Below are 57,671 nucleotides of genomic sequence, written 5' to 3'. Positions count from 1 at the left end.
CCGCCGGCCGCCCCGCCCGCGCACCTCGGCGTCTACCGCGCGGTCTTCACCGGCCCGCTGTTCCGCCTGACGCGGGCGGTGGAGGAGGCGGACGTGGTGGCCGTCGCCCCGGCCGGATGCCTCGTTCCCGGGCTCGCGGCCCGGCTGCGGGCGGCGGTCGGGCGGGGCTGCCGGGTGGTGGCCTCCGGGCCGGCCGTCGGCAGCCTCGCCGCCACCGGGGTGCTCGACGGCCGGCGGGTCGCGGTGCGCGACGGCCAGCAGCCGTTCTTCGCCCGGCGCTTCCCCCGCGTACGGGTGGCGGCCGGGGTCCGGTTCGTCGACGACGACCCGGTGCTGACCGCCGCGGACAGCCGCGGCGGCCTGGAGCTGTGCCTGCACCTGGTGCGCAAGGACCACGGCGCGGCGGCCGCGGCGGATTTGTCGGCCGGGCTCCACCCACTCTTCGTCCAGCGGTCATGTACACGGCGTCATTGATCTCATAGATTGCCCGCGATCTATCTCTTCGATCGCGGGAGAACACATGTCCGTCAAGGGCAGGATCGCGGCCGTGCTGGCCGCGGCGCTCGTCTCCGCCGGCCTGATGACGCCGGCACCGGCGCACGCGGCGGTCAGCCGGGCCCAGCTGGCACTGCGCTGGGCCCCCATCCACTACCAGGACGTCGACGCCACCGGCAGCCACGCGCTCGGCGGCAGGTCGGACTACCTCACCAGGGTCGACTTCGACGGTGACCTCAACGGGCGCAACAACTGGGACAACGCCGGCCAGCCGGGGGCGTCCTTCGCCGCGCACGTCTACTACTCGGTCGTGGAGACCGGCAGCCACTGGTACCTCACGTACTTCTTCTTCCACCCGCGGGACTGGATCGACCACCCGTTCTTCGAGACCGAGCACGAGAACGACGGCGAGGGGGTCACCCTGGCGGTCGAGAAGAACGGCACCGACTACGGCGTGCTGCGCGGGGCCGTCACGGTCGCGCACACCAACTTCTACTCGTACGTGCCGGCCGGCAGCAGCTGGACGAACGGGCGCGAGACGATCGACGGGACGCTGCAGACGCAGTCCTCGCCGTACGACTCGTTCGCGCACCCGGTGACCGCGCAGGAGCGGGGCGGGCACGGGCTGAAGGCGTACCCGCAGTACACCATCGACGGCGACGGCGTCGTCTACTACCCGTCCACCACCGCGGAGACGCCGTCCGGCACCAACGACCGCGACGTGCAGTACGCCCTCGTCGACATCTTCGCCGCGGGCGGGCTGTGGGCCGAGCGGGACAACGCGAACCTGTTCGCCGGCCTCGGCACCTTCGCCGGGGACACCTCGGGCGGCTGCGGCGTCGGCACGTTCTCGTGCGGCACCAACTCCGCGAACGCGCCGTGGGGCTGGGACGACGGCGACGACCTGCCCGGCCGGGGCGAGATCGCCACCGATCCCGCGAAGCTCGCCGCCGAGTACTTCACCGTGCCGGGGACGCTGTCCCGGTCGTACACCTACAACCCGTACTCCGGTGCGGCGGCGGCGCTGAAGGAGGCCGCGAGGACCGCGCCGCGCATCGTCGACTGATTCCCGCCCGGGTGCCCCGGCTCAGGAGACCTGGGCCGGGGTGCGCGGGGGTGCGGTGCTGTCCCGCACGACGAGCTCGGTGGCCAGCTCCACCCGGGGGGTCTCGATGTCGTCGCCCTGGGCCATCCGCAACGCGGTCCGGGCGGCCAGCCCGCCCATCTCGGCGAGCGGCTGGCGCACGGTGGTGAGCGGCGGCGAGGCCCAGCGCGCCTCCGGCAGGTCGTCGAAGCCGATCACGCTGAGATCGTCGGGGACCCGCAGCCCGCGGTGCCGGGCCGCCTCGTAGACGCCCAGGGCCATGGTGTCGCTGGAGGCGAAGATGGCGGTCGGCGGGTCGGGCAGGTCCAGCAGCGAGCGGCCGCCGGCGAAGCCCGACTCGTACAGGAAGTCGCCCTGCCGGATCAGCGACTCGTCGACCGTCTCGAGGCCGGTGCGGTAGCCGTCGAGCCGGGCGCGGCTGCAGATCAGGTTCTTGGGCCCGGCGATGAACCCGATCCGGCGGTGGCCGAGGGCGGTCAGGTGCTGCGTCGCCGAGAGGCCGCCGGCCCAGTTGGTGGCGCCGATCGTGGGGATGTCCATCGGGGCGCCGCCGGCCGGGTCGATCACCACCACCGGGATGTTCAGGCGCTGGAGCTCGGCGTAGACGGGGGTGTTGAGGTCCGAGGTCACGAAGATGACGCCGTCGGACTGGCGGGCGTACAGGTTCTGCAGCCATTGGCGGGTGGCCGTCGAGCGGCGGTGCACGGCCGAGACCACGGTGCCCACCCCGGCGGCGTGCATGACGTCCTCGACGCCGCGGATCAGCTCGACCGCCCACGGGCTGTCGAGGTCGTTGAAGACCAGGTCCACCAGGGCCGCCTTGCCGGTCTGCTGGCGGGAGGCGCGGCGGCGGTAGCCGTGCTCCTTGAGCAGGTTCTCCACCAGCTCCCGGGTCTGCGGGGCCACGTCGGCGCGGCCGTTCAGGACCCGGGACACGGTCGGCACGGAGACCCCGGCCTCCCGGGCGATCGCGGCGATGGTCACGCGTGCCACGGGCGCCTCCTCGTAAGTTTCGGTTTCAAGTCTCGGAAGTATTCCACAGTCCGTGCGGGAAAACATGAACCGGATTAGCATCTGGCCCTAACGATCGGCCTCGGTCTATATCCGGAGGTGCCTTTGTCCGCCAAACGCCTGCTCAGCGTTCTCACGGTCGGCCTGTTATCCCTTTCTCCCGCGCCCGCATCGGCCACCGCGGACAATTCCGCGGCCGACGGCTATCGCGTCGGCGTGGGCATCGGGGACATCACCGGGGAAGCCGCCGAGGTCGGCATGCTCGGCTACGCCGACCCGGGCCAGACCACCTCCGGCATCGCGTCGCGCCAGTGGGCCCGCGCCTTCGTGGTCGCCGACGGCGCCGGGCGCCACGTCGCCTTCGTCAGCGCCGAGATCGACTTCGTCACCCAGGCCGTCCAGATGGAGGTGCTCAAGCGGCTCCAGGCACGGTACGGCACCACGTACACCGACCAGAACGTCGTGCTCACCGCGACCCACACGCACTCCGGGCCCGGCGGGTTCTCGGAGTACCTGATGTGGAACCTGACCACGCTGGGCTTCGAGGCGCCGGTCTTCGAGGCGATCGTCTCCGGCATCGTCCGGGCCGTCGGCGCGGCACACGACGGCCTCGCGCCGGGCACCGTCAAGATCGCCGAGGGCACCCTCTCCGGCGCGAACGTCAACCGGTCCCTGCCGGCGTTCCAGAACAATCCGGCGGCCGACCGGGCGAGGTTCCCCGGCGCGGTCGACACCCGGATGACCGTGCTCCGCTTCGAGCAGGGCGGCCGCCCGGTCGGCCTGCTCGACTTCTTCGCCACCCACGGCACCTCCATGACCCCGGCGAACCACCTGATCAGCGCCGACAACAAGGGCTACGCGGCGCACCTGATCGAGGACGGCGTGCACGGCGTCGACTGGGCCCACCGCGGCGCGTTCGTGGCCGCGTTCGCGCAGACCAACGCCGGGGACATGTCGCCGAACCTGCGCAACGGCGGCGCCCAGGGCCCGACCGACGACGAGTTCGAGAACACCCGGATCATCGGCAAGCTCCAGGCGGACCGGGCGCAGCAGCTGTTCGAGAGCGCGACCGAGGAACTCACCGGTCCGGTCGACGCCCGCGGGCGGTACGTCGACTTCTCGGCCGTCCAGGTCGCCGGGCAGTACACGCCGGACGGGCAGGCGCACCGGACCTGCCCCGGCGCGCTCGGGCAGAACTTCACCGCGGGCGCCGAGGACGGCCCCGGCCCGCCGATCGTCGAGGAGGGCGACCTCAGCACCAACCCGCTGCTGCTGCTCGCCGGCATCGTGGTGAACCCGACGCCGGCCGAGGTCCGCGCCTGCCAGGCGCCCAAGGACGTCTTCCTGGGCAGCGGCAGCCAGAGCCCGCCGTGGACGCCGCAGATCATGCCGTTGCAGATCCTGCGCATCGGCCAGCTCGCCATCACCACCGCGCCCGGCGAGTTCACCGTCGTGGCCGGTCAGCGGGTGCGCGACGCGGTCGCCGCGGAACTCGGCGGGGTGGCCACCCACCAGATCCTCGCCGGGTACGCGAACGCCTACGCCGGCTACGTGACGACCCCGGAGGAGTACGACCTGCAGCACTACGAGGGCGCCGCGACGCACTTCGGCCGCTACACCGGGCCGGCGTACGCGCAGGAGCTGGCGAAGCTGGCCGTCGCCCTGCGCACCGGGCAGCCCACGCCGAGCGCCGTCCAGCCGCCCGCCCTGCCGCAGAACCGGATCAGCGTCCGGCCCGGGGTGGTGCTCGACACGCCGCCGCTCGGGAAGTCCTTCGGCAGCGTCGTCACCCAGCCCGACGCCTCGTACGCCCGCGGCGCCACCGTGCGCGCCGACTTCGTCACCGGCCATCCGAACAACAACCTGCGCAACGAGGGCACGTTCCTCGAGGTGCAGCGCCAGGACGGCGGGGCGTGGACGACGGTGTCCACCGACGCGGGGTGGCAGACGACCTACCGCTGGAAGCGCGAGTACCTCGGCGTCTCCACGGCGCAGATCGCCTGGACCGTTCCCGCCGGTGCGGCGCCGGGCAGCTATCGGATCGTGCACCACGGCGACGCGAAGGGTCTGACCGGGAGCATCAAGCCGTTCTCCGGTGCGACCCGGACCTTCACCGTCACCCCGTAGGGGAAGAGATCGCCGGCGCTCGCGTCCTCCGGGGCGCGAGCGCCGTTGACTGCTGGTGTGCTTAACAACCGAAATGGCCTGAAATCCGCCACCCGAAAGCTGGTCACCGTCGGCGTGGCGACCGTCCTGGTCGCGGCGGGCGGTGCCGCCCTGGCCGAGGTCGTCTCCGGTACGCCCGCAGGCGCACCCTCCTTCAACGGCCCGGTGTTCGCCGTCGCCCACCGCGGTGACACCGTCTACGTCGGCGGCTCGTTCACCGGCGCCGTGATCAGCGGCAAGACCGTCGCGCGGGCGCGCCTCGCCGCCTTCGACGCGCGCACCGGCACCCTGCTGGACTGGAACCCCGGGGCCGACTCGACCGTGCGCGCCCTGGCCGTGGACGGCGCGACCGTCTTCGCCGCCGGCGACTTCGGCAAGGTCGGGGGCGCGTCGCGGGACGCGCTCGCCGCCGTCGACGCCACCACCGGCGTGCCCGGCGCGCTGAAGCACACCGTGCTGGGCAAGCCGAACGCGCTCGCCGTGGCCGGCGGCCGGCTGTACGTGGGCGGCCGGATCACCGCCGTCGACGGCGTCGCGCGGTCCAACCTGGCGGCGTTCAGCACCGCCACCGGCGCCCTGGACCCGTGGGCGCCGACCACCGACGACACGGTGAACGCGCTGGCCGTCGCCGGCGGCAAGGTCTACCTGGGCGGCAGCTTCCACAAGACCAACGCGGTCAAGTCCACCCTGCGCCTCACCGCGGTCGACGCGGTGAGCGGCGTGCTGGACAAGAGCTTCCTGCCCAAGCCGGTGTCGCAGGTGTTCGCCCTCGCCACCGACGGCGCCGGGGTCTACGCCGCGCTCGGCGGGCAGGGCGGCCGGGCCATCGCGTACACCTTCGCCGGCCAGGCCCGCTGGACCCGGGTCTTCGACGGCGACGCCCAGGCCATCGCGACCCTGGACGGCACCACGTACGTGGGCGGCCACTTCGACAAGGCCTGCACGACCACGAACAACGGCGTCAAGGGCGTGTGCACGGACGGCTCGGTGCCGCGCGTCAAGCTGGCCGCGGTCGACGGCGCCGGCAACCTCACCGAGTGGGCGCCGCAGGCCAACGGCGTGGTCGGCGTCCGCACGCTGACCGCGAGCGCGGGCAACGGCCTGCTCAGCGTCGGCGGCGACTTCACCACGATCGGCGGCGTCACGCAGAAGCGGTACGCCTCGTTCGGCGGCCCCACCGCGCGGAACCCGGTGCCGCCCGCGCCGCCGTCGCCCTACGTGGCCTCGTACAACTTCGACTCCACGGTGGCCGACGGCACGTACGACGACGGCTCCGGCAACGGTCACCTGCTCAGGACGGTGTCGGTCAACGGCGGCACGCTCACCCGGGTGCCGCACGGCGCCGGCCAGGCCGTCGTGTTCCCGCCCAAGTGCACCGGCACGACCTGCCCGCGGGTGGTGCTCCAGGCGGCCGACGCCGCCGACCTCAACCCCGGCGCCAAGGATCTGCGGTACGGCGCCCTCGTGCTGCTGTCCCCGGCCGAGACGTCCTCGGGCGAGAACATCCTGCAGAAGGGCTACTCGACCGCGGGCGGCCAGTACAAGCTCCAGGTCGACGGCGTCTCCGGCAAGCCCAGCTGCGTGATGAGCGACAAGACCGCCACCACGATCTACCTCGCCAAGAGCGGCAAGTCGATGGCCGACGGCGCCTGGCACAAGCTCGAGTGCCGCCGGGCGGGCACCACCCTGACGATCCTGGTGGACGACCGGGTCGAGGGCTCGAAGACGCTGCCCGCGGCGCTGTCCGTGGTCACCACGCAGCCGCTCAGCCTGGGCGGCAAGGGTACGGGCACCAACAACGACCAGTTCCACGGCAGCCTCGACGACGCCTGGGTGAGCATCGGCTGACGCCCCGCGCGGCGGCCGGGGCGCGGGCCCCGGCCGCCTAGCGCGCGTACGCCTCGAAGGCCGACAGCTGTCCCGCCGGCCAGCCGCTGTTCGCGGTGACGGTGACCCGCAGGTGGCGGGCGGTGGCCGCGGCGAACGCGATCGTCACCTGGTTGCCGGTCGCCGGGTCGAAGACGCGGCCCGCGGCGGCGGACACGGTCGAGAAGGCCGTGCCGTCCGTGCTCGCCTGCACCTCGATCGTCTGCGTCCGGCGCTCCCACCCCGGGGGCGGCCGGAGCACGACGCGGGACACGGACAGCGCCGCGCCGAGATCGACGCGCCACCATTGCGGGAAGGCGTGGTTGGCGCTCTCCCAGTACGACCCGGCGTCCCCGTCGACCGCGTTGCCGGCCGCGTACGCCTGGGTCTGGCTGCCTGCCGTGGCCGGGCGCCGCAGCGCCAGGTCCGGCGCCGGGCCGTCGACGACCGGCGGGGTCGGGCGTACGGCGGTCAGCGGGAGCTGTCCCTTCAGCATCCGGCCGCCGTCGGCGGTGATCCGCAGGTAGTAGTCGGCGGAGCAGACAGTGCCGTCCTCGTCGAGCGCGCGGATGCCCGAGCCGGCCGGCACCCACTGTGCCGACACCGCGGTCTTGGCGATCTGGTTGCCCTCGTTGAACTCGTCGAACATGGACACGTAGAGGCCCTGCGAGCCGAGCCGGATCATGTTGTAGAGGCTGCGCCAGTAGTAGTCGCCGTGCCGCCGGTGCCCGGAGGACAGGTCGCCGGGCAGCACGCAGGGCTGGTAGTCGATGCCGTGCGCGGCGCAGTCGGCGATGTCGCCGGTGTTGACGTTCGCGTAGTACGAGTCCAGGTCCTCGGGGGTCGCCGCGCGCCCGACCATCCACGGCGAGATCATGTGGAACGCGTGGTAGACGTCGAGGAAGCCGGGGCGCGAGTCGTTGATGCCCAGCCGCCACCAGGTCGGCACGCCGCCGATGACGTAGCAGCCCTGGGCCTTGAACCAGGCGATGACCTCGAGGCACGGCGCCGGGGAGAACGAGCGGCCGGGGTCGTCGAACCCGAAGCCCCAGAGGCAGGCGACGGGCCGGCCGTTCTGGCGCGCGTACGCCGGCGACGCGGTGTGTGCGGCCATCTTCGCCGACCAGTCCGCCTTGAGCCCGGACTGCATGGCGGTCCAGCCCGTCACGTCGTACATGATGTAGAACTTGCGGCCGGTGGCCTCGGCCGCCGCGCGGACCTTGACCGTCATGGCGTCGCGGGTCGGCCCTTCGTCGCCGGTCGGGTCGAAGCGTTGCAGCGCCGCGGTGTCGACGCCGTGGTCGCGCATCCAGCGGAAGTGCGTGTCGACGGTCTGCTGGTCGTAGGAGGAGAACAGCCGTGCCGGCTGCCCGTTGCCGAGGTTCGGGTACGCGGTCGGGTAGCCGTGGTCGAGGTCGGACAGGTCCGGCCAGCTGACGATGGTGGTGTTGGCGGGCGAGGGCGGCTGGAAGCGGTCGCGGCTCCAGTGCCACCAGCCGCCGATCGGGGCGCCGTCGCCGGGGCAGGAGAACCACCCCTGGTAACCGGCGCTGATCTTGCCGACCACGTCGCCGGGCGGGGAGGCGGCCGGCGCCGCCGTGCCCCCGGGGAGCAGGGGCGCGGCGGCGCCGGCGGCGATCGAGGACAGGACGGTGCGGCGAGAGGGGGGCATGGGGACTCCTCGGATCCGCCGGCAGGGAAGGGGGATGACGGATCGACGGTCATCGTGACAGCGGCGGACACATTCCCGCAATACTTGGACTTACTTATGAAATATTGGGGCGGCGGGGGAGCCAGATCGCCACCACGGCCCCGGCGGCGATGACGGCGGCGCCCACCAGCACCGCGGGCCTGATCCCGTCGACGAACGCCTCGTGGCTGGTGTAACCGCCGTACGAGCTGAAGACTGACGCCAGCGTCGCGACGCCGACCGCCACGCCCAGCTCGCGCAGGGTGTTGTTGGCCCCGGAGGCGACCCCGCGCTCCGCCTCGGTGACGCTGCCCAGGGCCATCGTGCTGATCGGCGCGAACGTCAGCCCCATGCCGACGCCGGCCAGCACGAACGCGATCACGAGGTCGCCGTACGACACGGTCGTGGTGGTGGCCAGCGCGATCCAGAGCACGCCCGCGGCCAGCAGCACCTGGCCGGCGACGATCAGGTTCCGGACCCCGGCGCGGTCCGCGAAGATGCCGGCGAGCGGCGCCACCACCATCGGCGCCATGGTCCACGGCAGCGTACGGATCCCCGCCTCCAGCGGGCCGAGCCCCTGCACCACCTGGAAGAACTGGGCCAGCAGGAAGACCGAGCCGAAGGCGCCCGCGGAGAAGGTCAGCGTCACGATGCTGACCAGGCCGAACCCGCGCGACCGGAAGAGCGACAGCGGCAGCATCGGGGTGCGGTTGCGGGCCTGCCACGCGAGGAAGAGGGCGAGCAGCGCGCTGCCGCTCACGAGCATGCCGAGCACCCGCGCGGAGGTCCAGCCGCGGTCCGGGCCGTCCACCACGCCCCAGACGAGCAGCAGCATCCCGGCGGCGGACAGGAGCAGTCCGAGCGGGTCCAGCCGTGGCGCCCCGCCCCGCGACTCGCGCAGCGTGGTGCCGGCCAGCACCACCGCGACGACCCCGACGGGCACGTTCAGCCAGAAGATCCACGACCAGTGCAGGCCCTCGACGACGGCGCCGCCGACCACCGGCCCGACCGCGACGCCGAGCCCGCTGATCCCGCCCCAGATGCCGACCGCGGCGTTGCGCAGCCGATCGGGTACGGCCTGCGCCAGCAGGGTGAGCGACAGGGGAGCGACCGCCGCCCCGCCGAGCCCCTGCACCGCCCGCGCGGCGGTGAGCATCCACGGCTCGGTGGCCAGCGCGGCGGCCGCGGAGGCGAGGGTGAACACGACGATTCCCGCGATGTACATCCGCCGCCGCCCGAGCCGGTCGCCGAGCGCCGCGGCGGTGAGCAGGAAAGCGGCGAACGGCAGCGTGTAGGCGTTGACGAACCACTGGAGGTCGGCGAGGGAGGCGCCCAGCTCGGTGCGGATCACCGGCAGCGCGGTGGTCACCACGAGGTTGTCCAGCGTGACCATGAAGGTGGGGATGCCGACGGCGGCCAGCACGGCGGCGAGCGGGCGCGCCGGTCGTTGCCGGACCCGTTCCGGGGCATCGGTGGCGAGGGACATGGTGGCACTCCTTGTGGTTATCGAATGATAACTAGCTTGCCACGAGGTTAGTTATCATCCGATGCCTTGCGCAAGAGCCGGCGGCCTCGAAGTTATCGGCTGATAACATCGGCGGATGGCACGGACCCGTCTCAGCGCCGAGGAACGTCACGAACAGCTGCTCGCGGCGGCCCTCACGGCGTTCACCGCCGGTGGCTACGCCGGCACCACGACCGACCAGGTCGCCCGGCTGGCGGGGGTCTCGCAGCCGTACGTGATCCGCCTCTTCGGCACCAAGCAGCAACTGTTCCTGGCGACCCTCGACCACGCCGGGCGGCGCATCGAGGAGCGCTTCCGGCGGGCGGCCGCCGCTGCCCCGACCCTGGACAGCCTCGGCGCGGCGTACGACGACATGCTGGCCGAACGGGAGCTCATCACCGTGCTGCTGCACGGGTTCGCGGCCGGCGCCGATCCGGCCGTCGGCCCCGTCGTGCGCGACTGCTTCGGCCGGATCTACCGGACCGTCCGCGAGCTGACCGGCGCGGACGAGGACGAGGCGCGGCAGTTCCTCGCCATGGGGATGCTGCTCACCTGCCTCGGCGCGATGCGGGTGGCCGGCCCCGACGCGGTGCCCCGGGAACCGTGGATGACCGAGCTGCTGGGCGACGGCGGCCACCCGGGGGCGCCGCACACGCACGCACGGGGCTGATCGACGGAACTGGCGGCTACAGGGGCTTGTCAGCTGCGGATTCGGTGGAAAGATGGGCCTGCGAAGCCTGATACCGCACCTGTCCGCCATGGAACCGGGAGGCCGGATGACCAAGACCGTGCTGCACAACTTCGTCGGCGGGGCCGCCGCCGCGCCGGCCGGCGGCCGCTACGCCGACCTGGTCGACCCGTCCACCGGCGAGGTGTTCGCCAGCGCGCCGGTGTCCGGCGAGGAGGACGTCGACCGGGCCGTCACGGCCGCCGCCACCGCGTTCGAGAGCTGGCGGGACACCACCCCCGCCGAGCGGCAGCGCGCGCTGCTCAGGTTCGCCGACGCGGTCGAGGCCCGCGCCGAAGAGCTGGTCGCGGCGGAGTCGCGCAACACCGGCAAGCCGCTCGGGCTCACCGCGAGCGAGGAGCTGCCGCCCGCCGTCGACCAGCTCCGCTTCTTCGCCGGGGCCGCCCGACTGCTCGAGGGGCGCTCCGCGGGGCAGTATCTCGCCGGTTACGAGAGCTACGTGCGGCGCGAGCCGGTCGGCGTCTGCGCGCAGGTCACGCCGTGGAACTACCCGCTCATGATGGCGGTCTGGAAGATCGCGCCGGCGCTGGCCGCGGGCAACACCGTGGTGCTCAAGCCGTCCGACACCACCCCGGTCACCACGGTGCTGCTCGCCGAGATCGCCGCCGAGTTCCTGCCGCCGGGCGTGTTCAACGTCGTCACCGGCGACCGGGACACCGGCCGTGCCCTGGTCGGCCACCCGGTGCCGCGGATGGTCTCCATCACCGGGTCCGTACGCGCGGGCATGGAGGTCGCCGGGTCCGCCGCCGCCGACCTCAAGCGCACCCACCTTGAGCTGGGCGGCAAGGCCCCCGTGGTGGTCTTCGACGACGCCGACGTCGAGGCCGCCTCCGCCGCGATCGCCGAGGCGGGCTACTTCAACGCGGGGCAGGACTGCACCGCCGCCACCCGGGTGCTCGCCGGGCCGGGCGTCCACGACGACTTCGTGGCCGCCCTCGCCGAGCAGGCCCGGGGCACCCGCACCGGCGCCCCGGACGACGAGGACGTGCTCTACGGCCCGCTCAACAACGCCCGCCAGCTCGAGCGGGTCAGCGGCTTCGTCGACCGGCTCCCGGACCACGCCACGGTCGAGGCGGGCGGGGCCCGGCAGGGCGAGCGCGGCTACTTCTACACCCCGACCGTCGTCTCCGGCCTGCGCCAGGCCGACGAGATCATCCAGGACGAGGTCTTCGGCCCGGTCATCACCGTGCAGCGCTTCACCGACGAGGACGAGGCGGTCCGCTGGGCCAACGGCGTCGAGTACGGCCTGGCGTCCTCGGTCTGGACCCGCGACCACGGCCGGGCGATGCGGATGACCCGGCGGCTGGACTTCGGCTGCGTCTGGGTCAACTGCCACATCCCGCTGGTCGCGGAGATGCCGCACGGCGGGTTCAAGCACTCCGGTCACGGCAAGGACCTCTCCGTGTACGGCCTGGAGGACTACACCCGCATCAAGCACGTCATGCACTACACGGGGGAGTGAGGCGTGCCGTCCTCCGAGGAGCTCCACAAGCGGCGTACGGCGGCGGTCGCGCGCGGCGTCGGCTCGGTCGTGCCGTCCTACGTGGACAGCGCGAGCGGCGGCACCCTGCGCGACGTCGACGGGCGGGAGTGGATCGACTTCGCCTCCGGCATCGCCGTGACCAGCGTCGGCAACAGCGCGCCGCGGGTCGTCGAGGCGGTCCGGGAGCAGGCCGGACGCTTCACCCACACCTGCTTCATGGTCGCGCCGTACGAGTCGTACGTGGCGGTCTGCGAGCAGCTGATCGCGCTGACCCCGGGCCGGTTCGACAAGCGGGCGGCGCTGTTCAACTCGGGCGCCGAGGCGGTCGAGAACGCGGTGAAGATCGCGCGGCACGCCACCGGGCGGCAGGCGGTCGTCGTGTTCGACCACGCGTACCACGGGCGGACGAACCTGACGATGGCGCTGACCGCGAAGGTGATGCCGTACAAGCACCGGTTCGGGCCGTTCGCGCCGGAGATCTACCGGGTGCCGATGTCGTATCCGCTGCGCGACGGCGGCCTGTCCGGGCCGGACGCGGCGATCCGCGCGATCGACGTCATCGAGAAGCAGGTCGGCGGCGCCAACGTGGCGGCGGTGGTGATCGAGCCGATCCAGGGCGAGGGCGGCTTCGTCGTCCCGGCGCCGGGCTTCCTGCCCGCCATCGCGGCCTGGGCGAAGGGCGCGGGCGCCGTCCTCGTCGCCGACGAGATCCAGACCGGCTTCTGCCGTACGGGAGCCTGGTTCGCCAGCGAGCACGAGGGCGTCGAACCGGACCTGGTCACCACGGCCAAGGGGATGGGCGGCGGCCTGCCGATCGCCGGCGTCGCGGGCCGCGCCGAGCTGATGGACGCCGTGCACGCGGGCGGCCTCGGCGGCACGTACGGCGGCAACCCGCTCGCGTGCGTGGCCGCCCTCGCCGCCGTCGAGACGATGCGGGAGCTCGATCTGGCCGCCGCCGCGCGCGGCATCGAGGCCCGCATGCTCCCGGTCCTGCGCGGGTTCGCCGAGCGGGATCCGGGCGTCGCCGAGGCGCGCGGGCGCGGGGCCATGCTGGCGATCGAGCTGGTCAAGCCCGGCGGCATCGAGCCCGACGCGGCCCGCACGGCCACGGTGGCGAAGGCGTGCCACGACGCCGGGCTGCTGGTGCTCACCTGTGGGACGTACGGGAACGTTCTGCGCTTTCTCCCACCCCTGGTCATCGGCGAGCGGGAGGTGGACCGCGGCCTGGAGATCCTGCGGGAGTCCCTACTGGGCGCGTAGCGCCCACGGCGAGCCGTACGCGGTCAGCAGCTCGAGGAAGGGCACGGCGTCGAAGGCCTCCGGGCCCAGGACGCCGGCGCCCGACCACGTCCCGGCGGCGAGCAGTTCGAGGGCGACCACCGGGTTCACCGCCGTCTGCCAGACCACCGCCTGCGAGCCGTACTCGCTCATCGACCACCGGTTGTCGACGACGTGGTAGAGGTACACGGTGCTCGGCCGGCCCTGCTTGTCGAGCCCGCTCACCAGCGTGCCCGCGCAGGTGGCACCGCTCATCCGGTCACCCAGCGTGGACGGGTCGGGCAGCACCGCCGCGACCACGTCGCGCGGCGAGACGGAGACGCCACCGACCCGGACCGGATGCGTACGGTCGAGCCCCAGCTTGTGCAGGGTCCGCAGCACGTCGATGAACTCCTTGCCCAGCCCGTACTTGAAGGTGACCCGGCCGGCGTCGACCCAGCGGGGGATGAGCAGCACCTCCTCGTGCTCGACGTGCACGCACTCGACCGGCCCGATGCCGCCGGGAAAGTCGAAGGTCTCCGGCTCCGACAGCGGCTCGGTGGTGAACCAGCCCCGGCCGCGCTCGTAGATGACCGGCGGGTTGAGGCATTCCTCGATCGTCGTCCACACCGAGAACGACGGCGCGAAGCCGTAGCCCTCGACGACGAGGTTGCCGCCGTCACGGACGCCGATCTCGTCGATGCGCGAGAAGAGATGATCGGCGGCGTACCGGGCGAACACGTCCGAAAGCCCCGGTTCGACGCCCATGCCGACGAGCGCCAGCCGGCCCGAGCCGGCCCACCGGTCCGCGGCCGCGAACTGCTCGTCGCCCAGCTTCACGCCGGTCCGCTCGTACGGCAGCTCGGGGTGCGGGCGCGACAGCGACATGGCCATGTCGAGGTAGTCGGCGCCGGCCGCGAAGGCGCCCTCGAAGACCGGCATGACGAAGCGCGGGTCGACCGCGTTCAGCACGTGGGTGATGCCGTGCTCGCGGCACAGCGCGGCCACGCCGCCGGCGGCGGAGGCGTCCACCCGCGCCGCGGTGAAGCGGGCGTCCGAGAGGGACGCGACCGCCCGCTCGGCGCGCGCGAGGTCGTGATCGGCGACGACGAAACGGTCGTAGAAGTCACGCCGGGCGGCGATGCCGGTGGCCGCGGTGCCCACGCCGCCGGCCCCGACGAGAAGGATGCGCATGAGGGGCGCCTTTCGCCAACTGAAACCTTGTCCGCAGAGCGTTGTGGCCACGGAAACACTTGTCAAGAGCGCCGGGAGCTGCGATAAACGTATGTACATGGAATGCCGGAGGGGATAATCGCGGCGTGACGGACCAGGCCCTGGACAGCATCAACAAGCAGATCATCGAGCACCTCCAGCGCGACGGGCGGATGTCGTACGCGACGCTCGCGAAGACCATCGGGCTCTCCGAGGCCGCCGTGCGCCAGCGCGTGCAGCGGCTCCTCGACCACGGGCTCATGCAGATCGTCGCGGTCACCGACCCGCTGACGCTCGGCTTCGCCCGCCAGGCGATGGTCGGCATCAAGGTGATCGGGGACATGCGCCGCGTCGCCGACGAGATCGCCGCGATCCCGGAGGTCGACTACGTGGTGATCTGCGCCGGCGGCTACGACATGCTCGCCGAGCTGGTCTGCACCGACGACGAGCACCTGCTGGAGCTGTTGAACGACAAGATCCGGGCGATCGAGGGCGTCTCGGCGACGGAGACGTTCATGTATCTGAAGCTCGCGAAACAGACCTACGCGTGGGGAACGAGATGAGCCAGGACCTGTCAGCAGCGGCCCGCGACCACCTCTGGATGCACTTCACCCGGCTGTCGGCGTACACCGGGCCGGGCGCCGGCGAGGTGCCGGTCATCGTGCGGGGCTCCGGCCCGTACATCTACGACCAGCACGGCAAGCGCTACCTGGACGGGCTGTCCGGGCTCTTCGTGGTGCAGGCCGGGCACGGCCGCACCGAGCTGGCCGAGGCCGCCGCCAAGCAGGCCGCCGAGCTCGCCTACTTCCCGGTCTGGTCCTACGCCCACCCGACCGCGGTCGAGCTGGCCGAGCGCCTCGCCGCGCTCGCCCCCGGCGACCTCAACCGGGTCTTCTTCACCACCGGCGGCTCCGAGGCGGTCGAGAGCGCCTGGAAGCTGGCCCGCAACTACTTCAAGCTGACCGGCAAGCCGATGAAGACCAAGGCGATCTCCCGCAACGTCGCCTACCACGGCACCACCATGGGCGCCCTGTCGATCACCGGCCTGCCGCTGCTCAAGCAGCAGTACGAGCCGCTGGTGCCGAGCACGGTCCGGGTGCCGAACACCAACTACTACCGGCGCCCCGACGAGTCCATGACCGAGGAACAGTTCGGCATCTGGGCCGCCGACCGCATCGCCGAGGCCATCGAGTTCGAGGGCCCCGACACCGTCGCCTGCGTCTACCTCGAACCGGTGCAGAACGCCGGCGGCTGCTTCCCGCCGCCGCCCGGCTACTTCCCGCGGGTCCGCGAGATCTGCGACCGCTACGACGTGCTGCTGGTCTCCGACGAGGTGATCTGCGCGTTCGGCCGGCTGGGGGAGTACTTCGGCTCCCAGCGGTACGGGTACACCCCGGACATCATCACCTGCGCCAAGGGCCTCACCTCCGGCTACGTCCCGCTCGGCGCGATGATCGCCTCGGAGCGCCTGGTCGAGCCGTTCCTGACCGGCACCGCGTCCTTCGCGCACGGCATCACCTTCGGCGGCCACCCGGTCGCCTCCGCGGTCGCCCTGACCAACCTCGACATCTTCGAACGCGAGGACCTCAACGGGCACGTCCGCGAGCAGAGCGGGCTGTTCCGCTCGTACCTCGACCGGCTCACCGACCTGCCGATCGTCGGCGACGTCCGCGGCGACGGCTACTTCTTCGGCATCGAGCTGGTCAAGGACAAGGCCACCAAGGCCACCTTCGACGACGACGAGTCCGACCGGCTGCTGCGCGGCTTCCTCTCCCAGGCACTCTTCGACGCCGGCCTCTACTGCCGCGCCGACGACCGCGGCGACCCGGTCGTCCAGCTCGCCCCGCCGCTGGTCTGCGAGGAGCAGCACTTCGCCGAGATCGAACAGATTCTGCGTACGGTGCTGAGCGAGGCATGGACCCGGCTCTGACCCCGTCCTTCTGGCTGGACTCCCTCGGTCCGTTCACCCGGCGCGCCCCGCTGCCCGGCGACACCACGGCCGACGTGGCGATCGCCGGCGGCGGCTACACCGGGCTCTGGACCGCGTACTACCTCGCGCTCGCGGCACCGCACCTGCGCATCGTGGTGCTGGAGGCCGAATACTGCGGCTTCGGCGCGTCCGGGCGCAACGGCGGATGGTGCTCGGGGCTCTTCCCGGTCCCGTACCGGAAACTGGCCGGACGCTACGGCGAGGACCGCGCCGAGGTCATGTACCGCCACCTCGCGGACACCGTCGACGAGGTCGGCCGGGTCGCCGCCGCCGAGCACATCGACTGCCACTACGCGAAGGGCGGCACGGTCTCGCTCGCCCGCACCCCCGCCCAGCTCCGCCGCGCCGAGGCGTCCCCGGACTTCATCGACGCGGAGACCGCCGCCAGGATCTGCGGGGCGACCGGCGTGCTCGGCGGCACGTACAGCCCGGACTGCGCGGCCCTGCACCCGGCCCGCCTCGTCCGCGGCCTGGCGTCGGCAGTCGAACGACGCGGCGTCACGATCCACGAGGGCACCCGCGTGCTGTCCCTGACCCGGGGTTCCGTCCGCACCGACCACGGCACCGTCCGGGCGCCGACCATCGTGCGGGCGCTGGAGGGCTACACCGCCGGCCTGCCGGGCCACCGCCGCACCCTCGCCCCGGTCTACTCCCTGATGATCGCGACGGCCCCGCTCGACCCCGCGACCTGGTCCCGCATCGGCCTCGCGAGGCGCGAGACCTTCAGCGACGACCGGCACCTCATCGTGTACGGCCAGCGCACCGCCGACGATCGCCTCGCCTTCGGCGGCCGCGGGGCGCCCTACCACTTCGGCTCCCGCGTACGCCCCCGCTACGACCACGAACCGTCGGTCTTCTCCGCCCTGCGCCGCACCCTCACCGAACTGTTCGGCATCGACCCGCCGATCGCGGCCCGCTGGGGCGGCCCCCTCGCCATCCCCCGCGACTGGATGCCCTCGGTCGGCCTGCACGAGGGCCTGGGCTGGGCGGGCGGCTACGTCGGCGACGGCGTGGCCGCGGCCAACCTGGCGGGCCGCACCCTCGCCGACCTGATCGCGGGCGACCTCACCGAACGCACGACGCTGCCCTGGGTGGGCCACCGCTCCCGCCCCTGGGAACCGGAACCGCTGCGCTGGCTGGGCATCAACGCGGCCCTGAGAGCAACAGCCCTCCGCGACACCTGGGAACGCCGCTGACCGAGCCCCGGGACCCCGGACCATGGCGTCTGCATCCCGGAACGGGTTGCTCCGCATCTGCCCGGCCAGCTCTGGTCTCGGCCCGGCCGTTCTGGTCTCCGCCCGGCCGCGCTCCGGTCTCCGCCCGGCCGCACTGGTCTCCGCCCGGCCGCGCTCCGGTCTTTGCCCCGGCCGTTCTGGTCTTTGCCCGGCCGGCCCGCATCGGCGGCGGTGACACTCGGGCGTCTGAGCGTCACGGCCATCTGACCGCGGTTCCCGGCCGGGCACGTCCCATTCTGCCGGGCCGTCCTCAAGGCCGCCTCAGCCCAGCCTCCAGCCCACCGCAACCTTTCCCCCGGCCGTGCCCCATCTCCAGCCACCATTCAACCCAGCCTCCTAGGATGCCCAAGGCCGTTGTGTCGTACCCCTCGGGCACGATGCGGGGATGGGGAACTTCCGCCCGCTACGGGACCGCGACGAGTTGGTGGCCGTGCTGGCCACGGTGCTGGATCGGGCCCGCCCGCGCTCGGACTACCGGCTGGTCGGCACGGGTGCGGCGCTGCTGCAGGGCGTCACCCTGCCGACCGGCGACATCGACGTCCTCGTCGCCGACCGCGCCGATGTGGACCGGTTCGCCGCCGCGCTGGACGGGTTCCCGTGCCTGGATCCGCCGGCCTGGCTCGCGGGCGCCGAGCAGTATTTCGCGCACTACGTCGTCGACGGGGTGAAGGTCGGCTTCAGCACGGTCGAGTATCCCGTCGAGAGCGACGCCTTCGAGTGCGCGGGCGAGGGCCCGTGGCGGCACTCGGTCCTCGTGCCCTGCGCCCCCGGCCACCCCGCGTCGGACGGCTCCGGCCACCCAGTGCCGGGCAGCCCCGACTACCCCGCGTCGGGCAGCCCCGACTATCCAGCGTCGGGCAGCCCCGGCCACCCGGTGCCGGGCAGCCCCGATCACCCTCCGGGTCTCGCACCGGGCGCCGGCGCGGGCGCTGCTCGCCGGTGGGCGGTACCGGCCGTGCGCCTCGAGTTGCGCCTGCTGTCCGAACTGGTCCGCGGGCGTCCCGACCGCTCCGCGCCGCTGATCGACCACCTGCGCGGGCACGGCGCCGACCTGGACCTGATCCGCCGGGGCCTGATCGACCGGGGCGTCCCGCCGGGCCTGGGCCGCCAGGTTCTCGACCGCCTGCGGCCCGAGGACCTCCCATGACGACGTGGATCGGCGCCCGGGACCAGGCGGCGATGCAGCAGCGGATGACCCACCTCGCGCTGATCTCAGGAGTCGAAGCCCAGGCCGACCCGGTCCAGGGTGCGCAGCCACAGGTTGCGGCGGCCGTCGTGGCGGTCCGCCTGGGCTATCGACCAGCGGGTCAGTTGGATGACGCCCGTGCGGACCGGTTCCGGGGGGAACGGTATCGGCTTGGAGCGGACCAGCTTCAGGGTGGTCAGGGGCGTGCGGGCCCCGTCGAGCAGGTCGAGCATCACGTTGGCGCCGAAGCGGGTGGCGCCGACGCCGAGGCCCGTGTAGCCCGCCGCGTAGGCGAGGCGCCCGCTGTGGGCCGTACCGTAGAAGCCGCTGAACCGGCTGCAGGCGTCGATGACGCCGCCCCATTTGTGGGTGAAGCGGAGGCCGTCGAGTTGGGGGAAGGTCTCCGCGAAGTGGCGGGCCAGCAGGTGGAACGTCGCCGTGCGCTGGTCGTGGTCCGTGCTGATGCGACCGCCGCGGTAGTAGACGGCGTCGTAGCCGCCCCACAGGATGCGGTTGTCGGCGGTGAGCCGGTAGTAGTGGAACTGGTTGCCCGAGTCGCCGATGCCCTGGCGGTTGGCCCAGCCGACCGCGGCGAGCCGGCCGGCGGTGAGAGGCTCGGTCATCAGGGCGTAGTCGTAGACGGGGATGACGTAGTGGCGCAGGCGGCGGAGCAGGTTGCCGTACGCGCCGGTGGCGAGGGCGACCCGGCGGGCGTCGACCCGGCCGCGCAGGGTGTGCAGGCGCAGGCCGCCGGGGATCGTGTCGATGCGGTCGACGCGGGTGTTGTCGTAGAAGCGGACGCCGAGGTCGGCGCAGGCCCGGCGCAGGCCCCAGACCAGGCGGGCCGGGTCGACCATCGCGCAGCCGTCGCGGTCCCAGACCCCGCCGAGGTACGTCGGGGAGTCCACCTCCGCCCGCACGGCGTCCCGGTCGAGCAGCCGCACGTCGAGGCCCCGCCCGGCCGCCGCGGCGTGGTACGCCCCCAGCTCCCGCACCTGCCACCCGGCGGTGGCGACGTGCAGTTCACCCGTACGCGAGAAGTCGCAGTCGATGTCGTAACGCCGGACCGTGTCCTCGATCTCGGCGAGGTTCCGGCGCCCGAGCCGCTCGAGGGTGTCCATCTCGCCGGGGAAGCGGCTGAGCCCGTTGTCGAAGCCGTGGGTGAGGCTCGCCGCGCAGAAGCCGCCGTTGCGCCCGGACGCCGCCCACCCGGCGGTGCCTGCCTCGACCACGACGACGTCGCGGCCGGGGTCGCGTTCCTTGGCGAGCAGCGCGGTCCACAGTCCGCTGTAGCCGGCGCCGATGACGGCCAGGTCGGCGTTCTCGGCCGTGGTGAGCGGGTCCGCCGGTTCGGGCGCGCCCGGCTGCCGCAGCCAGTACGGCTCCGGGATGGCATCGGCGAGCGCGCGCACGGTCACCGCCCCCGGCCGGCCAGAAATCGGACGCCGCCGGCAAGGCCGGCCCGGGACCGGACGGCGGTGACAAGGCCGGCCCAGGGCCGGACACTGGCGGCAAGGCTGGCCCGGGACCGGACGCCGGCGGCAGGGCCGGCCACCGGCATGAGCGCGCTCATCAGCGCCGCCGTGCCGGCCGGGAGCGGATGCTGGTGGTGACGGCGATGGCCACGCCGACCAGGAAGATGAGCGTGCCCATCACGTTGACCTGCGGTGGCAGGCCTACCCGGGTGGAGCCCCAGATCCAGAGCGGGAACGTGGTGGTGGTGCCGGCGGTGAAGTTGGTGACCACGAAGTCGTCGATGCTGAGCGCGAACGCCAGCAGCATGCCGGACGACACCGCGGGCAGGATGATCGGGAACGTGACCCGCCAGAACGTGGTCCACGGGTTGGCGCCCAGGTCGGCGGCGGCCTCCTCGAGGGAGCGGTCGAGGGTGAGCACGCGGGCGCGGACGACCACGGCCACGAACGAGATGCAGAACATCACGTGCGCGATGGTGATGGTGACGACGCCCGGGCCGACGCCGAGCGACACGAACAGGGTGAGCAGGGAGGCGCCCATGACGAGTTCGGGGGAGGAGATCGCGGCGAACATGACCAGGTTGACCGTGCCGGAGCCGCGGAAGCGGTAGCGGCCCAGCGCGTAGCCGATGCCGGTGCCGAGCGCGCCGGCGACCAGCATCGTCACGGTCGCCACCGCGAGGGAGGTGACCAGGGCGCGGGTGAGCTCGTCCAGCTCGAAGACGCGGCCGTACCACTTGAGGGTGAAGCCGTCCCAGCTCTGGTTGTAGCGGCCGGGTGTGTCGTTGAAGCCGAACGCGATCATGATCAGCACCGGCAGGGTGAGCCAGGCGATGACCAGCCAGGTGTACGCGTACAGCATCCGCCGGCCGGTCATCGCGCCGCCACCTTCATCACGTCCTCGGTGCCCAGCGCGCGTGCGTACGCGAACACCCCGATCAGCAGCACGGCCATGAGCGTGAACGACAGCGCGGAGGCCGTCGGGTAGTTGGAGCTGGTCAGGTACTGCGACTGGATGACCTGGCCGATCATCGTGGTCGACGAACTGCCCAGCACCGCCGAGTTGACGTAGTCGGAGCTGGCCGGCACGAACGTCATCAGCACGCCCGCGAAGACGCCGGGCAGCGCCAGCGGGAAGATCACCTTGCGGAACGTGGTGGCGGGGTCGGCGTACAGGTCGCGGGCGGCCTCGACGACGCGCGGGTCGATGCGTTCGAGCGCCACGTAGACGGGCAGCACCATGAACGGCAGGAAGTTGTAGACCAGCCCGCCGATCACCGCCACCGGCGTGCCGAGGACGTGGAACTCCTGGTGCAGCAGCCCGGCGTCCTTGAGCGGCCCGAGCAGGATGCCCTCGTCGGTGAGGATCTGCCGCCACGAGATGGTGCGCAGCACGAACGACACGAAGAACGGCAACAGCAGCAGGAACAGGTACGTGGCCTTGCGCCGCCCGCCGTAGAAGGCGATCCAGTACGCGACCGGGAACGCCAGCACGATCAGGACGACGGTGGTGATCCCGCCGTAGATCAGCGAGCGGACCAGTTGGGTGCGGTAGTTGACGACGGCGTCCACGTACGTCTGCCAGTGGCCGGTGAAGACGTAGCCGGTGACCACGTCGCCCTGCTGCAGCGACAGCGACAGCATCGTCACCATCGGCACGACGAAGAAGAGCAGCAGCCACAGCCCGCCGGGCAGGACCAGCAGGTACGGGGCGAGCCGTCGGCGCAGCATGTCAGCCCAGCACGATCGGTTCGAAGATGCCCTGGTACTCCTGCTGCTCGGCGGCGGTGGCGAAGGAGCGGTAGTAGTGCAGCCGGGCGTAGTCGGCCGGGGCCGGGAACACCAGCGGGCTGTCCGCCACGGCCTCCAGGGCCGCCTTGTCCTTGCCCGTCTTCGCCGCCGCGTCCTTCCTGATCTGGTCGCGGGCGGCCGGCACCGGGCACACGTAGTTGATGTACTCGGCCAGCGACGCGGCGATCTCGACCTGGTAGAAGAAGTCGATCAGCTTGAGGGCGTCGAGCGGGTTCTTCGCGGTGACCGGGATGGCGAAGTTGTCGGTCCAGATCGTGCCGCCCTCCTCGGGGATCACGAACTTGAAGTCCGTGCCGTCGGAGACGTTCTTCTGGAAGACGTCGCCGGACCAGGCCTGGGTGATCCAGACCTCGCCCTTGCCGAGCGCGTCGATGTAGCTCTGGTCGTAGTAGTTGCGGATGATGCCGCCGCTCTTCTGCTCCTTGAGCTTGGCGGCGGCCTTCTTCCAGTCGTCCGGTGTGGACTTCTCCGGGTTGACGCCGAGCGCCATCATGCCGAAGTTGCCGAGTTCCTGGGTGTCGGAGAACATGCCGACCTTGCCCTTGAAGGCGGGGTCCCACAGGTCGGCGAGCCGGGTGATCGGCCGGGTGATCTTCTTCGGGTCGTACGCGATCCCGGTCATGCCGGAGGTCCACGGCACGCTGTAGACGTTGCCCGGGTCGAACGCCTCCTTCTTGTACGCGGCGTCGGCGTTCGCCGCGTAGTTCGGCAGCTTGCCGTGGTCGAGCGGGGCGAGGAAGCCGGAGTCGACGAACTGCTTGAACTGGATGCTGTTGGTGATCACCATCAGGTCGAAGCCGATGTCCTGCCCGGCGGCGAGCTGCGGCTGCACCTTGGCGAACCAGGGGCCCATCTCCTGGATGACCTCCTGGTAGTCCACCTCGATGCCGGTGGCGGCGGTGAACTTCTTGAGCTCGGGGTGGGCCGGGTCCATGTAGAGCGGCCAGTTGGCGAAGTTCAGCTTGCCGGTGCTGGTCTTGCCGGCCCAGAACTTGGCGACCGCGTCGGCGGCGGGCGCGCTGGCGCCGGGGGAACCCTTGCCCTTGACGCCGCAGGCGGCCAGGGCGCCGCCGAGCGCCGCGAGCCCGGAGATCCGCAGGGCGTCGCGCCGGCCGAGCCGCCGCTGGGTGAGGCCGCGGAGCAGGGCCGGGTCGGGGATGCGGGGCTGGCTCATCGGACTCCGATCGGGTACGAGTGCTGCGCGCTCCAGGTGAGGAACACGCGGTCGCCGGGCTCGGCCAGGTCCTCGGCCGAGTAGGCGTTCTGGTCGAACACCACGAGGTCGGCGCCGGCCGCCGTCTTCACCGTGTAGTTCGTGGAGGTGCCGTGGTAGACCACGTCCGTCACCACGCCGGTCAGGACGCTCCCGCCGGCGGTGGCGGGCTCGTCGCGGCCGAGGTCGATCTTCTCCGGGCGTACCGAGACCTCGAGGGGGTCGCCGGGGCGGACGCCGTCGGGCACCGGCACGAGCACGCGCTCGCCCGGCCCGTACGTCAGCACCGCGATCCCGTCGTCCACGCTCCCGGCCGGGCCGTCGAGCAGGTTGGACGTACCGATGAAGCCGGCCACGAAGCGGGTGGCCGGCTTCTCGTAGATCTCCCGCGGCGAGCCCAGCTGCTCGATCCGGCCGGCCTGCATCACGGCGATGCGGTCGGACATGGTCAGCGCCTCGCCCTGGTCGTGGGTGACGTAGACGAAGGTGATGCCGACCTCGCGCTGGATGCGCTTGAGCTCGGTCTGCATCTGCTGGCGCAGCTTGAGGTCCAGCGCGCCGAGCGGCTCGTCGAGCAGCAGCGCGCGGGGCCCGTTGACCAGCGCGCGGGCCAGGGCGACGCGCTGCTGCTGGCCGCCGGACATCTCCCGCGGCGAGCGTTTCTCCATGCCGGTCAGCGAGACGATCTCCAGCATCTCGCCCACCCGGCGGCGGATCTCGGCCTTGGCGACCTTCTTGCGCTCCAGCCCGAAAGCCACATTCTGGTACGTGCTCAGGTGCGGGAACAGCGCGTACGACTGGAACACCATGTTGACGTCGCGCTTGTTCGGCGACACATTCGTGACGTCCCGGCCGTCGAGGTACACTGTGCCGCCGGTCGGCTCCTCGAACCCGGCGATCATCCGCATCGTGGTGGTCTTGCCGCAGCCCGAGGGCCCGAGCAGGGAGAAGAACTCGCCCTTGCCGATGGCCAGGTCGAGGGGGCGTACGGCCTGGACGGTCTCCCCGTGGACCACGAATTCCTTGTGCACGCCGTCGAGCTCGATCGCGGCCCTGTCGTCCATCTGGTACCTCTTCAGCCGAGATGACTCATCACGTGTTTGATGCGGGTGTATTCCTCGAGGCCGTACACGGACATGTCCTTGCCGTAGCCGGAGTGGCCGAACCCGCCGTGCGGCATCTCCGACAGGAACGGCAGGTGGGTGTTGATCCAGACCGTGCCGGCGTCGAGGCGGCGGGTGAGCCGCAGCGCCCGGGCGTGGTCGCGGGTCCAGACGCTGGCGCTGAGGCCGAAGCGGGTGTCGTTGGCGTGGTGCACGGCGGTGTCCTCGTCGTCGAAGGACTGCACGGTGATGACCGGCCCGAACACCTCGTCGCGGATCATCTCGTCGTCCTGGCGCAGCCCGGTCACGACCGTGGGCTCGACGAAGTAGCCGCGCTCGCCGATGCGCCGCCCGCCGGTGACGATCGTGGCGTGCGGCGGTGTCCGGCCGAGGAAGCCGAGCACCCGGTCGAGCTGGTCGGCGTTGTTCAGCGGCCCGTAGAAGGCGGCCGGGTCGCCGGGCCCGCCGACCACGGTGTTCTTCGCGGCGGCGGCGAGCGCGGCGGTGAACTCGTCGGCGATGCGGGCGTGCACCAGGACCCGGCACGCGGCGGTGCAGTCCTGGCCGGCGTTGAAGAACCCGGCGGCGGCGACGGCCTCGGCGGTGGCGGCCACGTCGACGTCGTCGAAGACCACGACCGGCGCCTTGCCGCCGAGCTCGAGGTGCACCTTCTTCAGGTCGGGCGCCGCGGCGGCGGCGACCTCCATGCCGGCCCGGGTGGAGCCGGTGACCGACACGAGCCGCGGGGTCGGGTGGGCGACCAGCGCCCGGCCGGTGTCCCGGTCGCCGCACACGACGTTGAACACGCCGGGCGGCAGGAACTCCGACGCGATCTCGGCGAGCAGCAGCGTGGTCACCGGAGTGGTCTCCGACGGCTTGAGGACCACCGAGTTGCCAGCGGCGATGGCCGGGGCGAACTTCCACACCGCCATCACCATGGGGTAGTTCCACGGCGTGACCTGCGCGCAGACCCCGATCGGCTCGCGCCGGACGTAGGAGGTGTGCCCGCGCAGGTACTCGCCGGCCGAGCGGCCCTCGAGCACGCGCGCGGCGCCGGCGAAGAAGCGCAGCTCGTCCAGGAGCGGGCCCATCTCCTCCTGCCGGGTCGCCTCGACGGGCTTGCCGGTGTCCCGGCATTCCGCGGCGACGAGTTCGTCGGCGCGGGCCTCGACGGCGTCGGCGTAGCGCAGCAGGGCCCGCTGCCGCTCGGCCGGGGTGGTGTCCCGCCAGGTCTCGAACCCGGCTTCGGCGGCCTCCATCGCCGCGGCGACGTCCGCCGCGGAGGAGACGGGTGCGGACGCGTACGCCTCACCGGTGCACGGGTCGAGGACGGGTGACGTTCGTCCGCCGGACGGGTCGACGGACGACCCGCCGACGAAGTTCCGCAGGACGGGCAGCGCAGCACTCACGTATCCGGACCTCCCGGGTCGACGTGGCGAGACCTTGACACATGCAAAGCCGTCAAGACAAGGGAATCCGAAGTATTTTTCAAGCACGAAACGGATTCAGACGTACGCCCCATGCCGGGCGACGTAATCCGAGGTCGGCGGCGGTGCCGGAGAGGGATTCCCGGCAGTGGCCGGCGACCGGGGCCGCCGCCGGGACACCGCGCCGTGCCGTTCCGGTCACGAACGCTCCGATTTGCGGCCCGGCTGCCGATCGTCAGCCTCGTGAGCAAGCTGTCGCCGGACGTCGTCGCGAGGCCTTCGGGCCTCGCGGTGACGCTGGCGTCCGAGCTCGACGACCTCGAGAACCACCAGGGCCACGACGTCGACGCCATCCTGGTGCGCGCCGCCGAGGCCGCCTGGGCGGCCGAGGCGCTCGGCGACCTCGTCCTGCTGCGCCGCGCCCAGCTGGTCCAGGCCGACATGCGCCAGCGCAACGGCAGCGTCGGGGCGGCCGCCCGGATCTTCCTGACCATCCACGCCTGGGCCGACCGGTACGACTGCCGCCCGCTGAGCGCCCGCAGCCACTTCCACCTCGCCCTGACGTACCACTACCTCGGCGACCACGCGGCCAGCCTCGAGCACTCGCTGTCCTCGGTCGAGCTGCTGGAGGACACCGCCCCGGCCGGGCTGCGGATCATCTACCTGGTGCGACTGGCCAACTCGCTCGCCGAGTGCGGGTCCATCCACGCCGCGCGGGAACGCTACGAGCAGGCCGAGCAGCTGGCCGTGGCGTCCGGGGACCTGACCCGGCGGATGCTGGTGCTCAACAATCTGGCGTACACCGAGATCGAGGCCGGCCACACCGGCGTCGCCCAGCAGATCGCCGAGCGGATGCACGCGACCGTACGGGCCCTCGGCCGGGAGTTCCTGGTCATCGAGCGTGACACGATCGCCAACGTACGGATCAGCGTCGGCGACTTCGCGGGCGCGGAGCGCATCCTGGCCGACATCCAGGACGCCCCGCGCTGGTTCGAGGCGCACGACGTGGCCGACGCCCGGCTCACCCTCGCGACCGCCCAGCGCCGCCTCGGCGCGCTCGACCGTGCCCAGGCCAGCCTCGACCGCTGCCGGGCCGCCTGCACCAGCGACGACCAGGGCCCGGCCCGGGTCCGCGCGATGGCCGAGCAGGCCGAGCTGTACGCGGCCGGCGGCGAGTACGCGGCGGCGTTCGAGGAGTACAAGCGGTTCCACGCGGCGGCGGAGGACCTCCGCTCGCAGCAGCAGGAGGCGCGCGCTCGCACCCGGCAGGCGATCTTCGAGACCGCCGAGGCGCGGCGCGACGCCGAGCGCTACCGGGAGCAGGCCCGCCGCGACCCGCTGACCGGCCTCTACAACCGGCGGTTCGTCGACGAGCGGCTGCCGCAGATCATGTCGGCCGCCGCCGCGGCCGGTACGCCGCTGACCGTGGCGCTGGTCGACCTCGACCACTTCAAGCGGATCAACGACACCCTCTCCCACGACGTCGGCGACCGGGTCCTGGTCGCCGTGGCCGACCTGCTGGCCGGCGCGCTGCCCGGACGCGACACGGACGCCTTCGCGGCCCGGATGGGCGGGGAGGAATTCCTCGTCGTCCTGCCCGGCCTGGCCCCGGCCGACGCCCGGCCGTGGCTGGAGAGCCTGCGGCACGCCGTCCGCGACCACCCCTGGTCTCCGGTCACCGGCGAGCTGCCCGTCACGGTCAGCATCGGCGGCGTGGCCGTCGTGCCGGCGCCCGACGAGGATCAGGCGGCCCTGCTCGCCGAGGCCGACCGCCACCTGTACGTGGCCAAGCGCACCGGCCGCGACCGCGTCGTCTGCTGACCTTTCGCCCCTGGCGTACGTTGACGGGGATATGGAGATCACCCACCGGCCGACCGCCGACGCCGCCGCGCAGGAATGGCTGCACGCGGTGACGATGCTGACCGCCACGCAGCCCGGCGGCTACGCCCGCACCTCCGCCGGGGGCATCGCCGAGATCGTCTCCGGCGTGCCCCTTCCCACCCTGAACGGCGTCTTCGGCATCGCCCGGGACCCGGATCCCGCCGGATTCGCCGAGGCGGCGGCCTCGCACCGGCTGTCCGGCGTCCCGTGGAGCATCCAGGTCCGCGGCGACGACGTCGATCCCGCCATCGTCCGGACGGCCGCGAGCCACGGGCTGGAGCATCGCGTCGCGCTGCCGTTCATGCTCAGGGAGCTCACCGCCGCCGACGTTGCGCCCGTTCCCGCGTCGCGGCGCGTCACGAGCGCCGGCGAGCTCGCGTACCGGAGGGCCCTGGCGGCGGGCTTCGAGGCACCGGAGTCGTTGTTCGCGACGATCGCGGCGCCCGAGGTGCTCGACCACCCGTCGATGAGCGCCTATCTGATCGAGGTGGACGGCGAGCCGGTCGCCACGTCGTTCGGCGTGCTCAGCGGCGACATGGTGGGCGTCTTCAACGTCTCGGTGCCGCCGGGCCGACGGGGGCGGGGCCACGGCCGGGCGGCGACCGGTGCCGTCCTGCACGACGCGTACGCCGCCGGCGCGCGCGTCGCCTACCTGCATTCCAGCGCCGCCGGCCTGCCGTTGTACCGGAGCATGGGCTTCCGGACCGCCGAGAACTGGTCGGTCTTCAGCTGAACCGCGACGGAGGCCGCGCCCTCGACGGGCGCGGCCTCCGTGGTGCGGGGGAGCGGTCAGTTCATCCAGGCGCCGCCCGTGCCGTGCTGCCACGACACGCCCGACCAGGCCCGTCCCGACCAGGGTGCCCCGTCCACCAGCGTGTTCGACCACGCGCGGCCGGTCCAGGTGGCGCCGCTCCAGGCGATGTCCGACCAGGCGCGCCCGGACCAGTCGGTGCCCGACCAGGCGCGGCCCGCCCAGTTCGGCTGGCCGTACTGGGTGCCCGCCCAGCCGGTGCCGGTCATCGGCCGGCCCATCCACTCGCCGCCCTGCCAGGCGCGGTGGGTGATGCTCGCCAGCGCCCACTCCGACGACTTCAGCGGGCCGAAGATGTCCCGTTCGCCGATCAGCGGCACGCCGTTGAGGGTGACGATCGAGGTGCCGCGCGCGGCCTGGATGCTGCCGGTGCCGGTCGACATCGGGCCGAGCTCCAGGCACAGCTTCGGCAGCTGCGCGGTGGCCCTGTCCAGGTCGATCATCCGGCCGCCGGCGGTGGCGCCGCTCACGTACGGGCCGGACTGCCGCAGCGAGCACTTCAGCGAGTCCGGGTTCAGCCACGGGTAACGCTGCAGCAGCAGCGCGGCGGCCCCGGTGGCGACCGCGGTCGCCTGGGAGGTGCCGCTGCCCACGAAGTAGCGCTCGCCGACCCGTGCCGACGGGTACGCGGCGTCCGCCATCGACCCCGGCACCCGCAGCGACACCACGGAACGCCCGGGAGTGAGCAGGTCCGGGACCCGCGGGGCGGCGCCGACGCTGGTGAAGGACGCGATCTGGTCGTCGGCGGGTGCGGTGGTGCCACGCATGTCCGTCGCGCCGACCGTGATCACGTACGGGTCGAACGCCGGGTTGGTGATGGCGCCGCCGGTGTTGCCGGAGGACACCACGACGGCGATGCCGGCCCGCCACGCGTTCTGCACCGCGAGCGACAACGGGTTCTTCAGGTAGCTGAGCACCCCGTCGGTGCCGTACGACAGGTTCAGCACCCGGATCGGGTTGCGCACGTCGTCGAAGCGGTGCTCGACCACCCAGTCGATCGCGGCGATCACCTGGGTCACGTCGACCGCGCCGTTGGCCGCGCCGACCTTCAGCGACAGCAGCTTCGCGTCGGGCGCCATGCCCCGGAAGCCGGTGCCCGAGGCGTCGCGCCCGGCGATGATGCCGGCCATGTGGGTGCCGTGGCCGTACGTGTCGCGCCACCGCAGGTTTGCCACCTGGCTCTCGAACGACAGGTCCGGGCCGTTGGCCACGTTGCCGGAGGTCAGGCCCTCCACGGGTGCGACGCCGGTGTCGATCAGCGCGATGCCGATGCCCTTGCCGGTGTAGCCACGCTGCGCCGCGACGTCCGCCCGGGTGATCCGGCGTACGTCGGTCATGGTCGCGCCGGTGGCGTCGAAGCTGTAGTCGGCCGAGGCGGCCCGCGCGGGCGTCCCGGCCTGGGCGGGCGTCCCGCCGGTCAGGGCCGCCACCGTCGTCGCCGCGGCGGTCACCGCGACCGCCGCCACGTACCGTCGCACTCGTGCTCGTCTGGCCGTCATGACGGAGGCCATCGACCCGGCCCGGCGCCACCTGAGGGTTTCGCCGGTTGTTTCCCGGTGCGATTCAGACGAGCACCACCCGCGGCGGGGCGAAGCCGTTGAACCGGGACGCGTAGACGCTGGTGTACGCCCCGGCCGAGCCGATCAGCAGCTCGTCGCCCTCCCGCAGGTCGGCGGAGAGCAGCACGTCGCGCGCGAACGTGTCCTGGCTGTCGCAGGTCGGGCCGGTCAGGTGGTAGCAGCGGCGCAGCCGGGTGCCGCGGGCGTCGTGGATGGGGTAGTGCAGCTCCCCGCCGGACTCGAGGACCTCCATGAGGCCGTGGAAGACGCCCAGGTTCGTGTGCGCCCACCAGCCGGACGGGCGTTCGGCCACCCCGATGACCCGGCAGCGGAACGTCCCGGCCTCGGCGACCAGGCACCGGCCCGGCTCGGCGAAGACCTCCACCGGGTACGGCAGCCGGGCGATCCCCGCCGCGGCGGCCCGCCCGAAGTCGGCCAGCGGCGGCACCGGCTCGTCGTACGCCGCCGGGAAACCGCCGCCGAGGTCGACCATCTCGAGGCGGACCCCGGCGCGCCGCAGCCGCTCCATCGCGGCGGCCACGTCTTGCAGCGGGTGCAGCAGGGCGGCCGGGTCCAGCGACTGCGACCCCATGTGGAAGGTGATCCCGTACGGCACGAGCCCCCGGTCCCGCGCCTCCAGGAGCAGCCGGACCACCCCGGTGACGTCCACCCCGAACTTGCCCTCGCTCGGTACGACGCTGTCGTCGCCGAATGTCGCGAGGCGCGCGTAGACCCGGCTGCCGGGGGCCTCGTCGGCGACCCGGCCCAGCTCCTCGGTGGAGTCCACGCTGAACCGGTCCACGCCGGCGGCGGCCGCCCGGGCGGTCTGCTCGCGCGCCCGCACCGGGTTGCTGAAGAGCAGGTCCCCGGCCCGTACGCCGATGCCGCCCAGCGCCTCCATCTCCTGCACGGACGCGATCTCGAAGTCGCAGCCGGCCTCGTGCAGGGTACGCAGGACGCCGGGGTGGGTGTTGCATTTGGTGGCGTAGAACGGCCGTACGCCGGGGAACGCGGCGCGGAAGGTGTCCAGGGCGGCGACGATGCGGTCGGCGCGCATCTCGAGCACCGGTGCCGGGCGTGAGTCCGTGATCGGTGTGACGGTCACGAGGTGAGGCGAGGACGGGCGCAACGGAGGCCCCTTACTCTAAGTGGTCTCATCAATGCGGAGCGTGCGTTACCAGTATGCCCCGGCCGGCCGGAAAGGTCGATGACCGGCCTCGATGGAGATCAATATCGGCACTTCCGGTCAATGACCTGCGGAAATGCAAATCGGGGCGCCCGGTGGGGCGCCCCGATCGCGTGGTTCGTGAGTCCGGATGGGGACTCTTTCACCATCTTGAATTCGATCTTGCTCCTTCGGGAAGTTGACTTTGAGTATCTACTTCCCATCTGTGAGTACAGATCGGTAATCTCTCAGCGGATATCGAACTCGCCGTCCTGCACCGAGTTCAGGAACTCGGTCCAGTTCGCCGGGTCGAAGAAGAGAGCGGGACCGGAAGGGTTCTTGCTGTCGCGAACGGCAACAGCTGTGTCGAGGACTGCGACCTCGACACAGTTGTTGCCGCCGTTTCCGTTGCTGCGACTGCTCTTTTTCCAGACGGCAGCGTTGAGACGGTGCGCTGGCATGCCATGCACCTCCCTTCGATATGCGATTGTGCGTACTGGTCCCCTACGCGCGCAGGAGACTTTCGATCATCTTAAGGCTCAGGCGGGGGTCCAATGCCCTTGCGCTCAGCCGCTCGAAGTCCAGACGGTAGCGAGCGACCTCTGAATGTTGCTCTTCGTAGAGGTCGCCCGCAAGTCCCTCTAGGTAAACTACATCCAAATGAGTGGTCTCGCGGAACTCCAAAAGCGCTGCTGAACCGCCGAGGAACGGGTGTTCGCCGGCGTCGAAGGGCAGGACCTGCAGCGTTACGTTCGGTAATCTAACGATGTCGATGAGATGGCGCAGCTGCTCGTCCATGACCTCGGGGCCGCCCACGGAGCGCCGGACGACCGACTCGTCGATGATCGCGACCAGCTCGAGCGGGTTCGGACCGGTCAGCCGGCTCTGCCGCTTGAGCCTCAGGGTGACCCGCCGGTCGGTCTGCTGGGGAGAGTCGGTCGCCCGCCCGGTGCGCATCAGCGCGCGGATGTACGCCTCGGTCTGCAGCAGGCCCGGCAGGATGATGGGCTCCCAGGCGCGCAGCGACGACGCCTCCGCCTCCAGGCCCACGAAGTTGCCCGGCCGCATGATGTCCCGGTAGTCCGTCCACCATGTCTTCTGCCGCGACGAGCGGGCCAGCTCCATGAGGGCGTCGCGGTACTGCTCGTCCTCCACGCCGTAGAGAGTCAGCAGGTCACGCACGTCGCGCGGAGTGACGGCGACCCGGGCCGTCTCGATCCGCGTGACCTTCGCGGCGTGCCATTCAAAATGGCGCGAAACATTCTCCTGGGTCAATCCCGCGTGCTCGCGGCAGCGTTTCAGCTCGGTGCCCAGCCGACGTCGGCGCAGCGTGGGACCCTCGTCAGTGGACACCGTCACTCCCTCGATCTTGAGGGGCCGCTACCCCGGTATGTATCGGCCCGCTATCCATCGTAGACGAGGCTGGACGATTACGAGTCTAGTACTTCTTGCATTGTCCTCGGAGCTAGGTACATGATGCTGCGGACAGCGAGTTATTGCCTTCTATACGGGTAGTTGCCCGGGGGCGATTCGGGTCGAGGTGTCAAAGGAGTAGCGGCGTGCTTGCTGACCAGTTCTTCCTGATCGCGCACGAGGACCGGACCGGCCGGTCGCGTCTGCACCCCCGGGCGACGGGCCTGGGCCTCGCCGCCGCCCTGCTGGGCGAGCTGATGCTCGAAGGGCGCCTGCGCGTCTTCGACGGCGACCTCTATATCGAGAGCCGGCAGCCCCCGCGGGACTCGCTCTCCCATTCCGTCCTGGAGTTGCTCATCGCCCAGCCCCAGCACCGCGAGGTGCGCACCTGGCTGGCGTACCTGTCGCAGGACGCCGCGGACCGGGTCGGCGAGCGGCTGATGCGCTCGGGCGCGGTGGAGTCGGTGACCCGGCGCCGGATGCTGAGCACCCAGACCTTCTACATGCCCAACAACGAGGCGCAGCGCAACGCGGCCGCGTGGGCGCCGATGCGGCTGGCGAACATCATGGTCCGCGGCATGGAGATGTCGACGAGCGACCGGCTGCTGGCCGGGCTGGTCGTGGCGACCGGCCTGACCCGCCACGTGCTCTGGGACTTCGAGGTGCACCGCCACGCCCTGACGCAGCTCCCGACCGCCATCGGGACGCTGCCCGAGGATTTCCGGCAGTTGATCGAGCAGACCGAGGCGTCCGTCGGCTCGGTCCTCGCCGTCGGCCGGCGGTGAGTGCCGTCGGCCGTCATCATCGCCGGCGGGACAATATCGATCAATGGGCTGGGAGGCTGTTGATGGCGCGTAAGGACGTGTCCGAACCCGATATCGTGTCGACCGCACTGGCACGGAACCGGCTCGGCGTCCCCTCGGTGGTCTTCTTCGGAGTCGCCGGAGCGGCCCCGCTCACCGTCGTCATCGGCGCCATCACGACGATCTACGCCGTCGTGGGCAACACGGCGGTGCCGGTCGTCTACCTGGTCGTCGCGGGCATCCTGTCGATCTTCACGGTCGGCTTCGTGGCGATGAGCCGGCACATCGTCAACAGCGGCGCGTTCTACTCGTACATCAGTCACGGGCTGGGGCGGATACCCGGCGTCGGCGCGGCGTTCGTGGCGCTGCCGGCGTACGCGATGATGCAGATCGGTCTCTTCGGGCTCTTCGGGGTGGTCGCCTCGGGCGTCCTGGACGGCCTGGGCTTCACCGTCGGCTGGTTCACCTGCGCCATCGTCGCCTGGGCGCTGGTCTTCGTGCTCGGCATGCTCTGGGTCGACCTCAGCGGCAAGGTGCTCGCCGTACTGCTGGTCGCCGAGATCGTCATCGTGCTCATCTACGACATCGTGATGGTCGCCAACCCGGCGGGCGGCTCGGTCTCCTTCTCCACCCTGTCGCCGACCCGGGTCTTCACGCCCGAGGTCGCCGCCATGATGGTGCTCGCGATCGCCGGCTTCGTCGGCTTCGAGGCGACGGTGGTGCTCTCCGAGGAGGCCAAGGATCCCAAGAAGACGATCGCCCGGGCGACCCACTGGGCCGTGATCCTGGCCGGCCTGCTCTGCGGGCTGTCGGCGTGGGCCATGTCGGTGGGCGCCGGGCCGGGCAACATCGTGGCGGCGGCGAAGGCGGAGCAGACCGACCTCGTCTTCACGCTGGTGAGCCCGCACGTGCCCGAGGCGCTCATCAACATCGGCTACGTGCTGTTCATGACGAGCATCTTCGCCGCGCTGCTGGCCTTCCACGCCGCGGTGTCGCGCTACCAGTTCGCGCTCGGCCGCGAGGGGGTGCTGCCGCGGGCGTGGGGCTACACCCACCCGCGTACGGGGGCACCGATCGTCGGTTCGCTGGCGCAGAGCCTGCTCGCGCTCGTCGTGATCGTGGTGTACCGGTTCACCGGCGCCGACCCGCTGATCTACCTGTTCGCCTGGCTGACCGTCGTCGGCGGCCTGGGCGTGCTGATCCTCATGTGGAGCGCCTCGGCGGCGGTGATCGTGTTCTTCGTGCGGCACCGCCACCAGGAGAACGTGTGGCGCGCGAAGGTGTCGCCGATCATCGCGTTCGTGCTGCTCAGCATCATTCTGGCGGCGACCGTCTACGGCCTCGGCGACCTGTTGCAGATCGAGCCGGGCTCGATGTTCCACTGGCTCTTCCCGACCGGGTACGCCGTCTTCGCCATCGTCGGCTTCGTCTGGGCGATCGTCATGCGCGCGGCCCGGCCCGAGGTCTACGCGGCGATCGGCCGCGGCGCCGACGGCGGCTTCATCGCGGACGCGCCGCGGCTCAAGGGTTCGCACACCGAGCCGATCAGCGCCCGCGCGATGATGGCCGCCGCCCGCGAGCCGTCGCCGCCGCCCCGCGAGATGCCGTCGCTGACGCACGAGCTGCCGCCGTTGCCGCGGGACATGCCGCCCATGCAGGGGCTGCCGGGGGACCGCTCGGCCCGCCGGGACATCCCGCCGCGCCCGGGCGACCCGCCGACCCTGCGCGACGTGCGCAGCGCGCCGCCCGAGCACTCGCCCTGGGAGGCGCCCCCCGAACCGTCGCGATGGCAGTAGCCGTCGCCTTCGAAGAGCACGCCGAAACCGCCCGCCGCCGATGGAAAGGAGGAACCCGTGCCGGCCGCGATCCGCCAGCCCCCCAAGAGCTCGGATCCGGCCGACAACGGCGGGCGGTGCCGGCGTACCGCTCAGGCGGCCTGCGGGAACTGGTAGATCCAGAACTGCTGGGCGTCCATCATCTCGGCCTCGCAGTTGCCGGAGAAGCGCTGGAGCATCAGCCGGATGACCCGGCCCATCTTGCGCTGCGCGTCGTTGTGCTGGCAGAAGTCGAGCCCGATGATGCCGTTCTGCGCCGCCGCGAACATGTACATCGCCTCGACCAGGTCGGAGAACGACGCATTGGCGCGGCCGGACGGCAGCACCGCGACGAATCCGCAATACCAGATCTTGTGCTGGGCGTAGAGCTCGGGCCAGCGCCGCTCGAAGTACTGCGGCGAGATCAACGGCATCGAGTCCAGATCGTTCGTGTACGTCGACAGCCCGCACAACGTGCCCTCGTCGTCGAGGCTCAGGTACTTCTGCACCCTGCCGTCCCGCATCACGTCCTCGAACTCGTTGCGGAACATCAGATGCCGCTGTACCGCCAGTTCATTCAGGCCGCGGAACGACTCCTCGTACATCTTCCATGCGGTTTCGATGAGCTCGTCGTCGTTGATCTGCTCGACAACCTTGATGACCATGCGATGCTCCCCGAATGTCCTGATGGTCGAGGCCACCGATTTCCTGGCACTCAAGCCGATCGATGGGCTTTCTGTGCACAGCGTACGGAGCGTATTTGGCAGATTACAAGGCGTGATTTATGCCAAGGTCAACGTGTCCTTTAATGACCCTTCGGCAAGATCCATCCGCCGGACCGGGCATCGTTCCCGCTGGTAAGGGCCCGGCAAGCGATCGAGCACCCGTGGCGCCGGTGCGGCGGCGATGGTACCGGGAAAAGCGTCCACGACACAGAGGCCTGGACTCGTGTCTGATTCTGATCAGCCCTGTTGATCTTCCCGCGGGGTCGCCGGGCCGCGTGCGAGGCGCCGGGCATCGATGGTAGACGATAGGCTCCAGCCCAGGAGCCGAGCGCCGGAGGTCTGTCCACATGGCTGTTTCCCGGGGTGGGGTGCGGCTGCTCGCCGTCGCCTGCGCCTTCGTCACCGTTCTGTCCGGGTCTGCCGCGGCCGCCGCGGGACCCGTCGCGACCCCCGCCGCCGGGACGGCCGGCACCGAGCCCGAGTTCGACTACACCCAGGCCGTGCGGGAGCAGGTGTGGGTGCAGGCACCGGTCGACAGCGACGCCGACGGGCGGCCCGACCGGGTGGCGGTGCGCATCATCCGCCCCCGAACGCCGGACGGCCGCAAGGTGCCGGTCATCTTCCAGCCCAGTCCCTATTACGCGGGGCTCAAGGACGTACCGAATCACGACGACATCGACCGCGACGGTGCCGGCGCCCGGCGCGGTGCGTCTCCCGGCACGGACCGGGCGGCCGAGACCATCGTCTTCTCGGGATACCTCGACAACTACTTCGTCCCGCGCGGGTACGCCGTCGTGTTCGCCGACAGCCTCGGCAGCGGCGGCTCGACCGGCTGCCCGACGTCCGGCGGCCGCAACGAGACGCTGGGCATGAAGGCCGTGGTCGACTGGCTCAACGGGCGTGCCCCCGGCGTCGACGCGGCGGGCGCGCCGGTGCGCGCGACCTGGTCGACCGGCCGCACCGGCATGATCGGTGTGTCCTACAACGGCACCCTGCCGAACGCGGTCGCCGCCACCGGCGTGCGGGGGCTGGAGACCATCGTGCCGATCGCCGGCATCTCCAGCTGGTACGACTACTACCGCGCGAACGGCGGGGTGGTGGCGCCCGGCGGCTTCCAGGGCGAGGACACCGACGTGCTCGCCAAGGCGGTGCTCACCCGGGCGGACCCGGAGGTCTGCGCGGGCGTCATGGCCGATCTTGAACGTGCCCAGGACAGGGAGACCGGCGACTACAGCGCCTACTGGGCCGAGCGGGACTACGTGCGCGACGCCGGCCGGGTGCGGGCGAGCGTGCTGCTGGTGCACGGGTTGCACGACGACAACGTCCGCACCCAGCAGGCCGGTCAGTGGTGGGACGCGCTCGCCCGGCGCGGAGTGCCGCGCAAGATCTGGCTGCACCAGGCCGGTCACACCGACCCCTTCAACGTGCGGCGCGACGTGTGGCTGGACACCCTGCACCGCTGGTTCGACTACTGGCTGTACCGGATCGACACGGGGATCATGCGCGAGCCGATGGCCGACGTGGAGGTGGCGCCGAACCAGTGGCGTACGGCGTCGACCTGGCCCGTGCCCGGCACCCGCCCCACCGCGATGGCCCTCGGCGGCCCCGCCCCGGACGGCCGCCCGGGCACCCTGACGCCGTGGCCGGTCCGGCCCGGCGGCCGGCAGAGCTTCGTGGACGACCCGTCGCGCACGGCCGAGGACCTGGTCGCCGGCGAGCTGAGCGCGGACCCGGGGCGGCTGGCGTACCTGTCGGCGCCGCTCGAGCGGGAGACCCGGCTGTCCGGCACGCCCGAGATCACGGTGCGCGCCGACCTCGCGGGACGGTCGCCGTACCTGACGGCGCTGCTGGTCGACTACGGCACCGCCGACCGGTACGCCGGCCTGCGCACGATCCCCGGCCAGGACTGCGTCGGGCCGGGCATCCCCGAGGACCCGGGCTGCTTCAACCGCCGGGAGTACGTGACCGCCGCGACCCCGTTGGAGATCGTCAGCCGGGGCTGGCTGGACGTGCGCAACCGGTTCTCCCCGGCGCGGACGACGCCGATCGAGGCGGGCCGGGCGTACACGTTCCGCTGGAACCTGCAGACCGAGGACCACGTCTTCGCCCCGGGGCACCGCATCGGGGTGGTGCTGATCTCCACGGAGCGTGACCACACCCTGCGCTACCCGGCGGGCACCGAGGTCGGCGTGCGGCTGGGCGTCTCCAAGGTGGTCCTGCCGCTGGCCGGGTGACGTCCCCCGCGAAATCCTCCCGGCGCTGCGCCGTTCCGTTTTGGGGCGGCGCAGCGTCTTTTGCGGCGTTCCGACTTTCTCCATATTCGACAAAAGTTTGAGGTCGAGGGTGGAAAGTTCTGGTGCGCTCGTCGATTGTGGATCAGGATGTTCACGTCTCCGAATCGGAGCGGTAACACCAGTTCGAAGGAGCAGCATGGTCCGATTGCTCGTCCTCTCCCTGCTGACCACCGCGGCGGTCGCCGCCCACCCGACCGCCGCGCAAGCCGCCGACCTGCCACCGCAGGAACCCGGCCTCACCCTCCGTACCTTCGACACCCGCGTCCCGCTCAGCGCGATCTGCACCCTCAAGCCCAGCCAGACGCCCAACGTGGACAAGCTGATCCCGCAGGTGGATCTGCACACCGCCGCGGACTTCGGGTTCGAGGACAACTTCGTCGCCCACGTGCTCGGCAACATCACCGTCCCGGCCGACGGCGCGTACACCTTCCGGCTGACCAGCGACGACGGCTCCCGGCTGAGCATCGACGGCAACCGCGTGGTCGACAACGACGGCCTGCACGGCGTCGAGTCCAAGGACGGCACGGCCGACCTCACCGCCGGCACGCACTCCGTGTTCATCGAGTTCTTCGAGGCCGGCGGCGGCCAGGACCTGACGTTCTCGTGGCAGCCGCCCGGCGCCGAGGGCTTCACCGTGGTGCCGAACTCCGTGCTCAGCACCGACGCCGGCGTCGTCCGGGTCACCGCCCCCGGCCAGAAGCAGTGCGAGGGCCAGAACGACACCCCCGGCGACGGGCTGCCGCTCGATGCCGTCAACCCCGGCTACACCCTGACGAACCTGCGCCCGGACGGCTTCCAGCCGCAGGTCTCCGCGATGGCGTGGACGCCGGACAAGCGCCTCGTCATCACCACCTGGGGCGGCAGCGACACCAGCACCGGCGAGGTCTACCTGGTCGACAACGTCACCGGCACGACCGACCCCTCCAAGGTCCGGTACTCCAAGTTCGTCTCGGGCCTCAAGGAGCCGATGGGCGTCGCCGTCGCCGACGGCAAGATCTACGTGTCCCAGAAGCACGAGCTCACCGAGTTCACCGACACCGACGGCGACGACGTGGCCGACCGGCGGCGCACCGTGGCGACCTGGCCGTTCGGCGGCAACTTCCACGAGTTCGCGTTCGGCCTGCTCTACCGGGACGGCGAGTTCCACCTGAACCTGTCGGTGGCGATCGACCTCGGCGGTGCCACCACCAACCCGCAGCCGGCGGCGAACCGGGGCACCAGCATCGTGGTGAACCGGCGCACCGGCAAGGTCCGCTACGTGGCCGGCGGCCTGCGCACGCCCAACGGCCTCGGCTGGGGCCCCGACGGCGGCCTGTTCGTCGCCGACAACCAGGGCGGCTGGCTGCCCGCGTCCAAGCTCGTGCAGATCAAGCAGGACCGGTTCTTCAACCACTACACCAACCCGGCCGGCCCGTTCGACGCGAACAAGGTCACCAAGCCGGTGCTGTGGCTGCCGCAGAACGAGATCGCGAACTCGCCGAGCACCCCGGTGCTGCTCCAGCAGGGCCCGTTCAAGGGGCAGATGCTCCTCGGTGACGTCACGTACGGCGGGCTGCAGCGGGCGTACCTGGAGAAGGTCCACGGCGAGTACCAGGGCGTGGTGTTCCGGCACACCCAGGGCCTCGAGTCCGGCGTCAACCGCACCACGATCGGCCCCGACGGTGCCGTCTACATCGGCGGGCTCGGCGCCGACGGCAACTGGGGCCAGACCGGCAAGCTCCGGTACGGGCTGCAGAAGCTCACCCCGAACGGCACCACCGCCTTCGACATGAAGTCGGTCAGGGCCACGCACACCGGCTTCGTCATCGAGTACACGAAGCCGCTGTCCGCCGAGACGGCCGGGAACGTCGCCGCCGGCTACCAGGTCGAGCAGTGGCGGTACGCGCCGACCCCGGCGTACGGCGGACCCAAGGTCGACCAGCAGAAGCTGAAGGTGACCGCGGCCAAGGTCTCCGCCGACCGGCGGAAGGTGACCCTGACGATCGACGGCCTCCTGCCCGACCGGGTGGTCTACCTGCGTTCGCCGCGCCCGTTCAGCGCCTCGAACGGCGAGCAGCTGTGGAGCACCGAGGCGTGGTACACGCTCAACGCCATCCCGGGCCGCCAGGCCGACCAGGTCTACTACGAGGCCGAGGAGGGCCGGCGCCAGGGCGGTGCCGGGCTGAACACCGACCACCGCGGCTTCTCCGGCGTCGGCTTCGTCGACCGTCTCGGCACCCTCAACGCCTCCACCACGCTGCACGTCGACGTGAGCAGGGCGGGGGAGTACGAGGTCGGCCTGCGCTACTCGAACGGCCCCAACCCGTTCCAGGGCGACAAGACGATCAGCGTCTACGTCAACGGTCGCAAGATCCGGCAGACCGTGCTGCCCACGACGGTGACCTGGGACGACTGGGCCACCAAGACCGAGCGGCTCACGCTGCGCCGCGGTGACAACACGATCGAGTACCGGGTCGACACCGGCGACGCCGGCAACGTCAACCTCGACCTGATCACCGTACGCCGGCCGGGGGAGCGCATCACCCTATTCGACGGCACGAACCTCACCGAGTGGCAGCACACCGACGGGCGGACGGCCGGCTGGCCGCGGCTGCCCGGCGGCGCGATGGAGGTGGCCAACGGCGACCTGCGGACCCGGCAGGCGTTCGGCGACTACAAGCTGCACGTGGAGTTCAAGGTTCCGCTGCTGCCGCCGGACGTGACCGGCCAGAACCGGGGCAACAGCGGCGTCTACCAGCAGGAGCGGTACGAGGTCCAGATCCTCGACTCGTACGGTGACACCACCCTCGACACCAACGAGGCCGGCGCCATCTACCTGCAGAAGGCACCGGACGTCAACGTCGCCAAGGCGCCGGAGACGTGGCAGACCTACGACATCGACTTCCGCGCGGCGCGCTACGACGCCGCCGGGACGAAGACGGAGAAGGCCCGCATCACGGTGGTGTGGAACGGCGTGAAGGTCCACGACAACGTGGAGATCAACGGCGTGACGGGCGGCAGCATCGCCGAGGGCCCGTCCACCGGTGCGATCCGCCTCCAGGACCACGGCAACAAGGTCCAGTACCGCAACATCTGGATCCAGCCGAAGGGCTGACCGCGGTGCCTCCCTGGCTCAGCCGAGCGGCAGGGCCAGGGAGGTGTCCGGGTCGAAGAAGCGCAGGGCCCCGGGCGGGAACGTCAGCGTGATCCGGTCGCCGGGCGCCGCCCGGAAACCCGGTCCCGCCTGCACCTTCAGCTCGCCCGCCGGCCACCGTACGGTCAGCAGCACCGCCGCACCGGTCGGCTCGGCGACCTCCACCTCGGCCGTCAGGCCGTCCGGCACGCCCACCCCGAGCCGCTCGGCCCGGACCCCGACCAGGATCTTGCGGTCCTGCCAGGCGCCCAGCACCGCCGGCGCGGGCAGGCTCCGCTGCTCGTCGACGACCAGGCGGCCGTCGTGCACCGTCGCGAGGAAGAAGTTCATCGGCGGCGCGCCGAGGAACCCGCCGACGAACCGCTCGGCCGGCCGGTCGTAGACGTCCATGGGCGGGCCCAGCTGCGCGATGCGGCCGTCGCGCAGCACCGCCACCCGGTCGCCCAGCGACATCGCCTCCGCCTGGTCGTGGGTCACGTAGAGGGTGGTGGTGCCGAGCCGGGCGACGATCTTCTTGAGCTCGGCGCGGAACTGCATCCGCAGCAGCGCGTCCAGGTTGGACAGCGGCTCGTCCATCAGCAGGACGTCCGCGTCGACCACGATCGCGCGGGCCACCGCGACCCGCTGCCGCTGGCCGCCGGAGAGCTGCGCCGGATAGCGGTCGAGGAGGTCCTCCAGATCGAGCAGGGCGGCGGCGCGGCGTACCCGGGACTCCCACTCGGGCTTCGGGACCTTCCGCATGGTGAGGCCGAAGCCGATGTTCTCCCGCACCCGCAGGTGCGGGAAGATCGCGTACGACTGGAACACCATCGACAGCCGCCGGTCGCGCGCCGGCAGGGCGGTGACGTCGCGCCCGCCGATGCTGACCGTGCCGCCGTCCGGCGTCTCCAGGCCCGCCACCATGCGCAGCAGCGTCGTCTTGCCGCAGCCGCTCGGGCCGACCAGCACCAGGAACTCGCCGTCGGCCACCTCCAGCGAGACGTCGTCGGTGGCCCGGCGGCTGCCCGACGGGTACGTCTTGACCAGGTTGCTCACCGTCACGCCGGCCATGCGCCGTCTCCCGTCATCGCAGCGTCGTGCCCCACATGTTGAGCAGATAGCGGCGTACCACCGCGATGAAGACGAGGGCGGGCAGCACCAGCGCGAGGCCGCCGGCGAACCGGAAGGCGAGCGGCGAGTCGGCCAGCGTGGCGAGCACCTGGGCGGGCAGGGTCCGCCGGTTCAGGGTGAGGATGCTGGCGCCCAGCACCTCGTTCCAGGACAGCACGAAGGTGAACATGGCCGAGGCAGCGATGCCGGGCAGCGCCTGCGGCAGGACCACCCGGACGAACGCCCGCAGCGGCGACGCCCCGAAGATCATCGCGGCCTCCTCCTGCTCCCGCGAGACGCCCAGGAAGATCGCCGAGGTGATCAGGATCGTCGTCGGCAGGGCCAGGGCCGTGTGCAGCAGGGTGACGCCGTACGAGGTGTCGTAGAGCCCGGTGTCCAGGAAGATCCGGGCCAGCGGCACCGACAGCACCACGATCGGCAGCGCCCGGGTCAGCAGCAGCGCCAGCTGGTACGGGTCGCGCCCGCGGAACGCGTACCGGGCCAGTGCGTACCCGGCCGGCAGGCCGACGGCCAGCGACAGCGCCACCGTGCCCAGCCCGACCGTGACCGAGTTGATGAGCCCGCCGACGATGCCGGTCGAGCGCAGGAACGTCGACATCGTCTCGCCGGACAGCGACGTCGGCAGCAGCGGCAGCGGGAACCGGTTGAGCGACTCCCGGCTGGACAGGGCCGCCAGCGCGATGAGATAGAGCGGCACGCCCATGAACAGCGTCACGGCGATGCAGCCGAGCTGCACGAGCAGGCCCCCGCGCCGGCTCATCCGTGCATCCCCGGCTGCCCGCGCATGAGCCGCAGGTAGCCGACCGCGGCCACGATCGACAGCGCCAGCACCACCAGCGCGATCGCGGTCGCCACGTTCGGGTTCTGCAGCTGGTAGTACCACTGGTAGGTCTCGCCGACCAGCAGCGGGAAGTTACGCCCGGTCAGGGCCTGCGCGACCGCGAACGCCTCCAGCGCCAGGATCGTCCGCAGGATCAGCGCCACCTGGAGGCTGGGCCGCAGCTGGGGGAGCAGGACGTGCCGCACCCGCTGCCGGTACGTCGCCCCGAACACCGCCGCCGCCTCGTCGTAGTCGCGCGGCACGTTCTGCAGCCCGGCCACCACGATCACGAACACCATCGACGTGGCCCGCCACAGCTCCGCCACCACCACCGCCAGGAACATGGTCGAGGGGTTCTCGAAGGACAGCCACGCGTACGGGCCGGCGCCCAGGTGATCGAGCACCGAGTTGAGGTAGCCGCGGTCGGTGAACACCGACAGCCACACCAGCCCGGCGGCGAGGTCGCTGATCGCCAGCGGCACCACCCAGATGTAGAAGTGCAGGCCGGCGAAGCGGGGTCGCTGGCGCAGCAGCAGCGCCATGGCCAGGGCGAGCGCGAACTGCAGCGGGATCAGCACCACGATCAGCAGCGCGGTGTTGCGGGTGGCGTCCCAGAAGTACGGGTCGTCGGCCATGCGGCGCACGTACGCGGTGGTGGGCCCGCCGGGGCCGGTGAACGCCTGCGTGACGCCGGCGACCAGCGGCCACAGGAACAGCGCCGCCATGAACACGATCGACGGGGCGATCAGCAGCAGCGCCGCGGGTGGCCGCCCGCGCCGCCGGGCGCCCGGCGGCATCAGGCCACCCGGCACGGGTTGCCCGCGGGGTCCGGCCGCCAGCACGGGATCCTCAGCTCGCCGAGGATCCGGTCGAGCTCCCGGGCCTGCGCGTCGAGTACCTGCCGCACCGGCCGGCCGTCGAGGCAGATCTCCTTGAAGCAGTTCTTGAAGATCTGGCCGACCTCGCCGTCGCGGGCGCCCAGCCCCACCGGCGGCAGCGACAGGATGGCGCCCGGCGCCTCCCGTTGCGCCTTCACGGCCGCCTCGGCCAGTGCCACCGCGCCCGGCAGGTCGCCCGGGACCGCGGCGTTCGTCACCGGGAAGAACGCGTTCTGGCGCAGCACGTCGATCTGGGCCTCCGGCGTGGTCAGCGCCCTGATCACGTTCTTCGCCTTCGCCGGCTCGGGGGCGCCGGCGGGGATGGCCAGCCCGGCGAGCACCAGCATGTAACCCAGGCCCTTCGGGCCGCTCGGCGCGGGAACCATCAGCCAGTCGTCCGGCCTGCCGGCCGGCGCGCCGACCAGCCGGGCCACGTGGTCGAAGCCGATCAGGACCTCGCCGCGCTGCAGCGGCTCCTGGAGGTTGTCGTACGTGGTCGACGCCCGGGCCGTCTGCGCCCACAGCTGCTTCATGTACTCCCACGCCGTCACCGCGTCCGGGCCGCGGAACGTGGTGATCTGCCCGCCGGTGAAGCTGGGCAGCAGGAAGCCCTGGAAGAACCGGTGGTAGAGGCCCTTGACCCCGGCCGGGATGCCGAAGACCGGCTTGCCGCCGTTGGCCTGCCGTGCCGCCGTCGTCCACGTGAGCAACTGGTCGTACGTGAGCCTCTGCACGTCGGCGCCGGGCGGCAGCCACTGCAAAGCCTTCTTGTGCACGGCCAGCACGTAGCTCGCCTGCATCCACGGGATGTACTTCGTGGTGCTGCCGCCGAGCTTCGCCAGGCCGGTCAGCTCCTCGGCGAAACCCCGGTCGCTCAGCGAGGCGAGCACGTCGTCGAGGTCGGTGAGGCGCGACGCGTGCGGCGCCAGGTCGCCGTGCAACGCACCGGCCACGGAGATCCGCACCTTGCCCGCGTCGGCCTGGGTCTGGAGGGTGGAGGCGAAGATGCCGGTCTCCACCTGGTTGAAGGCGACCTTCTCGCCGGTCACCCGCTCCTGGAGGATCCTCTCGAAGCGCTGCTTCTCCTCGACCGGGCTGAACTGGTTGGACATCAGGGTGATCGAGCCGGCGCCGCCGCCCGACCCGGTGGTCGACACGCCCCCGCAGGCGCCGAGCACCGGCGCCGCGGCGATCCCCGCCAGCAGGGCCCTCCGGCTGATCGGTCCGGAACGGTGCGTCATCGCCGACCCCCTCCGCCGTGATCCATGGATCACAATCTATGCGACATCGGGGGCCGGCGATATGCGCAAGGGTCAGAGAGTGCCCCGGCGGGCGTCCTGCCAGAGGTCCACCGGCACGGCCACGCCCGCGAGGATCTCGTCGATCGCGGCCAGCTCGCCGTCGTCGAACCCGAGGTTGTCGAGGGCGGCCACGTTCTGCTCCAGCTGGTGCACGCTGCTGGCGCCCATGACCAGCGAGGTGACCCGCGGGTCCCGCAGCGCCCACGCCAGCGCGAGCTGGGCGAGGCTCTGCCCCCGGGCCTTCGCGACGTCGTGCAGCGCGTGCAGCCGGGACACCAGCGCGTCGTCGATCCACTCCGGGTCCAGCGACTTGCCCTGGGTGGCCCGCGAACCCTCCGGGATGCCGCCCAGATACTTGCCGGTCAGCAGCCCCTGGGCCAGGGCGGTGAAGCCGATGACCCCGGCGCCCACCTCTTCCGCGGCGTCGAGCAGGCCCTCCGTCTCGACCCAGCGGTTCAGCATCGAGTACGACGGCTGGTGGATCAGCAGCGGCGTGCCGAGCTCCCGCAGCAGCCCCGCCATCCGCCGGGTGTGCTCCGCGTCGTAGGAGGAGATGCCGACGTGCAGGGCCTTGCCCGCGCGTACGGCCGCGTCCAGCGCCGAGGCGGTCTCCTCCAGCGGGGTGGTGGGGTCGAAACGGTGGGAGTAGAAGATGTCGACGTACTCCAGGCCCAGCCGGCCCAGCGACTGGTCCAGGCTGGCGAGCAGGTACTTACGCCCGCCGCCGCCCTGGCCGTACGGCCCCGGCCACATGTCCCAGCCGGCCTTGGTCGACACCACGAGCTCGTCCCGGTACGCCCGCAGGTCCTCGCGCAGCAGCCGGCCGAAGTTCACCTCGGCGGACCCGTACGGCGGACCGTAGTTGTTCGCCAGGTCGAAGTGCGTGACGCCGAGGTCGAAGGCCCGGCGGACGATGGCCCGCTGCTGCTCGAACGGCGTGTCGTCGCCGAAGTTGTGCCAGAGGCCGAGGGAGAGCAGGGGCAGGTCGAGGCCCGAGCGCCCGGTCCGGCGATACTGCATTCCACTGATGTAACGATCCGATGCGGCGACGTAGGTCATGCGGCCACTATCGCGGCCGGCTCCCCGGTCGTCCACCTCACCGCGGGCGCCCGGAGTGTGGCGACCACCACGCCGGTCACCGGCGCCGGCCCTCGCCGACGGCGGAGCGTACCGCGTCGACGTCGCGCCCGGTGCTCGCCATCGCCGCTTCCGGGACCGGCGGCACCGCCTCGCGCACCTGCCGGCGGCCGAGGATCGCGGCGACCCCCGCGACCGCGAACACGACGACCACCACCACGAGCGCCGCCAGCCACGCCGGCCACACCAGCGCCAGCAGCGCGCCCACCGTCAGCAGCAGCGTGGAGACGCCGTAGAGGGCGAGCACGCCGGCGCCGCCCAGCATCCCGGCCCCCGTCCCGGCCCGTTTTCCCTTCTCCACCATTTCCGTACGGGCCAGCGCCAGCTCCTCGCGGACCAGGGCGGAGACCTGCTCGCCCAAGCGGCCGACCAGGTCGCCGGCCGGCCCGTCCGGCCGCATCCTCGTGTCGCTCATGATCCTGAACTACCCGGGGCCGGGACGGATATTCCGGCCGGAGTCCTCAGGTCCCCCGATCGGCTGCCGATGCCTGCGCCCACAGGACGGGCGAACGAACGAAGCGGGGACTATGACCGGCTGGCACACTCGGGCCGTGGCGCTGGCCGCCGGCGTTCTCGCTCTGGCGGTGGTCGGCCCGTCCGCACCCACCGCCCCGTCCGCCGGCCCGGGCCACTGGGCGTCGTGGCTCGGGTCGGCGTCCGCGGACCCCGCGACCGGCCTCGCAGAGGTCCGCGCCCTCATCGGCGCCGCCACCGGGGCGGCCGGCAACCTCACCGGCAGGGGCGTCGGGATCGCGCTCATCGACACGGGCGTCGCCCCCGTCGCCGGGCTGCCCCCGAGCCGGATCGTCAACGGCCCGGACCTGTCCCTGGAGTCCCAGGCGCCGCAGCTGCGCTACCTGGACACTTTCGGACACGGTACGCACATGGCGGGCATCATCGCCGGCGCGGACCCGGTCACCGGCGCCACCGGCCTCGCCCCCGGTGCGCGGCTCACCTCGATCAAGGTCGGCACCGCCACCGGCGCGGTCGACGTCACCCAGGTCATCGCGGCCGTCGACTGGGTGGTGAAGCATCGCGCGGACGACCCCGCGTACCCGATCCGGGTCCTGAATCTGTCCTACGGTTCCGGCGGCACCCCGGCGACCTGGACCGACCCGCTCGGCCTCGCGGTGGAACGGGCCTGGCAGGCGGGCATCGTCGTGGTCGCCGCGGCGGGCAACGACGGCAACGCGGCCGGCTCGCTCGCCAACCCGGCCTCCGACGAGTGGGTCCTGTCCGTCGGGGCGGTGGCGACCAAGGGTACGGCCACCGTCGCCGACGACGAGCTGACCGCGTTCACCAACCTGCCCGGCAGCGGCAAACAGATCAACGTGCTCGCCCCCGGCGTCTCGATCCTGTCCCTGCGCGACCCCGGCTCGTACATCGACACGGAATTCCCCAGCGCCCGCGAGGGCGAGACCCTGTTCCGCGGCAGCGGCACCTCCCAGGCCGCGGCCGTCACGTCCGCGGCGGTCGCGCTGCTGGTGCAGGCCCGCCCCGCCGCCACCCCCGACCAGCTCAAGGACTGGCTGGTCAGGAGCGCCACGTACGTCCCCAACGGCGCGGCGGCCCGGCTCGGCCTGCGGGAGATCAACGTCAACGCGGCCCTGGCCCGCAGCGCCGTCCCCGCCCCGCCGCAGACCTGGAACAGATCCTCGGGCACGGGCACCCTGGACAACTCCCGGGGCCCGAGCCGCCTGGTCTTCGACAACGCGCCGCTCACCGGCCAGCGCTCGGTCTGGGGCCCGCTGCCGACGTCCACGTGGGCGATCCGCACGACGACCGGTACGTCCTGGTCGGGCGGCCTCTGGATGGGCTACCGCGTCGCCGGCGACGACTGGACCGGCACCTCCTGGGCGTCCCGCACGTGGGCCCCGGCGACCTGGTCGAACAGCACGCCCTGGAGCGGCACGACGGCCGCCTGGAGCGATCCGTCGTGGTCGGGCCGGTCGTGGTCGGGGCGCTCCTGGTCGGCCGGCTCCTGGTCGGGCCGCTCCTGGTCCAGCGACGACTGGTCGACCGCGTCCTGGCGCTGATCCCGCGCGCCGCCGCGCCCGGCCGCCGGGCACGCCCCGATCCAGGGTCGCCGCCCGGGTGACTCCGGGCATCGTGCCGGGCTCGCCCCGGGCGTTGTGCCGGGCTAACCCTGGGCGTTGTGTCGGGCTCCTCGTGGGCGTCTGGTCGCGGGCATCTCCTCGCGGGCGTCTGCCCGCCGCGTCGAGCCGGGCTCACCCCCGCCGCGTCGAGCCGGGCTCACCCCGGGCGTCGGGGCGGTGCCGTCGTGGGAGTTCGGGGCGGTGTCAGCCCGGGGAGGGCGGGGTCACCAGCGGAGGCGGAGGTCGAGGGCGGACGACGGCACCGCCGGGTCGTCGGCGTCCACGACGGCCAGCAGGGACACGCCGTCGTCATGGACGGCCCGGACCGCCAGGCCTTCCACCTTGTCCGGCCTGGGGAGGGCCGCCACCACGGCGGGAGCGCCGTCCCGCAGCAGGGCAACGGCCGCGCCGACCACCGGACCGTCGTCGATGGCGTTGGGCGTGTCCTCGGCGGCGGCACTCACCAGCACGCTGCCGTCCGGCAGCGGCACCGCGTCGGTGATCGCCAGCGCCACTCCGGCCACCGTGCCCAGGTCATACCGCCGCACCCCGCCGATTGCCGCGGCCGGGATGCCGTGCCCGCCGCCTTTCTGCGCGCCCGTGTCCTGCGGGCCCGGTTCCTGCGCGTCCGGTTCCTGCGGGTCCGGCTCGTGCGCGTCCTGCTCGTGCGCGTCCTGCTCGTGCGCGTCCGGCTCCTGTGCGCCGGGCCCCGGTGCGGCCGTGTCGGGGGTTTCCGGGTGGGGGGCGTTCAGGGCGGCGAGCAGGGCGGAGAGGTCCACGTCCACCGAGGCCGACGGCACGCCTGCCGCTGAGTTGCCGCGCTGGAACCAGCGCAGCCGGTCTCCCGTGACGCAGGCGCCCTCGAGGTTCAGGAGGTCGACGGCGAGGCCCAGGGCGGCGGCGACCGCATGATAGAAATCGGTCAGGTCGGTCACGGTGAAGGCGGTGCCGCCGGTGGTGGGGCGTAGCAGGCAGGCGCGCATGCGGGCGGGGGAGGAGCCGGAGCCGAGGAGCAGCACCCCGCCCGGCACCTCGCAGGCCGCCTCGAAGTCGGGCTTCAGGTGCTTCGTGCCCTCGGCCGAGCCGAAGGTCTCGTGGCCACCGACCGCGGGCAGCACCCGCACCGGCCGGATCCCGCCGGGGCACTGCCACGCGGCGTGGGTGGCGTCGTCCTGGACGATCAGCCAGCCGTCGCCGAACCGGGCCACCGCCGACGCGGCCCGCACCGGCAGGCCGTCGTCGAACCACAGCCCGGTCGCGTGCTCGATCTCCACCCGCATGCCCATCGGCCTTCCCGCCCGCCCGCCGGCTTGCCGCCGCTCCCCGGTCTGCCCGCACGCCTGCCGTTTTGCCGCACGGCCGCCGGCTTTCCCGCACGGCCGCCAGCTTCCCGCACGCCTGCCGGCTTCCCGGCACGGCCGCCGGCTTTCCCGCACGCCTGCCGGCTTCCCCGCGCGGCACGATGATCACACACCGGGAGGGTGCACGGCGGCGTCCGCGCTGCCCGGCGAAGGTCGCGGGGCGGCCGTATCGTGGAGGTGTGTTCCTCATCTTCGGCTTCCGGACCAAGGACCGTTTCCACTCGTCGGCGGTGCGCCGCTGCGACTTCTGCGGGGTGACGGCGGCCCAGTCGCTGGTCCAGCGGACGACGAAATTCAGCCTCTTCTTCATTCCGCTGTTCCCGGTGCGTGCGGCCCGCTGGATCCGCATCTGCACGAACTGCGGCGGCGCCCGCGAGATCAGCCGCGGCGAGGCCCTCGCCGCCGCCTGACCCGGACCCGTACGTACGCCGTCGTCCTCCCGGGGCGACCCGGCAGCACCCGCCGGACGACCGGCTACGACGGCCCGATCGAGGTCTTCGGCGACCGGCCGGGGGCGCGCCCGGGCCTCGGGCATTCTGGCCGACGGCGGCCTCCGCGCGCAGGTGCTGCGAGCCGCCCGTCAGGTGGGCATCCGCCAGGGACGGACCACGGACGGGTCGCGTCGCGGCACCACCGGATAGACGCTGGAGTGCACCTGCCACGACGGCGGCTGGGCCGGCGCGTGCTGCGTACGCCCGAGCGCCCGCAGCATGTCCAGCAGCGCGGTCCGCAGCTGCGGGTCGGCGACCAGGCCGCGCTCGTCCACGGCCTCCGGTGGCAGCGGGATGCGGATGCACGCGGACCGGAGCAGCCGGGCCCCGGCGTGGCCCAGCACCGTCTCCAGGGTCGCCAGCGCGGCCTGATCCTGGGCAGGGGGCGTCACCGACAGCCACGCCGCCTGCTTGTCGCGCAGGTCACCGCCGTCGACCAGCCAGTCGAGCAGGTTCTTCAGGCTGCCGGGCAGGGAACCCGCGTACTCGGGGGTGCTGAACAGCACGGCGTCCGCCGCCTCGGCGCGCTGACGCAGCAGGGCCACGGCGGCGGGCAGGGCGGGCTCGCCGGGAACGTACGCGGGCAGGTCGCGCAGCCCGTCGTACAGGGTGACGGCGAGGTCGGCCGGGGCGGCCCGGACCGCCGTACGCAGCGCGGCGGTGTGCAGTGATCCCACCCGGGTGTCCCCCGAGATCAGCAGGATGCGCGTCATGACGCAAGACGATAGGGCCCCGCCCGGACCGCTGCCATGCCGGCCGTGCCCCACCGCCGGCCCGGCCGCCCGATCAGTCCAGCGGTCCGCCGGTGTTGCGGATGAACTGCCGGAGGACCTTGAGGGTGGTGACGTAGTCCGCGTCGTCGATGTCCTTGTGCAGGAGGGCGCGGATCGCGGGGGCGTGTTCCTTGAGGCCGACCCGCGCCCGCTCGCCGGCGTCCGTGATCCGGAACCCGTCGTCGTCGCGGGTCAGCCAGCCGCGGTCCACCAGGACCGCCGCTTCGGCCTCGAGGTCGTCCTCCGGCCGGAGATAGGTGCGCATCGCCTCGCGCAGCTGCGGGACGGTCGCGGCGCCGCCCTCGGGCCGGAGATCCCGCGGGGACAGGTTGCGCAGCAGCCAGAACTGCGGCTGGGTGAAGCCCAGTTCGACCTGCCGGGCGCGGGTGAAGGCGATGAGGGACTCGTAGGCGACGCCGGTCCAGTAGGCGGCGGGCTGGGCGGCGAGCTCGGCGTCGAACATGGTCTGCCTCCGGTGGTGAGCGAGCGATGCGAGGACGGTAGAACCTCAACCACGCTTCACTTCAAGACCGTCGCCGGGTCTGGGATCATCGCGGGCATGCGCTTGCTGAACGCTCTGCACGGGCCGGCCGACGATGCGTACGCGGTCACGGTCGCCGGGGAGACCCTGTCGCGGCACGAGCTGCTGGGGCGGGCTGCCGCGCTGGCCGCGGAGCTGGGCGGGGTGCCGATGGCCGCCGTGCATGCCGCGCCCGGGATGCCGGCGGTCGTCGCGGTCACCGCCGGGCTGCTTGCCGGGGTGCCGGTGGTGCCGGTGCCGCCCGACGCGGGGGAGGTGGAGCGCGCCCATGTGCTGCGGGATTCCGGTGCGGCGGTCGTGCTCTCCGACGATCCGGCGGCGGCGGGGGAGAGCGGGCTGCCGGTCGTGCCGGTCAGCCGTACGGGCCACGGCACGGTCCCCGGCGAGCCCGCCGCGGAGACGCCGGCGCTCGTGCTCTACACCAGCGGGACCACCGGGCCGCCGAAGGGCGTCGTGCTGTCGCGGGCGGCGATCGCTGCCGACCTCGACGCGCTGGCCGGGGCGTGGCAGTGGACGGGCGGCGACACCCTCGTGCACGGGTTGCCGCTCTATCACGTCCACGGGCTCGTGCTGGGCGTGCTGGGCGCGCTGCGGACCGGGTCGCGGCTCGTGCACACCGGAAGACCCACCCCCGAGGCGTACGCCGGAGCGCGCGGGAGCCTCTATTTCGGCGTACCGACGGTCTGGTCGCGGATCTGCGCCGACCCCGGCGCCGCGCGGGCGTTGCGAGGTGCGCGGCTGCTGGTGTCCGGCAGCGCGGCGCTGCCCGTACCCGTGTTCGATGATCTCGTGGCGCTGACCGGGCAGGCGCCGGTGGAGCGGTACGGCATGACCGAGACCCTGATCACGGTGAGCGCCCGGGCGGACGGCGACCGGCGCCCCGGGCACGTGGGCGTCCCGCTCGACGGGGTGCGCACGCGCTTGGTCGGCGACACGGGCGAGCCGGTGCCGGCGGACGGGGCGTCGATCGGCCACCTCCAGGTGCGCGGCGCGACGATGTTCGACGGCTACCTGCGGCCGGACGGCAGCGCCGAGGCACCCCTGACCGACGGCTGGTACGCCACCGGCGACGTCGCCACGATCGGGCCCGACGGCTGGCACCGGATCGTGGGCCGGGCCTCCACCGACCTGATCAAGACCGGCGGCTACCGGGTCGGCGCGGGCGAGGTCGAGGACGCGCTGCTGCTGCACCCGGCCGTCCGCGAGGCCGCCGTGGTCGGGACGCCCCACCCGGACCTGGGGGAGCAGGTGACCGCCTTCGTGGTCGCCGACGGGCGGCCCGCCGCCGGGGAACTCATCGCGTTCGTCGCGGGCAAGCTCGCCGCGCACAAGCGCCCGCGGGCCGTGCACCTGGTGGCGGAACTGCCCCGCAACGCGATGGGCAAGGTGCAGAAGAGCCGCCTGCGGTAGCGCCGGGCGACCCGGCGCGAAGGCCGCCCGCGGTAGCGGTGGGGGCCCGCCGGGCCCGCCCGCCGGACCGCGCCGGGCTGCCCGGTGCGAGGACCGGCGGCGGGGTGCCGGGGATAACGCCGAAACCCGAATCGGATATGTCGGACATGACTAGAATTCATGTTTCCGATTCCGGGAGGGTGGCGGTCGCGGTGGAGTTGCAGCGCCTGGGGGCGTGGGTTCTCGACGAGTTGCCGGCGATGAACCGGGCCGTTCTCGGTGATCAGGTGCCGCCCGATCTGCTCACCCGGGTGCTGCGCACGGAGGTGCTGCCCGGCCTGCCCGCGCCCGAGCGCCTCGACCCCGCCGAGGCCCGGCGGCAGGTCGTGCACCTGGGCCTGACCGGCGCCTCGGTGGCCCGGCACTTCCAGGAGCGGACCCCCGGCGGCAAGTCGGAGCCCGAGCGCGCCTTCGACGGGCTCGTCGTGGGGGCCGAGCAGTTGCCGTTCCGGGCGTACTTCGCGGCGCTGGCCGACCGTACCGGCACCGGGCACTGCCATCGTGAGTCCTATGCGTCATTGGTACGCTGGAACGTAGGTACTGTGGAGGTGCGTCTCGACGACCGGCCGCTCGCCGTCCTGCCCGGGGTGTTCGACGACGGCCGGGTGCGCAGCTACACCGGCACCGGCGGCGAGGAGCGCTTCTTCGTGCTGGTCAAGAGCAGCGAGGCGGTCGAGCTGGCGGTCAACGACCTGCTGGAGCCGCTCGGGGAGGACGGCGTGCGGCTCGACTCGCCGGACGCCGTCGCCCGGCTGCGGCTGGCCACCGCCCTGCTGCGGGCCCTGCGCGGGCTGTTTGTGGAATTCGCGTCGCGGCCGGCCGAGCTCAGCATGCCCGCCGAGCACTTCATGGACGTGTTCCGGCAGTTCGCGGTGCACTGGACGCCCACCGACATCCCGCCCAGCGGGGCGCTCGACCCCGAGGCCCTCAAGCGCGACTTCCTGCTGGGCATCGGGATCGAGAACTACGACCAGCACGTACGCCGGTTGTTCCCGGCCCTGCTCACCGACGAGCGCGCGGCGCTGGAACGCCTGATGGCGCGGCCTGCTCTGCCCGTACGGTTGCTGTCCGAACTGCGGGTCGAGCCGGACCGCCTGGCCGGCGCCGACGTGGTGGACCTGCACCGGCTGGTGCGCGACCATCCCGCCCTGCTGGACTGGTACCGGCTGCTGACGGCGCACGCGCAGGCGGCCGGCTCGCACCTCATGCTCTCCAAGAAGTTCCTGTTCAAGCCGCAGAGCCGGCGGGACCTCGCGGGCGTGGGGGACAAGCCGCTGGTGTCGAACCGGGCGGGCACGACCGGCATGACGGAGACGTTCCTCGAGCGGCTGACCCGGGCCCGCCGGGAACACCCCCTGGCGGCGCTCCGCCGGGTCGTGACGGGCGAAACGGCAGATAACGGTACGCCGGAAGCGGTACCGTCCCCTACGGGAGCAGCGTCGGTCGCCGTGGCGCTGGTGGCGTGACGCCACCGGCCGTGCCGGCGAACCCACCACGACACGGGGGTGGCCGGTGGATTCGCAGGTCAGCGCGGCGACGCACGAGCCCGTGGCGGCGGTCGGCCACGACCAGCTCATGGCGCTCATCGACCACACCTCCGCGGTCATCTACATGCGCGACGCCGACGGGCGGTACCTGCTGGTCAACCGCGAGTACGAGCGGCTGTTCCGGCTGCGCCGGGAGAAGATCGTCGGCCTCACCGACCACGACCTGTTCCCGCGCGACATCGCGGACGCGTTCCGGGCCAACGACCTGCGGGCGCTGGCCGGGGGTGTGCCGGTCCAGCTGGAGGAGCAGGCGCCGGGCGACGACGGGCTGCGCACGTACGTGACGGTGAAGTTCCCGATCACCGACGCGACCGGGCGCTCGTACGCGATCTGCGGCATCTCCACCGACATCACCGAGCGCAAGCGGGCCGAGGAGGAGGTACGCCGGCTCAACGACGAGCTCGAACTGCGGGTCCGCGAGCGTACGGCCGAGCTCGAGGCGTCGACGAACGAGCTGGACGCGTTCGCGTACTCGGTCTCCCACGACCTGCGGGCGCCGCTGCGCTCGGTGGAGGGCTTCAGCCAGGTCCTGCTCGAGGACTACGCCGACGCGCTGGACGACCAGGGCCGGCAGTACCTGGGCCGGATCCAGGCCAACGTCAGCCGCATGGCCCAGATGATCGACGACCTGCTGCACCTGTCCCGGGCCACCCGGGTCGAGCTGCGCCGCGACCGGGCCGACCTGTCCGCGCTCGCCCGCGAGATCTTCACCGAACTGAGCGCCGCCGACCCCGGGCGCGACGTCACCACCACGGTCGAGGACGGGCTGACCGCGCAGGGCGACCCGGACCTCATCCGGCTCGTGCTGCAGAACCTGCTCGGCAACGCGTGGAAGTTCACCGCCCACCGGACCGGCGCGCGGATCAGCCTCACGGCCGGTGAGCAGGACGGCGTGGAGGTGTTCACCGTCCGCGACAACGGCGCCGGCTTCGACATGCGGTACGCCCAGAAGATGTTCAGCCCGTTCCAGCGCCTGCACTCGGCCAGCGACTTCGAGGGCACCGGGATCGGGCTGGCCATCGTGCACCGCATCGTCACCCGGCACGGCGGGCAGATCCGTGCCGAGGGCGTACCCGGCGAGGGCGCCACCTTCCGATTCAGTCTGACGCCGGCGGCCGCCGGGTGGGAGCTGCGATGAGCGACGGACCGATCCTGCTGGTCGAGGACAATCCCGACGACGTGATGTTCACGCTGCGGGCCTTCGAGAAGAACCACATCCGCAACGAGATCGTGGTGGCGAGCGACGGGGAGCAGGCGCTGCACCGGCTCTTCCCCTCCGACGGCGGCCCGCCGCTGCGGCCGGCCCTCATCCTGCTCGACATCCAGCTGCCCAAGGTCGACGGGCTCGAGGTGCTGCGGCGCATCCGCGGCGACGACCGTACGGCCTCGCTGCCGGTCGTGGTCCTCACCACGTCGAACGAGGAACGCGACATCGTGGACAGCTACCGGCTCGGCGCCAACAGCTTCGTCCGCAAGCCGGTGATGTTCGCCGAGTTCCTCGCCGCCGCCAACGTCCTGGGCATGTACTGGCTGATGATCAACGAACCGGCGCCGTCGCGGACCGGCGGCTGACCGTCATGGAACCCATCCACGTGCTGGTCGTCGACGACAACCCCGACGACGCCGTCCTCATCCTGCGGCAGCTCACCCGGGCCGGTCTCCCGGTGAGTCACGTACGGGCGGACAACGCGGCGGGGGTGGCGGAGGCGCTCGCGGACCGCCGGCCCGACGTGGTCATCTCCGACTACAACATGCCGGGTTTCCGCGCCGAGGAGGCGCTGGAGCTGGTGCGCGCGTGCGACGAGGACATCCCGGTCATCCTGGTCTCGGGCCAGGTGGGCGACGAGACCGCGGCGGCGCTGATGCGGGCCGGCGTGCGCGACTTCGTGCTGAAGGACCGGCTCACCCGGCTGGCCCCCGCCGTGCTGCGGGAGCTGCGGGAGTCGGCCGACCGGCGGCAGCGCCGCAACGCCGAGGCGGCCCTGCGCGACAGCGAGGAACGGTTCCGGCTCCTGGCCGAGCACGCCGAGGACATCATCTTCCGCTACCGGCTGCTGCCCGAACCGGCGATGGAATACCTGAGCCCCGCGGTCGAGGCGGTCACCGGGCACGCCCCGGAACGGTTCTACGCCGACCCGGACCTCATCTTCCGGCTGGTCGAGCCCGAGGACCGGCCCCTGCTGGAACAGTCGTGGCGCTCCGGGCAACCCGGGACCGTCACCGTACGCTGGCAGCGCGGCACCGGCGACGTGGCCTGGACCGAGCAGCGCGCGGTGGCGATCACCGAGCCCGACGGCCGGGTCGTGGCCGTCGAGGGCATCCTGCGCGACACCACCGAGCGGGTCGTCGCCGAGCGGGGGCGCGACCAGCTGGCCCAGCAGCTCCGCCAGGCCGAGCGGCTCGAATCGCTCGGCCAGCTCGCCGGGGGCATCGCCCACGACTTCAACAACCTGCTGGCCGTGATCGCCGGGTACGCCGACATGCTCGCCGAGGAGCTCCCGCCGGACCACCCGGGCCGGGCCGACGTCGCGGGCATCACCCAGGCCGCCGCCCGCGGTGGCGCGCTGACCCGCCAACTGCTCATCTTCAGC

48 protein-coding genes (2 of these 48 cut by a window edge) are annotated in these 57,671 nt (G+C 72.2%); 24 read left to right on the top strand and 24 right to left on the bottom strand.

The window, feature by feature from the left end:
- Both CLV70_RS01990 and CLV70_RS01985 read left to right on the top strand, forming a co-directional pair.
- Positions 1–474: the 3' portion of a helix-turn-helix domain-containing protein gene (locus tag CLV70_RS01990; RefSeq protein ID WP_106124564.1), read on the top strand. Its footprint begins 27 nt before the window's first position; the window shows 474 of its 501 coding nt (coding positions 28–501); the start codon falls outside the window, past its left edge; it ends in the stop codon at positions 472–474.
- A 46-nt stretch (positions 475–520) separates the two neighbouring features.
- Complete coding sequence (locus CLV70_RS01985) at positions 521–1,561, top strand: hypothetical protein (protein ID WP_106124563.1); 1,041 nt, start codon at positions 521–523, stop codon at positions 1,559–1,561.
- Positions 1,562–1,582: 21 nt separating this feature from the next.
- Here CLV70_RS01985 and CLV70_RS01980 read toward each other — a convergent pair whose 3' ends face one another.
- On the bottom strand, positions 1,583–2,593 hold the full coding sequence (locus tag CLV70_RS01980) for a LacI family DNA-binding transcriptional regulator (protein WP_245907959.1): 1,011 nt from the start codon (positions 2,591–2,593) through the stop codon (positions 1,583–1,585).
- A 123-nt stretch (positions 2,594–2,716) separates the two neighbouring features.
- On the opposite strand from CLV70_RS01980, the gene CLV70_RS01975 reads away from it, so the two are divergent.
- On the top strand, positions 2,717–4,738 hold the full coding sequence (locus tag CLV70_RS01975) for a neutral/alkaline ceramidase (protein WP_211303600.1): 2,022 nt from the start codon (positions 2,717–2,719) through the stop codon (positions 4,736–4,738).
- Between the two features lie 57 nt (positions 4,739–4,795).
- On the top strand, positions 4,796–6,625 hold the full coding sequence (locus CLV70_RS01970; RefSeq protein WP_106124560.1) for a LamG-like jellyroll fold domain-containing protein: 1,830 nt from the start codon (positions 4,796–4,798) through the stop codon (positions 6,623–6,625).
- A 37-nt stretch (positions 6,626–6,662) separates the two neighbouring features.
- Here CLV70_RS01970 and CLV70_RS01965 read toward each other — a convergent pair whose 3' ends face one another.
- On the bottom strand, positions 6,663–8,315 hold the full coding sequence (locus CLV70_RS01965; protein WP_106124559.1) for a glycoside hydrolase family 99 protein: 1,653 nt from the start codon (positions 8,313–8,315) through the stop codon (positions 6,663–6,665).
- 94 nt (positions 8,316–8,409) lie between these two features.
- Entirely contained in the window at positions 8,410–9,819 is a 1,410-nt protein-coding gene (locus CLV70_RS01960) for an MFS transporter (RefSeq protein ID WP_106124558.1), read from the bottom strand.
- A gap of 115 nt (positions 9,820–9,934) precedes the next feature.
- Between CLV70_RS01960 and CLV70_RS01955 the strand changes: the two genes are divergently transcribed.
- The 3 genes from CLV70_RS01955 to gabT all read left to right on the top strand — a co-directional run bounded on the left by CLV70_RS01955 (position 9,935) and on the right by gabT (position 13,328).
- A complete protein-coding gene (locus tag CLV70_RS01955) occupies positions 9,935–10,507 on the top strand; it encodes a TetR/AcrR family transcriptional regulator (protein WP_106124557.1) in 573 nt (190 codons plus the stop codon).
- Positions 10,508–10,613: 106 nt separating this feature from the next.
- Positions 10,614–12,047, top strand: coding sequence for a gamma-aminobutyraldehyde dehydrogenase (locus tag CLV70_RS01950; protein WP_106124556.1), 1,434 nt, complete (start codon positions 10,614–10,616; stop codon positions 12,045–12,047).
- A 3-nt stretch (positions 12,048–12,050) separates the two neighbouring features.
- Positions 12,051–13,328, top strand: coding sequence for a 4-aminobutyrate--2-oxoglutarate transaminase (gene gabT, locus CLV70_RS01945; RefSeq protein ID WP_106124555.1), 1,278 nt, complete (start codon positions 12,051–12,053; stop codon positions 13,326–13,328).
- On the opposite strand, the gene CLV70_RS01940 is transcribed toward gabT, so the two are convergent.
- The gene (locus tag CLV70_RS01940; RefSeq protein ID WP_106124554.1) at positions 13,314–14,519 is read right to left on the bottom strand and encodes a saccharopine dehydrogenase family protein; all 1,206 of its coding nucleotides are present in this window, start codon (positions 14,517–14,519) and stop codon (positions 13,314–13,316) included. The genes gabT and CLV70_RS01940 overlap by 15 nt on opposite strands.
- 125 nt (positions 14,520–14,644) lie before the next feature.
- Here CLV70_RS01940 and CLV70_RS01935 point away from each other — a divergent pair, with 125 nt between their 5' ends.
- The 4 genes from CLV70_RS01935 (at position 14,645) to CLV70_RS01920 (ending at position 18,909) form a co-directional block, all read left to right on the top strand.
- On the top strand, positions 14,645–15,100 hold the full coding sequence (locus CLV70_RS01935; protein WP_106124553.1) for an Lrp/AsnC family transcriptional regulator: 456 nt from the start codon (positions 14,645–14,647) through the stop codon (positions 15,098–15,100).
- Positions 15,097–16,467 (top strand): aspartate aminotransferase family protein, encoded by a 1,371-nt coding sequence (locus CLV70_RS01930; RefSeq protein WP_106124997.1) that lies wholly within the window; start codon positions 15,097–15,099, stop codon positions 16,465–16,467. Before CLV70_RS01935 ends, CLV70_RS01930 begins: the two co-directional genes overlap by 4 nt.
- Complete coding sequence (locus CLV70_RS01925; protein ID WP_106124552.1) at positions 16,452–17,723, top strand: NAD(P)/FAD-dependent oxidoreductase; 1,272 nt, start codon at positions 16,452–16,454, stop codon at positions 17,721–17,723. The genes CLV70_RS01930 and CLV70_RS01925 overlap by 16 nt, the downstream gene beginning before the upstream one ends.
- A gap of 424 nt (positions 17,724–18,147) precedes the next feature.
- On the top strand, positions 18,148–18,909 hold the full coding sequence (locus CLV70_RS01920) for a hypothetical protein (RefSeq protein WP_106124551.1): 762 nt from the start codon (positions 18,148–18,150) through the stop codon (positions 18,907–18,909).
- Positions 18,910–18,974: 65 nt separating this feature from the next.
- On the opposite strand, the gene CLV70_RS01915 is transcribed toward CLV70_RS01920, so the two are convergent.
- The 6 genes from CLV70_RS01915 to CLV70_RS01890 all read right to left on the bottom strand — a co-directional run bounded on the left by CLV70_RS01915 (position 18,975) and on the right by CLV70_RS01890 (position 25,960).
- Positions 18,975–20,360, bottom strand: coding sequence for an NAD(P)/FAD-dependent oxidoreductase (locus tag CLV70_RS01915; protein WP_106124996.1), 1,386 nt, complete (start codon positions 20,358–20,360; stop codon positions 18,975–18,977).
- Positions 20,361–20,520: 160 nt separating this feature from the next.
- Positions 20,521–21,300 carry an ABC transporter permease gene (locus CLV70_RS01910; RefSeq protein ID WP_106124550.1) on the bottom strand — a complete coding sequence of 260 codons (780 nt, stop codon included), beginning with the start codon at positions 21,298–21,300 and terminating at the stop codon, positions 20,521–20,523.
- Positions 21,297–22,154 carry an ABC transporter permease gene (locus tag CLV70_RS01905; RefSeq protein ID WP_106124549.1) on the bottom strand — a complete coding sequence of 286 codons (858 nt, stop codon included), beginning with the start codon at positions 22,152–22,154 and terminating at the stop codon, positions 21,297–21,299. Before CLV70_RS01905 ends, CLV70_RS01910 begins: the two co-directional genes overlap by 4 nt.
- A 1-nt stretch (position 22,155) precedes the next feature.
- The gene (locus CLV70_RS01900; protein WP_106124548.1) at positions 22,156–23,409 is read right to left on the bottom strand and encodes a polyamine ABC transporter substrate-binding protein; all 1,254 of its coding nucleotides are present in this window, start codon (positions 23,407–23,409) and stop codon (positions 22,156–22,158) included.
- Complete coding sequence (locus tag CLV70_RS01895; protein WP_106124547.1) at positions 23,406–24,512, bottom strand: ABC transporter ATP-binding protein; 1,107 nt, start codon at positions 24,510–24,512, stop codon at positions 23,406–23,408. The genes CLV70_RS01900 and CLV70_RS01895 overlap by 4 nt, the downstream gene beginning before the upstream one ends.
- 11 nt (positions 24,513–24,523) lie before the next feature.
- On the bottom strand, positions 24,524–25,960 hold the full coding sequence (locus tag CLV70_RS01890; protein WP_245907958.1) for an aminobutyraldehyde dehydrogenase: 1,437 nt from the start codon (positions 25,958–25,960) through the stop codon (positions 24,524–24,526).
- A gap of 261 nt (positions 25,961–26,221) precedes the next feature.
- Between CLV70_RS01890 and CLV70_RS01885 the strand changes: the two genes are divergently transcribed.
- Positions 26,222–27,799 carry a GGDEF domain-containing protein gene (locus tag CLV70_RS01885; RefSeq protein WP_106124546.1) on the top strand — a complete coding sequence of 526 codons (1,578 nt, stop codon included), beginning with the start codon at positions 26,222–26,224 and terminating at the stop codon, positions 27,797–27,799.
- A gap of 31 nt (positions 27,800–27,830) precedes the next feature.
- Positions 27,831–28,592: a GNAT family N-acetyltransferase gene (locus CLV70_RS01880; RefSeq protein WP_106124545.1), complete on the top strand. Its 762-nt coding sequence runs from the start codon at positions 27,831–27,833 to the stop codon at positions 28,590–28,592.
- A gap of 56 nt (positions 28,593–28,648) precedes the next feature.
- On the opposite strand, the gene CLV70_RS01875 is transcribed toward CLV70_RS01880, so the two are convergent.
- From CLV70_RS01875 to CLV70_RS01860, 4 genes are all read right to left on the bottom strand, one after another.
- Complete coding sequence (locus CLV70_RS01875) at positions 28,649–30,148, bottom strand: S8 family serine peptidase (RefSeq protein WP_106124544.1); 1,500 nt, start codon at positions 30,146–30,148, stop codon at positions 28,649–28,651.
- 85 nt (positions 30,149–30,233) lie between these two features.
- Complete coding sequence (locus tag CLV70_RS01870; RefSeq protein WP_106124543.1) at positions 30,234–31,334, bottom strand: type III PLP-dependent enzyme; 1,101 nt, start codon at positions 31,332–31,334, stop codon at positions 30,234–30,236.
- 308 nt (positions 31,335–31,642) lie between these two features.
- Positions 31,643–31,855 (bottom strand): DUF397 domain-containing protein, encoded by a 213-nt coding sequence (locus tag CLV70_RS01865; protein WP_106124542.1) that lies wholly within the window; start codon positions 31,853–31,855, stop codon positions 31,643–31,645.
- Positions 31,856–31,898: 43 nt separating this feature from the next.
- Positions 31,899–32,747, bottom strand: coding sequence for a helix-turn-helix domain-containing protein (locus CLV70_RS01860; RefSeq protein WP_106124994.1), 849 nt, complete (start codon positions 32,745–32,747; stop codon positions 31,899–31,901).
- A gap of 206 nt (positions 32,748–32,953) precedes the next feature.
- On the opposite strand from CLV70_RS01860, the gene CLV70_RS01855 reads away from it, so the two are divergent.
- Positions 32,954–33,592, top strand: a complete 639-nt coding sequence (locus CLV70_RS01855) for a GOLPH3/VPS74 family protein (RefSeq protein ID WP_106124541.1) — start codon at positions 32,954–32,956, stop codon at positions 33,590–33,592.
- 77 nt (positions 33,593–33,669) lie between these two features.
- Positions 33,670–35,406: an APC family permease gene (locus tag CLV70_RS01850; RefSeq protein WP_245907957.1), complete on the top strand. Its 1,737-nt coding sequence runs from the start codon at positions 33,670–33,672 to the stop codon at positions 35,404–35,406.
- Between the two features lie 131 nt (positions 35,407–35,537).
- Here the strand turns inward: CLV70_RS01850 and CLV70_RS01845 are convergent, their stop codons facing one another.
- Positions 35,538–36,089, bottom strand: coding sequence for a hypothetical protein (locus CLV70_RS01845; RefSeq protein WP_106124540.1), 552 nt, complete (start codon positions 36,087–36,089; stop codon positions 35,538–35,540).
- A 407-nt stretch (positions 36,090–36,496) separates the two neighbouring features.
- On the opposite strand from CLV70_RS01845, the gene CLV70_RS01840 reads away from it, so the two are divergent.
- On the top strand, positions 36,497–38,383 hold the full coding sequence (locus tag CLV70_RS01840; protein WP_106124539.1) for a Xaa-Pro dipeptidyl-peptidase: 1,887 nt from the start codon (positions 36,497–36,499) through the stop codon (positions 38,381–38,383).
- 196 nt (positions 38,384–38,579) lie between these two features.
- Positions 38,580–41,537 carry a 3-keto-alpha-glucoside-1,2-lyase-like domain-containing protein gene (locus tag CLV70_RS01835; RefSeq protein ID WP_106124538.1) on the top strand — a complete coding sequence of 986 codons (2,958 nt, stop codon included), beginning with the start codon at positions 38,580–38,582 and terminating at the stop codon, positions 41,535–41,537.
- A gap of 18 nt (positions 41,538–41,555) precedes the next feature.
- Here the strand turns inward: CLV70_RS01835 and CLV70_RS01830 are convergent, their stop codons facing one another.
- The 6 genes from CLV70_RS01830 to CLV70_RS01805 all read right to left on the bottom strand — a co-directional run bounded on the left by CLV70_RS01830 (position 41,556) and on the right by CLV70_RS01805 (position 47,237).
- Positions 41,556–42,626, bottom strand: a complete 1,071-nt coding sequence (locus CLV70_RS01830) for an ABC transporter ATP-binding protein (protein ID WP_106124537.1) — start codon at positions 42,624–42,626, stop codon at positions 41,556–41,558.
- A 13-nt stretch (positions 42,627–42,639) separates the two neighbouring features.
- Positions 42,640–43,446: a carbohydrate ABC transporter permease gene (locus tag CLV70_RS01825; protein WP_106124536.1), complete on the bottom strand. Its 807-nt coding sequence runs from the start codon at positions 43,444–43,446 to the stop codon at positions 42,640–42,642.
- The gene (locus CLV70_RS01820) at positions 43,443–44,303 is read right to left on the bottom strand and encodes a carbohydrate ABC transporter permease (RefSeq protein WP_106124993.1); all 861 of its coding nucleotides are present in this window, start codon (positions 44,301–44,303) and stop codon (positions 43,443–43,445) included. Before CLV70_RS01820 ends, CLV70_RS01825 begins: the two co-directional genes overlap by 4 nt.
- The gene (locus CLV70_RS01815) at positions 44,303–45,625 is read right to left on the bottom strand and encodes an ABC transporter substrate-binding protein (RefSeq protein ID WP_106124535.1); all 1,323 of its coding nucleotides are present in this window, start codon (positions 45,623–45,625) and stop codon (positions 44,303–44,305) included. The genes CLV70_RS01820 and CLV70_RS01815 overlap by 1 nt, the downstream gene beginning before the upstream one ends.
- 72 nt (positions 45,626–45,697) lie before the next feature.
- Positions 45,698–46,744, bottom strand: coding sequence for an L-glyceraldehyde 3-phosphate reductase (mgrA, locus tag CLV70_RS01810; RefSeq protein ID WP_106124534.1), 1,047 nt, complete (start codon positions 46,742–46,744; stop codon positions 45,698–45,700).
- Positions 46,745–46,820: 76 nt separating this feature from the next.
- Entirely contained in the window at positions 46,821–47,237 is a 417-nt protein-coding gene (locus CLV70_RS01805) for a phage holin family protein (RefSeq protein ID WP_106124533.1), read from the bottom strand.
- A gap of 136 nt (positions 47,238–47,373) precedes the next feature.
- Here CLV70_RS01805 and CLV70_RS01800 point away from each other — a divergent pair, with 136 nt between their 5' ends.
- Positions 47,374–48,858, top strand: coding sequence for a S8 family serine peptidase (locus CLV70_RS01800; protein ID WP_158277678.1), 1,485 nt, complete (start codon positions 47,374–47,376; stop codon positions 48,856–48,858).
- A 284-nt stretch (positions 48,859–49,142) separates the two neighbouring features.
- Here the strand turns inward: CLV70_RS01800 and CLV70_RS01795 are convergent, their stop codons facing one another.
- Positions 49,143–50,204: a DUF6910 family protein gene (locus tag CLV70_RS01795; RefSeq protein ID WP_146163923.1), complete on the bottom strand. Its 1,062-nt coding sequence runs from the start codon at positions 50,202–50,204 to the stop codon at positions 49,143–49,145.
- Between the two features lie 254 nt (positions 50,205–50,458).
- Here CLV70_RS01795 and CLV70_RS01790 point away from each other — a divergent pair, with 254 nt between their 5' ends.
- On the top strand, positions 50,459–50,689 hold the full coding sequence (locus tag CLV70_RS01790; protein WP_106124530.1) for a zinc-ribbon domain-containing protein: 231 nt from the start codon (positions 50,459–50,461) through the stop codon (positions 50,687–50,689).
- Positions 50,690–50,859: 170 nt separating this feature from the next.
- Here the strand turns inward: CLV70_RS01790 and CLV70_RS01785 are convergent, their stop codons facing one another.
- A complete protein-coding gene (locus CLV70_RS01785) occupies positions 50,860–51,483 on the bottom strand; it encodes an NADPH-dependent FMN reductase (RefSeq protein ID WP_106124529.1) in 624 nt (207 codons plus the stop codon).
- A 73-nt stretch (positions 51,484–51,556) separates the two neighbouring features.
- Positions 51,557–52,006, bottom strand: coding sequence for a transposase (locus tag CLV70_RS01780; RefSeq protein WP_106124528.1), 450 nt, complete (start codon positions 52,004–52,006; stop codon positions 51,557–51,559).
- Between the two features lie 96 nt (positions 52,007–52,102).
- Between CLV70_RS01780 and CLV70_RS01775 the strand changes: the two genes are divergently transcribed.
- From CLV70_RS01775 to CLV70_RS01755, 5 genes are all read left to right on the top strand, one after another.
- The gene (locus CLV70_RS01775; protein ID WP_106124527.1) at positions 52,103–53,494 is read left to right on the top strand and encodes an AMP-binding protein; all 1,392 of its coding nucleotides are present in this window, start codon (positions 52,103–52,105) and stop codon (positions 53,492–53,494) included.
- Between the two features lie 191 nt (positions 53,495–53,685).
- Entirely contained in the window at positions 53,686–54,999 is a 1,314-nt protein-coding gene (locus tag CLV70_RS01770) for a hypothetical protein (RefSeq protein ID WP_158277677.1), read from the top strand.
- Positions 55,000–55,045: 46 nt separating this feature from the next.
- Entirely contained in the window at positions 55,046–56,218 is a 1,173-nt protein-coding gene (locus CLV70_RS01765) for a sensor histidine kinase (RefSeq protein WP_106124525.1), read from the top strand.
- The gene (locus CLV70_RS01760; protein ID WP_106124524.1) at positions 56,215–56,652 is read left to right on the top strand and encodes a response regulator; all 438 of its coding nucleotides are present in this window, start codon (positions 56,215–56,217) and stop codon (positions 56,650–56,652) included. The genes CLV70_RS01765 and CLV70_RS01760 overlap by 4 nt, the downstream gene beginning before the upstream one ends.
- 5 nt (positions 56,653–56,657) lie before the next feature.
- Positions 56,658–57,671: the 5' portion of a hybrid sensor histidine kinase/response regulator gene (locus tag CLV70_RS01755; RefSeq protein WP_245907956.1), read on the top strand. 903 nt of this gene lie beyond the right edge of the window; 1,014 of the gene's 1,917 nt are visible here — the first part of the coding sequence; it begins with the start codon at positions 56,658–56,660; its stop codon lies off the right edge, out of view.

It is taken from the genome of Pseudosporangium ferrugineum, assembly GCF_003002065.1.
In the GTDB taxonomy this organism is placed as follows: Bacteria; Actinomycetota; Actinomycetes; order Mycobacteriales; family Micromonosporaceae; genus Actinoplanes; species Actinoplanes ferrugineus_A.
This window is presented reverse-complemented; position numbering and strand designations above follow the sequence as displayed.

Coding starts and splice junctions, on each gene's coding strand:
- CLV70_RS01985 (WP_106124563.1), top strand. CDS start 521: ATGTCCGTCAAGGGCAGGATCGCGGCCGTGCTGGCCGCGGCGCTCGTC.
- CLV70_RS01965 (WP_106124559.1), bottom strand. CDS start 8,315: ATGCCCCCCTCTCGCCGCACCGTCCTGTCCTCGATCGCCGCCGGCGCC.
- CLV70_RS01960 (WP_106124558.1), bottom strand. CDS start 9,819: ATGTCCCTCGCCACCGATGCCCCGGAACGGGTCCGGCAACGACCGGCG.
- CLV70_RS01955 (WP_106124557.1), top strand. CDS start 9,935: ATGGCACGGACCCGTCTCAGCGCCGAGGAACGTCACGAACAGCTGCTC.
- CLV70_RS01950 (WP_106124556.1), top strand. CDS start 10,614: ATGACCAAGACCGTGCTGCACAACTTCGTCGGCGGGGCCGCCGCCGCG.
- CLV70_RS01940 (WP_106124554.1), bottom strand. CDS start 14,519: ATGCGCATCCTTCTCGTCGGGGCCGGCGGCGTGGGCACCGCGGCCACC.
- CLV70_RS01930 (WP_106124997.1), top strand. CDS start 15,097: ATGAGCCAGGACCTGTCAGCAGCGGCCCGCGACCACCTCTGGATGCAC.
- CLV70_RS01925 (WP_106124552.1), top strand. CDS start 16,452: ATGGACCCGGCTCTGACCCCGTCCTTCTGGCTGGACTCCCTCGGTCCG.
- CLV70_RS01920 (WP_106124551.1), top strand. CDS start 18,148: ATGGGGAACTTCCGCCCGCTACGGGACCGCGACGAGTTGGTGGCCGTG.
- CLV70_RS01910 (WP_106124550.1), bottom strand. CDS start 21,300: ATGACCGGCCGGCGGATGCTGTACGCGTACACCTGGCTGGTCATCGCC.
- CLV70_RS01905 (WP_106124549.1), bottom strand. CDS start 22,154: ATGCTGCGCCGACGGCTCGCCCCGTACCTGCTGGTCCTGCCCGGCGGG.
- CLV70_RS01900 (WP_106124548.1), bottom strand. CDS start 23,409: ATGAGCCAGCCCCGCATCCCCGACCCGGCCCTGCTCCGCGGCCTCACC.
- CLV70_RS01895 (WP_106124547.1), bottom strand. CDS start 24,512: ATGGACGACAGGGCCGCGATCGAGCTCGACGGCGTGCACAAGGAATTC.
- CLV70_RS01880 (WP_106124545.1), top strand. CDS start 27,831: ATGGAGATCACCCACCGGCCGACCGCCGACGCCGCCGCGCAGGAATGG.
- CLV70_RS01865 (WP_106124542.1), bottom strand. CDS start 31,855: ATGCCAGCGCACCGTCTCAACGCTGCCGTCTGGAAAAAGAGCAGTCGC.
- CLV70_RS01845 (WP_106124540.1), bottom strand. CDS start 36,089: ATGGTCATCAAGGTTGTCGAGCAGATCAACGACGACGAGCTCATCGAA.
- CLV70_RS01840 (WP_106124539.1), top strand. CDS start 36,497: ATGGCTGTTTCCCGGGGTGGGGTGCGGCTGCTCGCCGTCGCCTGCGCC.
- CLV70_RS01835 (WP_106124538.1), top strand. CDS start 38,580: ATGGTCCGATTGCTCGTCCTCTCCCTGCTGACCACCGCGGCGGTCGCC.
- CLV70_RS01830 (WP_106124537.1), bottom strand. CDS start 42,626: ATGGCCGGCGTGACGGTGAGCAACCTGGTCAAGACGTACCCGTCGGGC.
- CLV70_RS01825 (WP_106124536.1), bottom strand. CDS start 43,446: ATGAGCCGGCGCGGGGGCCTGCTCGTGCAGCTCGGCTGCATCGCCGTG.
- CLV70_RS01820 (WP_106124993.1), bottom strand. CDS start 44,303: ATGCCGCCGGGCGCCCGGCGGCGCGGGCGGCCACCCGCGGCGCTGCTG.
- CLV70_RS01815 (WP_106124535.1), bottom strand. CDS start 45,625: ATGACGCACCGTTCCGGACCGATCAGCCGGAGGGCCCTGCTGGCGGGG.
- mgrA (WP_106124534.1), bottom strand. CDS start 46,744: ATGACCTACGTCGCCGCATCGGATCGTTACATCAGTGGAATGCAGTAT.
- CLV70_RS01805 (WP_106124533.1), bottom strand. CDS start 47,237: ATGAGCGACACGAGGATGCGGCCGGACGGGCCGGCCGGCGACCTGGTC.
- CLV70_RS01795 (WP_146163923.1), bottom strand. CDS start 50,204: ATGGGCATGCGGGTGGAGATCGAGCACGCGACCGGGCTGTGGTTCGAC.
- CLV70_RS01785 (WP_106124529.1), bottom strand. CDS start 51,483: ATGACGCGCATCCTGCTGATCTCGGGGGACACCCGGGTGGGATCACTG.
- CLV70_RS01780 (WP_106124528.1), bottom strand. CDS start 52,006: ATGTTCGACGCCGAGCTCGCCGCCCAGCCCGCCGCCTACTGGACCGGC.
- CLV70_RS01775 (WP_106124527.1), top strand. CDS start 52,103: ATGCGCTTGCTGAACGCTCTGCACGGGCCGGCCGACGATGCGTACGCG.
- CLV70_RS01760 (WP_106124524.1), top strand. CDS start 56,215: ATGAGCGACGGACCGATCCTGCTGGTCGAGGACAATCCCGACGACGTG.